The sequence below is a fragment of the Deinococcus apachensis DSM 19763 genome, from assembly GCF_000381345.1.
Lineage (GTDB): Bacteria > Deinococcota > Deinococci > Deinococcales > Deinococcaceae > Deinococcus > Deinococcus apachensis.
In genome coordinates this window covers 388990-443264 of the sequence record NZ_KB906398.1, presented here as the reverse complement: position 1 = coordinate 443264, position 54275 = coordinate 388990, and the positions used below count along the sequence as shown (strand labels likewise).

General features: G+C 69.6%; 59 protein-coding genes and 2 tRNA genes (2 of these 61 only partly in view). 29 read left to right on the top strand and 32 right to left on the bottom strand.

Translation table 11 applies throughout. From position 1 onward, the window contains the following. The 4 genes from F784_RS0102230 to F784_RS0102215 all read right to left on the bottom strand — a co-directional run. A protein-coding gene (locus F784_RS0102230; protein WP_019585063.1) for a proline dehydrogenase family protein crosses the window boundary here: on the bottom strand, positions 1-512 show its 5' portion. The gene continues 421 nt to the left of window position 1, outside the view; the window shows 512 of its 933 coding nt (coding positions 1-512); its start codon is at positions 510-512; its stop codon lies beyond the left edge, outside the window. Continuing rightward, positions 509-1162, bottom strand: coding sequence for a GntR family transcriptional regulator (locus F784_RS0102225; RefSeq protein ID WP_019585062.1), 654 nt, complete (start codon positions 1160-1162; stop codon positions 509-511). The genes F784_RS0102230 and F784_RS0102225 overlap by 4 nt, the downstream gene beginning before the upstream one ends. 259 nt (positions 1163-1421) lie before the next feature. After that, positions 1422-1910 carry an MgtC/SapB family protein gene (locus F784_RS0102220; protein WP_026332202.1) on the bottom strand — a complete coding sequence of 163 codons (489 nt, stop codon included), beginning with the start codon at positions 1908-1910 and terminating at the stop codon, positions 1422-1424. Positions 1911-1995: 85 nt separating this feature from the next. Then, positions 1996-2397: a hypothetical protein gene (locus F784_RS0102215; protein ID WP_026332201.1), complete on the bottom strand. Its 402-nt coding sequence runs from the start codon at positions 2395-2397 to the stop codon at positions 1996-1998. Between the two features lie 135 nt (positions 2398-2532). On the opposite strand from F784_RS0102215, the gene recO reads away from it, so the two are divergent. Beyond that, positions 2533-3267: a DNA repair protein RecO gene (gene recO / locus F784_RS0102210; RefSeq protein ID WP_026332200.1), complete on the top strand. Its 735-nt coding sequence runs from the start codon at positions 2533-2535 to the stop codon at positions 3265-3267. A gap of 33 nt (positions 3268-3300) precedes the next feature. On the opposite strand, the gene F784_RS0102205 is transcribed toward recO, so the two are convergent. Further along, on the bottom strand, positions 3301-4179 hold the full coding sequence (locus F784_RS0102205; protein ID WP_019585058.1) for an alpha/beta hydrolase: 879 nt from the start codon (positions 4177-4179) through the stop codon (positions 3301-3303). 153 nt (positions 4180-4332) lie between these two features. Here F784_RS0102205 and F784_RS0102200 point away from each other — a divergent pair, with 153 nt between their 5' ends. The 4 genes from F784_RS0102200 to sdaAA all read left to right on the top strand — a co-directional run bounded on the left by F784_RS0102200 (position 4333) and on the right by sdaAA (position 7447). After that, complete coding sequence (locus tag F784_RS0102200) at positions 4333-5589, top strand: lycopene cyclase family protein (protein WP_019585057.1); 1257 nt, start codon at positions 4333-4335, stop codon at positions 5587-5589. A 55-nt stretch (positions 5590-5644) separates the two neighbouring features. Continuing rightward, a complete protein-coding gene (locus F784_RS25860) occupies positions 5645-5818 on the top strand; it encodes a hypothetical protein (protein WP_019585056.1) in 174 nt (57 codons plus the stop codon). A 61-nt stretch (positions 5819-5879) separates the two neighbouring features. Further along, positions 5880-6545 carry an L-serine ammonia-lyase, iron-sulfur-dependent subunit beta gene (gene sdaAB / locus F784_RS0102190; protein WP_019585055.1) on the top strand — a complete coding sequence of 222 codons (666 nt, stop codon included), beginning with the start codon at positions 5880-5882 and terminating at the stop codon, positions 6543-6545. 17 nt (positions 6546-6562) lie between these two features. Further along, positions 6563-7447 (top strand): L-serine ammonia-lyase, iron-sulfur-dependent, subunit alpha, encoded by an 885-nt coding sequence (sdaAA, locus tag F784_RS0102185; RefSeq protein ID WP_019585054.1) that lies wholly within the window; start codon positions 6563-6565, stop codon positions 7445-7447. 190 nt (positions 7448-7637) lie between these two features. On the opposite strand, the gene F784_RS25080 is transcribed toward sdaAA, so the two are convergent. Genes F784_RS25080 through F784_RS0102170 form a run of 4 tightly spaced genes read right to left on the bottom strand, consistent with a single transcriptional unit; the run spans position 7638 to position 9342 of the window. Further along, a complete protein-coding gene (locus F784_RS25080; RefSeq protein ID WP_245557742.1) occupies positions 7638-7949 on the bottom strand; it encodes a Uma2 family endonuclease in 312 nt (103 codons plus the stop codon). Positions 7950-7955: 6 nt separating this feature from the next. After that, complete coding sequence (locus F784_RS0102180) at positions 7956-8258, bottom strand: PadR family transcriptional regulator (protein WP_019585053.1); 303 nt, start codon at positions 8256-8258, stop codon at positions 7956-7958. 56 nt (positions 8259-8314) lie between these two features. Beyond that, positions 8315-9001: an HAD family hydrolase gene (locus F784_RS0102175; protein WP_019585052.1), complete on the bottom strand. Its 687-nt coding sequence runs from the start codon at positions 8999-9001 to the stop codon at positions 8315-8317. Further along, a complete protein-coding gene (locus F784_RS0102170; protein WP_019585051.1) occupies positions 8998-9342 on the bottom strand; it encodes a histidine triad nucleotide-binding protein in 345 nt (114 codons plus the stop codon). The genes F784_RS0102175 and F784_RS0102170 overlap by 4 nt, the downstream gene beginning before the upstream one ends. Before the next feature lie 48 nt (positions 9343-9390). Here F784_RS0102170 and F784_RS0102165 point away from each other — a divergent pair, with 48 nt between their 5' ends. Beyond that, complete coding sequence (locus F784_RS0102165) at positions 9391-10380, top strand: SDR family NAD(P)-dependent oxidoreductase (protein ID WP_019585050.1); 990 nt, start codon at positions 9391-9393, stop codon at positions 10378-10380. Positions 10381-10396: 16 nt separating this feature from the next. Here the strand turns inward: F784_RS0102165 and F784_RS0102160 are convergent, their stop codons facing one another. Both F784_RS0102160 and F784_RS0102155 read right to left on the bottom strand, forming a co-directional pair. Continuing rightward, complete coding sequence (locus F784_RS0102160) at positions 10397-10723, bottom strand: hypothetical protein (protein WP_019585049.1); 327 nt, start codon at positions 10721-10723, stop codon at positions 10397-10399. Then, complete coding sequence (locus F784_RS0102155; RefSeq protein WP_157464938.1) at positions 10695-10985, bottom strand: hypothetical protein; 291 nt, start codon at positions 10983-10985, stop codon at positions 10695-10697. The genes F784_RS0102160 and F784_RS0102155 overlap by 29 nt, the downstream gene beginning before the upstream one ends. 124 nt (positions 10986-11109) lie before the next feature. On the opposite strand from F784_RS0102155, the gene F784_RS27680 reads away from it, so the two are divergent. Continuing rightward, positions 11110-11385 carry a VOC family protein gene (locus tag F784_RS27680; RefSeq protein ID WP_342662474.1) on the top strand — a complete coding sequence of 92 codons (276 nt, stop codon included), beginning with the start codon at positions 11110-11112 and terminating at the stop codon, positions 11383-11385. A gap of 7 nt (positions 11386-11392) precedes the next feature. On the opposite strand, the gene nadE is transcribed toward F784_RS27680, so the two are convergent. Next, positions 11393-12259 carry an ammonia-dependent NAD(+) synthetase gene (gene nadE, locus F784_RS0102145; RefSeq protein WP_019585046.1) on the bottom strand — a complete coding sequence of 289 codons (867 nt, stop codon included), beginning with the start codon at positions 12257-12259 and terminating at the stop codon, positions 11393-11395. Between the two features lie 122 nt (positions 12260-12381). Between nadE and F784_RS0102140 the strand changes: the two genes are divergently transcribed. The 5 genes from F784_RS0102140 to F784_RS0102115 all read left to right on the top strand — a co-directional run bounded on the left by F784_RS0102140 (position 12382) and on the right by F784_RS0102115 (position 19452). Then, positions 12382-13749 carry an MFS transporter gene (locus F784_RS0102140; protein ID WP_026332199.1) on the top strand — a complete coding sequence of 456 codons (1368 nt, stop codon included), beginning with the start codon at positions 12382-12384 and terminating at the stop codon, positions 13747-13749. Next, positions 13746-15188 carry a nicotinate phosphoribosyltransferase gene (locus tag F784_RS0102135; RefSeq protein ID WP_019585044.1) on the top strand — a complete coding sequence of 481 codons (1443 nt, stop codon included), beginning with the start codon at positions 13746-13748 and terminating at the stop codon, positions 15186-15188. Before F784_RS0102140 ends, F784_RS0102135 begins: the two co-directional genes overlap by 4 nt. Beyond that, positions 15185-16084, top strand: coding sequence for an adenylyltransferase/cytidyltransferase family protein (locus F784_RS0102130; RefSeq protein WP_019585043.1), 900 nt, complete (start codon positions 15185-15187; stop codon positions 16082-16084). The genes F784_RS0102135 and F784_RS0102130 overlap by 4 nt, the downstream gene beginning before the upstream one ends. A 785-nt stretch (positions 16085-16869) precedes the next feature. Continuing rightward, complete coding sequence (locus tag F784_RS0102120; RefSeq protein ID WP_019585041.1) at positions 16870-18351, top strand: MDR family MFS transporter; 1482 nt, start codon at positions 16870-16872, stop codon at positions 18349-18351. A 177-nt stretch (positions 18352-18528) separates the two neighbouring features. After that, positions 18529-19452 (top strand): ferritin-like domain-containing protein, encoded by a 924-nt coding sequence (locus F784_RS0102115; RefSeq protein ID WP_019585040.1) that lies wholly within the window; start codon positions 18529-18531, stop codon positions 19450-19452. A gap of 43 nt (positions 19453-19495) precedes the next feature. Here F784_RS0102115 and meaB read toward each other — a convergent pair whose 3' ends face one another. The 4 genes from meaB to scpA all read right to left on the bottom strand — a co-directional run bounded on the left by meaB (position 19496) and on the right by scpA (position 23665). Further along, positions 19496-20461 carry a methylmalonyl Co-A mutase-associated GTPase MeaB gene (gene meaB / locus F784_RS0102110; protein ID WP_019585039.1) on the bottom strand — a complete coding sequence of 322 codons (966 nt, stop codon included), beginning with the start codon at positions 20459-20461 and terminating at the stop codon, positions 19496-19498. Between the two features lie 22 nt (positions 20462-20483). Beyond that, the gene (locus tag F784_RS0102105) at positions 20484-20762 is read right to left on the bottom strand and encodes a hypothetical protein (RefSeq protein WP_019585038.1); all 279 of its coding nucleotides are present in this window, start codon (positions 20760-20762) and stop codon (positions 20484-20486) included. 176 nt (positions 20763-20938) lie between these two features. Beyond that, on the bottom strand, positions 20939-21442 hold the full coding sequence (locus F784_RS0102100; RefSeq protein ID WP_019585037.1) for a hypothetical protein: 504 nt from the start codon (positions 21440-21442) through the stop codon (positions 20939-20941). 72 nt (positions 21443-21514) lie between these two features. Continuing rightward, positions 21515-23665 (bottom strand): methylmalonyl-CoA mutase, encoded by a 2151-nt coding sequence (gene scpA, locus F784_RS0102095; protein ID WP_019585036.1) that lies wholly within the window; start codon positions 23663-23665, stop codon positions 21515-21517. A 131-nt stretch (positions 23666-23796) separates the two neighbouring features. Between scpA and rpe the strand changes: the two genes are divergently transcribed. The 3 genes from rpe to nspC are packed head-to-tail and all read left to right on the top strand — an operon-like array spanning position 23797 to position 26476. After that, a complete protein-coding gene (gene rpe, locus F784_RS0102090; protein WP_245557741.1) occupies positions 23797-24486 on the top strand; it encodes a ribulose-phosphate 3-epimerase in 690 nt (229 codons plus the stop codon). After that, the gene (locus F784_RS0102085) at positions 24483-25196 is read left to right on the top strand and encodes a 2-phosphosulfolactate phosphatase (protein ID WP_019585034.1); all 714 of its coding nucleotides are present in this window, start codon (positions 24483-24485) and stop codon (positions 25194-25196) included. Before rpe ends, F784_RS0102085 begins: the two co-directional genes overlap by 4 nt. A gap of 50 nt (positions 25197-25246) precedes the next feature. Beyond that, on the top strand, positions 25247-26476 hold the full coding sequence (gene nspC / locus F784_RS0102080) for a carboxynorspermidine decarboxylase (RefSeq protein ID WP_019585033.1): 1230 nt from the start codon (positions 25247-25249) through the stop codon (positions 26474-26476). A 12-nt stretch (positions 26477-26488) separates the two neighbouring features. Here the strand turns inward: nspC and F784_RS0102075 are convergent, their stop codons facing one another. From F784_RS0102075 to trpC, 6 genes are all read right to left on the bottom strand, one after another. After that, entirely contained in the window at positions 26489-27349 is an 861-nt protein-coding gene (locus tag F784_RS0102075) for an SDR family NAD(P)-dependent oxidoreductase (RefSeq protein ID WP_019585032.1), read from the bottom strand. 229 nt (positions 27350-27578) lie between these two features. Further along, complete coding sequence (locus F784_RS0102070) at positions 27579-28847, bottom strand: DUF4384 domain-containing protein (protein WP_019585031.1); 1269 nt, start codon at positions 28845-28847, stop codon at positions 27579-27581. A gap of 217 nt (positions 28848-29064) precedes the next feature. After that, positions 29065-29835: a DUF554 domain-containing protein gene (locus F784_RS0102065; protein WP_019585030.1), complete on the bottom strand. Its 771-nt coding sequence runs from the start codon at positions 29833-29835 to the stop codon at positions 29065-29067. A gap of 387 nt (positions 29836-30222) precedes the next feature. Next, positions 30223-30672, bottom strand: a complete 450-nt coding sequence (locus tag F784_RS0102060; RefSeq protein WP_019585029.1) for a hypothetical protein — start codon at positions 30670-30672, stop codon at positions 30223-30225. Between the two features lie 27 nt (positions 30673-30699). Next, a complete protein-coding gene (locus F784_RS0102055; RefSeq protein ID WP_019585028.1) occupies positions 30700-31521 on the bottom strand; it encodes an MBL fold metallo-hydrolase in 822 nt (273 codons plus the stop codon). Beyond that, positions 31518-32306: an indole-3-glycerol phosphate synthase TrpC gene (gene trpC / locus F784_RS0102050; protein ID WP_019585027.1), complete on the bottom strand. Its 789-nt coding sequence runs from the start codon at positions 32304-32306 to the stop codon at positions 31518-31520. Before trpC ends, F784_RS0102055 begins: the two co-directional genes overlap by 4 nt. Before the next feature lie 45 nt (positions 32307-32351). Here trpC and hpt point away from each other — a divergent pair, with 45 nt between their 5' ends. Further along, entirely contained in the window at positions 32352-32879 is a 528-nt protein-coding gene (hpt, locus tag F784_RS0102045; protein WP_019585026.1) for a hypoxanthine phosphoribosyltransferase, read from the top strand. A gap of 12 nt (positions 32880-32891) precedes the next feature. On the opposite strand, the gene F784_RS0102040 is transcribed toward hpt, so the two are convergent. Together F784_RS0102040 and yedA are read right to left on the bottom strand one after the other, a co-directional pair. Next, the gene (locus tag F784_RS0102040; RefSeq protein ID WP_245557740.1) at positions 32892-33458 is read right to left on the bottom strand and encodes an antibiotic biosynthesis monooxygenase; all 567 of its coding nucleotides are present in this window, start codon (positions 33456-33458) and stop codon (positions 32892-32894) included. Continuing rightward, complete coding sequence (gene yedA, locus F784_RS0102035; protein WP_019585024.1) at positions 33455-34360, bottom strand: drug/metabolite exporter YedA; 906 nt, start codon at positions 34358-34360, stop codon at positions 33455-33457. The genes F784_RS0102040 and yedA overlap by 4 nt, the downstream gene beginning before the upstream one ends. A gap of 78 nt (positions 34361-34438) precedes the next feature. Between yedA and F784_RS26965 the strand changes: the two genes are divergently transcribed. After that, the gene (locus F784_RS26965; protein WP_026332194.1) at positions 34439-34816 is read left to right on the top strand and encodes a ComEA family DNA-binding protein; all 378 of its coding nucleotides are present in this window, start codon (positions 34439-34441) and stop codon (positions 34814-34816) included. Beyond that, entirely contained in the window at positions 34816-37044 is a 2229-nt protein-coding gene (locus tag F784_RS0102025; RefSeq protein ID WP_019585022.1) for a DNA internalization-related competence protein ComEC/Rec2, read from the top strand. Before F784_RS26965 ends, F784_RS0102025 begins: the two co-directional genes overlap by 1 nt. A 66-nt stretch (positions 37045-37110) precedes the next feature. On the opposite strand, the gene F784_RS0102020 is transcribed toward F784_RS0102025, so the two are convergent. Beyond that, positions 37111-38877, bottom strand: a complete 1767-nt coding sequence (locus F784_RS0102020; RefSeq protein ID WP_019585021.1) for a 30S ribosomal protein S1 — start codon at positions 38875-38877, stop codon at positions 37111-37113. Between the two features lie 254 nt (positions 38878-39131). Here F784_RS0102020 and F784_RS0102015 point away from each other — a divergent pair. The 7 genes from F784_RS0102015 to F784_RS0101985 all read left to right on the top strand — a co-directional run bounded on the left by F784_RS0102015 (position 39132) and on the right by F784_RS0101985 (position 43162). After that, a tRNA-Gln gene (locus tag F784_RS0102015) sits at positions 39132-39205 on the top strand. 219 nt (positions 39206-39424) lie between these two features. After that, the gene (locus F784_RS0102010; protein WP_019585020.1) at positions 39425-39919 is read left to right on the top strand and encodes a hypothetical protein; all 495 of its coding nucleotides are present in this window, start codon (positions 39425-39427) and stop codon (positions 39917-39919) included. Between the two features lie 72 nt (positions 39920-39991). Then, positions 39992-40963, top strand: a complete 972-nt coding sequence (gene trxB, locus F784_RS0102005) for a thioredoxin-disulfide reductase (protein ID WP_019585019.1) — start codon at positions 39992-39994, stop codon at positions 40961-40963. A gap of 55 nt (positions 40964-41018) precedes the next feature. Then, positions 41019-41531: an HD domain-containing protein gene (locus F784_RS0102000; protein WP_019585018.1), complete on the top strand. Its 513-nt coding sequence runs from the start codon at positions 41019-41021 to the stop codon at positions 41529-41531. Between the two features lie 243 nt (positions 41532-41774). Beyond that, positions 41775-41849: transfer RNA gene (locus F784_RS0101995), tRNA-Glu, on the top strand. A gap of 62 nt (positions 41850-41911) precedes the next feature. After that, positions 41912-42565 (top strand): GNAT family N-acetyltransferase, encoded by a 654-nt coding sequence (locus tag F784_RS0101990; RefSeq protein WP_019585017.1) that lies wholly within the window; start codon positions 41912-41914, stop codon positions 42563-42565. A gap of 69 nt (positions 42566-42634) precedes the next feature. Continuing rightward, positions 42635-43162 (top strand): CAP domain-containing protein, encoded by a 528-nt coding sequence (locus F784_RS0101985; protein ID WP_019585016.1) that lies wholly within the window; start codon positions 42635-42637, stop codon positions 43160-43162. A 90-nt stretch (positions 43163-43252) separates the two neighbouring features. On the opposite strand, the gene F784_RS0101980 is transcribed toward F784_RS0101985, so the two are convergent. After that, on the bottom strand, positions 43253-44815 hold the full coding sequence (locus F784_RS0101980; RefSeq protein ID WP_019585015.1) for an acyl-CoA carboxylase subunit beta: 1563 nt from the start codon (positions 44813-44815) through the stop codon (positions 43253-43255). 52 nt (positions 44816-44867) lie between these two features. On the opposite strand from F784_RS0101980, the gene F784_RS22155 reads away from it, so the two are divergent. Further along, positions 44868-45971 (top strand): Kelch repeat-containing protein, encoded by a 1104-nt coding sequence (locus F784_RS22155; protein WP_019585014.1) that lies wholly within the window; start codon positions 44868-44870, stop codon positions 45969-45971. 30 nt (positions 45972-46001) lie between these two features. Here F784_RS22155 and F784_RS0101970 read toward each other — a convergent pair whose 3' ends face one another. Beyond that, entirely contained in the window at positions 46002-46490 is a 489-nt protein-coding gene (locus tag F784_RS0101970; protein ID WP_019585013.1) for a YflT domain-containing protein, read from the bottom strand. A gap of 74 nt (positions 46491-46564) precedes the next feature. Then, complete coding sequence (xpt, locus tag F784_RS0101965; RefSeq protein WP_019585012.1) at positions 46565-47176, bottom strand: xanthine phosphoribosyltransferase; 612 nt, start codon at positions 47174-47176, stop codon at positions 46565-46567. Positions 47177-47238: 62 nt separating this feature from the next. On the opposite strand from xpt, the gene F784_RS0101960 reads away from it, so the two are divergent. Continuing rightward, positions 47239-48165: a phosphotransferase family protein gene (locus F784_RS0101960; RefSeq protein WP_019585011.1), complete on the top strand. Its 927-nt coding sequence runs from the start codon at positions 47239-47241 to the stop codon at positions 48163-48165. Between the two features lie 110 nt (positions 48166-48275). Here F784_RS0101960 and F784_RS0101955 read toward each other — a convergent pair whose 3' ends face one another. Continuing rightward, complete coding sequence (locus F784_RS0101955; protein ID WP_019585010.1) at positions 48276-49214, bottom strand: hypothetical protein; 939 nt, start codon at positions 49212-49214, stop codon at positions 48276-48278. A gap of 110 nt (positions 49215-49324) precedes the next feature. On the opposite strand from F784_RS0101955, the gene F784_RS0101950 reads away from it, so the two are divergent. Then, positions 49325-49552, top strand: coding sequence for a hypothetical protein (locus tag F784_RS0101950; RefSeq protein WP_019585009.1), 228 nt, complete (start codon positions 49325-49327; stop codon positions 49550-49552). Between the two features lie 17 nt (positions 49553-49569). Further along, positions 49570-50280: a hypothetical protein gene (locus F784_RS0101945; protein ID WP_019585008.1), complete on the top strand. Its 711-nt coding sequence runs from the start codon at positions 49570-49572 to the stop codon at positions 50278-50280. A 139-nt stretch (positions 50281-50419) separates the two neighbouring features. Here the strand turns inward: F784_RS0101945 and F784_RS0101940 are convergent, their stop codons facing one another. The 3 genes from F784_RS0101940 to F784_RS0101930 all read right to left on the bottom strand — a co-directional run. Continuing rightward, on the bottom strand, positions 50420-51742 hold the full coding sequence (locus tag F784_RS0101940) for a Glu/Leu/Phe/Val family dehydrogenase (RefSeq protein WP_019585007.1): 1323 nt from the start codon (positions 51740-51742) through the stop codon (positions 50420-50422). Positions 51743-51831: 89 nt separating this feature from the next. Continuing rightward, positions 51832-53076, bottom strand: a complete 1245-nt coding sequence (locus F784_RS0101935) for a Glu/Leu/Phe/Val family dehydrogenase (RefSeq protein ID WP_026332192.1) — start codon at positions 53074-53076, stop codon at positions 51832-51834. A gap of 292 nt (positions 53077-53368) precedes the next feature. Next, positions 53369-54275, bottom strand: the 3' portion of a protein-coding gene (locus F784_RS0101930) for a polyprenyl synthetase family protein (protein ID WP_019585005.1). Its footprint extends 68 nt past the window's final position; the window shows 907 of its 975 coding nt (coding positions 69-975); its start codon lies off the right edge, out of view; it ends in the stop codon at positions 53369-53371.

Here is a 54275-nt window from a genome sequence, read left to right as displayed (position 1 = left end):
CGGTAGAGATAGCTCTGGAGGACGGTCCCGACGTGCGCGTTCCCGAACTCGCCCACCAGTGTGCGGAACTGCGCGAGCGTCACGTCCACGCGCGGGTGGTCCTCCATGTCCAGGCACACGAAACCGCCGTACTCCTTCGCCTTCCCGATGATGCGGCGGGCATTCGTCAGCCCCAGGTCCTCACCGTCCACGGTCTGCCCCTGGCCGACGCTGGAGAGCTTCACGCTGACGTAGGGGGTGATCCCGGCACCGTGCGCCTCGTCCAGCAGGTGCAGCACCTTCTGGGCAAACTCGTTCGCCTTTTCCGGCGAGGCGACGAACTCGCCCAGCAGGTCGAGGTTTCCCAGGATGCCGTCTTTCTCCAGCTCCTGCACGGCGCGGATGGCAGAGTTGGCGTCCTCCCCCGCCACGAAGCGCTGCGCCATTCCCCACCCGCGCGAGCGCACGAGGTCTTCCACGAACTTCTGCCCCGAAACGGTCAGGACGGCCTTGCGGTAAATCTGGTCGATCATAGGGTTTCTCCGAGGTTCTGCATCACGAGGGCGGCAAAGGTGTGGACATGCGTGCGGGCGGCCTCGCGGGCGGCGTCCGCGTCGCGGGCCAGGATGGCTTTCAGGATGGCGGCGTGCTGCGCGGCCGTGTCGGGGTGGGCATTGTACGTCCGTGTCTGATGCTTGATGAGCGCCACCCGCTGCTCCAGCCCCCGCGCCAATTCGGCGAGTGCGGCGTTGTGCGCGGCGAGGGTCACGGCCCCGTGAAAGGCGAGGTCCAGCCGGGTCTGCTGACGGTAGTCCTCTCCAGTGGCGGCATTGAGGGCCTCCAGCGCGCCCCTGAGCGCCTCCGCGTCCTCCCGAGCGTGCGCCCGGGCGGCGAGGGCGGCGGCCAGCCCGTCGAGTTCCTCGCGCACCACGTAGGTGTCCCGTGCCTCGGCGGCGCTGACGGTGCGGACCCGCACGCCCTTGTTGGCCTCCCCGACGAGCAGTCCCTCCTGGGTCAACCGCATGATCGCCTCGCGGATGGGGGTGCGGCTGACGCCCAGACGCTCGCCCAGTTCCACCTCGGCCAGCCGCTCGCCCGGCGCGATTTCCCCTTCCAGCACGGCGCGGCGCAGGTGTCCGTACACGCCGTCCCGCACCAGGGTGGGCCGCTCGAAGGAGGTCATCTTGGATATTGTATACAACCCTGCCAGGGCTTCTCAAGATTGGGGAGCGGAAACAGGCTTTGATCACCACCGGGTTCAGGAGAAACGGTGTCACCCTGAGCGCCAGCGCAGGGTCTTGGGACGCCGGGCTGGAGATGCTTCGTCTGCAGCTCAGCAGGACAGGTTCTCTCTTGGGCAGCGGAAGCTGAGCCCATGCTGTCTGCCAGGATAAAATCGGTACCACATCAGGAGAAAGGCCTGGGATGGAAAAGCCCTTCCGTTACTCAGCCTCCGGCTGCTCCTCCGAGGCGGAACGCTTCCTCAGTGGCTCCCCCACCATGCGGCCCAGCCACCCCAGGGTGAAGAGGAACAGCAGCGTCGCCCCCGTCGCCAGGACGTACAGGTGCAGGCCACACGCCACGCCGACGCCCGCCGTGGCAAGCAGGCCCGCGGCCGTGGTGAGCCCCTTGGCGCCCTCGCCTCGGCGGTCGGAGAAGATGGCGCCCGCACCCAGGAAGCTCACGCCGCTGACGACCGCGCCGAGCACACCCACGAGGTCGAAGCGGACCTGCGGGGCGTCGTCCGAAAAGCGCAGGATGAGCGTGTCGGCCAGCACGACGAATAGCGCCGCACTCACGCCCACGAGGATATGGGTCCTGAGGCCCGCGCTGCGGTTGCGCTGCTCCCGCTCCCAGCCGATCAGGCCGCTGAGGACGAAGGCGGCCAGCAGGCCCTGCATCAGCCGCAGTTCCATCCAGAAGGTCTCCACAGGGGCAGCGTAGGTTGGGCCGGGGCAGAAGCCTTTGCCTGTTTCTTCAGCCGATTGTCATGGGAATGTCAGGTCCCTGGGCAGCTCAGTCCACGTACATGGGTTCGAGGGGGAAAATCCGGTCGGCCAGGTGTGCCAGCGCGTGGCTCCCGGCCCGTTTCTGACAGGCCTCGGTGCCCAGGCATAGCGTCACGTAGCGGGTGCGCCGCGCGCCGACCACGACGCGGTAGAGGGCGGCCTCGGAGCGCGAGCGGGTGTAGTGGCACAGGTCGCAGTGCAAGGCGTTGCGGCCCTTGGGGTCCAGCGGGGTGAATTCGGCGAGCTGGTCACCGTGGACCAGGGCCAGCCGACCATCGGCGACGGGATACAGCCCCAGCGTGAGGGGGCCATCTGCGCCGCTTTCACCAAAAAGTTCCCGGTAGGACTCCGGGAACAGTTCCCGCAGCACGTCGCGGGCGCTGTGGTTCTTGGGGCGGGAATCACTCATGGGGCGAGTGTACCGGGGGGGCGGTGAGGGGGAAGGTGGGACAGCTCGCAGCCGCCCGTTCCTTCTTGCTGAGTACTCCCTTCAACCGTGCCCCTCGGCCCCCTCTCCCAAATCCACGCGCCCTAAACTGTTCCGGTGAGGTCACGCAGCGCCAACCGCAGCGGCATCGTGATCCGGCGGCGCGTGACGCCTGCCGGGGACATCATCGTCACGCTGCTGACCCCGCAGGGCAAGGTCAAGGCGATTGCGCGCGGCGGCGTACGTGGGGCGCTGGCGAGCCGACTCAACCTCTTTCACCACGTCGGCGTGCAGGTGTACCAGACGCCGCAGGCCGACCTGGCAACGGTGCAGCAGGCCGTGCTGGAGGGGGCGCTGCCCAGGTTGGCCGAGCCCGGGCGCTACGCCTTCGCGCACCTGATGGCCGAACTCGCCGACGCGCTCTTCCAGGAGGGCGAATTCAGCGAGCAGGCGTTCGAGTTGTTCGCTGGGGCGCTGCGCGGCATTTCCCACCAGCCGGACCCGGATTGGGTGGCCCTGGTGATGAGTTACAAGCTGCTCGGCCTGGCGGGCTTCGTGCTCCAGACGGCCCGCTGTGCCCGCTGCGGCGCCCCCGACCCGGCCTACCCCGACCCCCTGGGCGGTCAACTGCTGTGCGGCAACTGCTCCAGCCTGCCCGCCTACCCGGAAGCCAGCCTCGACTTCCTGCAAAACGTGGTGCGCCGCTCCGTCCGCATGAGCATGGAGATGCCGGTCTCCGCCGCCGAGCGGCCCGCGCTGTGGAAGGCGCTGGAGCGGTTTGTCACGGTGCAGGTGGGGAATGTGCAGAGTTGGCGGCAACTCGTGCCGCAGACAGTGACTGTCGCGGGCTGAAGGGCGCGGGGCTACCTCCCCGGAAGGTTGGCCTTACCCTTTGCGGTGCTTCTCGATAAAGTCGATCACCTGTTGCCGCGTCCCCCCCAGGAACGTCAGCGGCCGGGCCAGAGCGGCGACGATGGTGATGTGGTTCAGGCGCGGCAGCACCGTGCGGGTGACCGGAGCTCCGGCCCTTTTCAGCGCCGCCTCCATGTTCAGCGCGTTCTGGGGATAGACCGTCGTGTCGTTCGCCGCGACGAGGAGGAGATGTGGGGGTGCGTCCCGGCGCACGTGGCGGTCGGGCATGACCTGGTCGGGCGTGCTGCCCTCGGGAAAGGCGACCCGGCTGGGGAGGTCCCGGAAATCGTAGGAGTACGGCCCGGCGATGCCGATCACGCCGCGCACCGCCGAGATGGGTACGCCCGCCTCGCGCAGCCAGCGTTCGTTGTCCACGGCCTCAACCGCGTTGAACCCGCCCGCCGAGTGCCCGACCACGAAGAGGTCGTCCGGGTTGCCGCCGAAGGTCTTGGCGCGGTCACGCAGCCATTTCAGGGCGGCGGCCGCGTCCTGCACATAGGTCGGGTAGCGGTTTTGCGGCGCCAGGCGGTAGTTCATCACGCCCGTCACGTACCCGGCCCGCGCCAGGCTGTCGCCCACGAAGCGGTAGATCGCCTTGTCACCGCCCTGCCACGACCCGCCGTGGACGAACAGCACGACGGGGGCGTTCCGCGCGTTCGGTGGCGCGTATACGTCGAGGACGTTGCGGGTATCGGGGCCGTACCGCTGATCCGTGACCACCTTCAGGCCCCGGGTGTTCACCGCGCGGTTCAGCAGATTCTCGGCGCTCCCCGCCGAGCAGGCCGCCAGCGAGACGCCCAGGGCCAGCACGCCCAGCACGGGGAGAACCCGGCGAAAGGAGAAACGGGACATGGGCGCAGGCTAGCGGCCCCCTGACGCGCGCCGACGTGCAAGTCCTACACTCCGGCTTGAGGAGACCTTGACGTGAGGGGGTGACGGGGAAGCGGGAGAAACCCGCGGGAAGACGCACACTCCCCGCCTTCCGCCCCGCGCTAGCCTGCGGCGATGCGGGTTCCCACGGATGTGCTGGTGGTGGGCGGCGGCCCGGCCGGGGTGGCCCTCGCGGCGGAACTGGCCGGGAATGGGCTGCGCGTGCGCCTGGTCGCCCCCCACCCGCCCCGACCCTTTCCGCCCACCTACGGGGCCTGGCAGGACGAACTGCCCGGGTGGACGCTCGGCTATCTCGCCGAAGTCTGGACGGACGTGCGGGTCTACACGGGTCAGGAACCCATCCCGCTGTTGCGGCCCTACGCGCTGCTCGACAATGCCCGGCTGCTCGGCGCCCTGCTCGTCCGCGCGGGGGAGGGGCTGACCTGGACTGTCGGTACGGTGCGGGGCGCCGAACAGGTGGGGGAGGGCTGGGAGATTCACGGGACGGGCGGTGAAATCTGGCGGGCACACGTTGTCGTGGATGCGGGTGGACATGCGGGCAGTCTCATCCGGCCCTGTCATATCGGCGGCGCGGCCCTCCAGACGGCCTTTGGGCTCGTCGCGCACTTCGACCGCCCCCCCGCTCCGCCCGGCGGCATGGTCTGGATGGACTACCGCTCGCCCCACCTGTCCGCTCACGAGGTGCGGGAGGCCCCGACCTTCCTGTACGCGATGCACCTGGGAGGCTCCCGTTATCTGGTGGAGGAGACGAGCTTGATCGCCCGCCCGGGTCTGCCCCGTGCCCTGCTGGAACGGCGCCTCTACGCCCGCCTCGCCGCGCTGGGAACACCACCCCGGGAGGTCGAGGCCGAGGAGTGGGTCGCCTTTCCCATGAATGCCGCCGCTCCCTGTCCCGGCCCGCTGCTGGCGTTCGGGTCGGCGGCGGGCCTGGTCCACCCGGTCAGCGGGTTTCAGGTGGCGGGGGCTTTGCAAGACGCGCCGGTCATCGCACGGAAGATGGCTCAGGCCCTCGCCCACCAGGGTCCTGCCGCCGCCGTCCGGGTCGGATGGGAGGCTCTGTGGCCCCCCGAACGCCGCGCCGCCCGCGAGGTCGCCCTCCTCGGGGTGGACGCGCTGCTGGGGATGCCCGGCGAGCAGCTCCCCACCTTTTTCAAGGCGTTCTTCCGGTTGCCTGCGCGGGAGTGGCACGCTTTCCTGGCACACCGAACGGACGCAGGGACCCTGGCGCGGACCATGCTGCGCGTGTTCGCCGGGGCACCGAATTCCGTCCGCCTCCCCCTCGCCCGCGCTGCCCTCGAACACGTGGGACCCAGCGGAAGGGCACTGCTCGCCGCCGCCCGTGACTCCGGCCCATCGGGAAGCCCCGAATAAAGGCTGCCTCGCCCCGCCCACATCCCCCATCCCCGGCGAAGGGGCACCCTCAGACATGACCGACCGACAAGCGGACGACCAGGCCGTGCCGACCGAGCAGGACATGCACATCGACCCCAGCGCCCTGAACAACGACGACCGCACCCCGCTCGAAGAACTGCGCGCCGTGCTGGTGGACACCGCCCACGACGAGGAGGAGCGGTTGGAGGAGGCCGAGGAGGGGCAGTAGGCGGGCCTGTTCGTCCCCCCGCCCCGGACACCCGCGGGGCCCGCTTGCCTATACTGATTTCATGTCCCTGCTTGACATGATCGGCCCTGTGATGATCGGGCCGAGCAGCAGCCACACGGCGGGCGCCTGCCGCTTGGGCCTGGTCGCCCACCACCTGCTCGGCGAGGCGCCGAGGCGGGCGGTGATCGGCCTGCACGCCTCCTTCGCCAAGACGGGGAGGGGGCACGGCACGCACCTCGCCCTGGTGGCGGGCCTGCTGGGCTTTTCTCCCGACGACCCCCGCCTGCCCCACGCCTTCGAGGAAGCGGAGGCCGCGGGCCTGAAGGTTGAGTTCCGCGACGTGGACCTGGGGGACGTTCACCCCAACACGGCCCATATCGAGCTGCACGGAGACACGCAAGCCGTGACTGTCCAGGGCAGCTCCACGGGCGGCGGCGTGATCCTGGTCACACATGTGCAGGGCCTGGGCGTGAACTTCAGCGGGGCGAGCCCCACCGTGCTGCTGCGCTACACCGACGCGGTGGGGATGATCGCGCGCATCGCCTCCACCATCGCCGCCGACGGCGTGAACATCGCCACCCTGACCTGCACCCGGGAGAACCGGGGGGGGCAGGCCCTGCTCGCGGTCGAACTGGACGCGCCGCTCAGCCCGCAGGCCCTCGCCTTCCTGGGGCACTGGCCCGACACGAACTGGGTGCGGATGCTGCCCAAGCTGATGGACGGCTGAGGACCGGGAGAGAACCCATGACGACCCTGCAAGACCTGATGAATGCTCCCGCCCCCGCCTCCGCGTGGGTGCTCGCGCAGGACTGCGCCGAGACGGGGCTGGACCCCCAGGACATCCGCGCCGAGATGCTTCGCCGCATCCGCGAGATGCGCGCCTCCATCGAGCGCGGCCTGAAAACCGACGCGAAGAGCATCACCGGCATGGTGGGCTGGAACGCCAAGGGGCTGTGGGAGGCGCCCGACGTGCTGGGCGCGCCCCTGATCAAGCGCGTGCAGGCCTACGCGATGGCCGTGAACGAGGAGAACGCCCGCATGGGCCGCATCGTCGCCGCCCCGACGGCGGGGAGCGCGGGCACCATCCCCGGCGCCCTCATCGGTGTAGCCGACCACCTGGGCCTGCCCGACGAGCGGCTGGTGGACCCCATGATCCTCGCGGCGGGGGTGGGCAAGGCGATTAGCAAGCGCATGTTCATCTCCGGCGCGGCGGGCGGCTGTCAGGCCGAGATCGGCTCCAGCGCCGCGATGGCCGCCGCCGCCGTGACCGAACTCCTCGGTGGCACGCCCCGCGCCTGCGTCCACGCCGCGTCCCTCGCCCTGATGAACACCATCGGCCTGGTGTGCGATCCGGTAGGCGGCTACGTGGAAGTGCCCTGCGTGAGCCGCAACGCCTTTTTCGCCGTTCACGCCGTCAGCGCCGCGCAGCTCGCCCTCGCCCAGCTCGAGTCCTTCATCCCCCCCGATGAGGTCGTGACCGCGATGGCGCAGGTGGGTCGCCTGATGCCCGCCGAACTCCGCGAGACAGCGGAGGGTGGCCTGGCGCAGACGCCGACGGGCCTGGCGGTGACGGCGCGCATGGAGGGCCGCGAGGACGCGGGCGGGATGATCGAGCTGCCGATGGTGTGAGGAGGAAACCCCTCACCCCAGCCTCTGCAAGCAGCTCTGCGAATCCCCTTAAGGGAGAGGGCTTTTTGACCCCTCTACCGCGGGGAGAGGGGCGCTGCTGAGAGGTCTTTACGGCACGCCCCGGTACATCTCGTCCAGAGTCAACGAGCGGCCCAGACGGGGAATCTCCACCCGGCCCTTCCCACGATGCTCACGCATGGGCCAACCCTCTGCACCACGCTGAATACTCCATAACGTACCGCTCGTCCTGCGACACGATCAGGCACGTCTGGAGGGTGGGAATCGCCGTGTAGACGGCGTGCTTATGGCGGCGGTCATGGTGTGCCGTGCTGCTGGAGAGAACCTCGACCGGCAGGCAGGGTGAGGTCTCGAAGTAGCGGCCCGGCTGCTCTCCGCCGCATCTGCCACATTCGCTGTCTGCGGACTGTCCACCGGGTTTCTTCGACCCACTCCCGATCCTCCACGCTCGCCGCCTCGTTCTCCATCGCCTGCCGCCACTCATCGGGTCTCACGTCAGCACCCCTTTCGACGTACGAGCCGTTCCCCGCTCCGACCCTTCCCGCGCCAGCCTCAACCCCTCCGGGGTCAGCGTGTACACGTGGCGGGGCGGCTTACCCGGATGCGGCGAGTCCTCCCACCCCGCATCCAGGTATCCCTGCGCGTGCAGGCGCTGGAGGATGGGGTAGAGGGTCCCGCTTTTCAGCTCCGTCGCCTTGCTCAGGTCATAGCCGTAGCTGGGGCAGGGATGGGCGGCGAGGAGCGCTCGCAGGACGGCGCGGGTGTGGGGGCTGGCATTGGGGGAACGGGCCATGCAACATTTCTACATATGTAGAGTTTGAAGTCAAGGGGAAGGAGTGGCCTCCCCTCTTACGCTGGAACGCTTAGTCCCAGTGCTTCCCGCAACTCGGCATGAGTCCGCAGGATGTGGGCCGCTCCCGCCGACCGCAGTGCCGCCTCCCCGTCCGGGTGGATATGGCCGCCCGCCAGCAGGCCCCAGACGGTCGCCCCGGCCGCCACGCCCGCCGTCACCCCGGTCACGCTGTCCTCAACGACGAGGCAGCGGGTGGGGGAGATGCCCAGGGCCGCCGCCGCGTGCGTGTACAGGTCGGGAAAGGGCTTGCCGCGCCCGCCGACATGAGCCGGGTCGAACGCGCGGTCCCCGACCAGCCCGGCCAGGCCCGCCGCCTCCAACTTCATGTGCAGCCGTGAGCGCAGGCTGTTGCTCGCCACTGCGAAGGGAATTCCGGCGGCCGTGAGAGCCTGGAGGGTCTGCGCCGCTCCCTCGATGGCCGGAGTCGCGGTGAAGGCCCGGGCCAGCCGGGCGTCGAGTTCGGGCAGGAAGGTGTCGGGCCGCTGCCAGCCGTGGTCTGCGCGCAGCCAGTCGAAGAGGGCGGCGTGGGTGCTGCCCACCGCCCGGGCCATGAATGCCGTGCGGTCCATCTGGAGCCCATGCTCGCCCAGCAACTCGACCCAGACGGAGTTCGCCAGCAGCTCGCTGTCCACCAGCACGCCGTCAAGGTCGAAGAGGACGGCGTCAAAAGGATGAGCGGTCATTGAGTATCGCTCTCCGGCCCGTTCTCCCACCCGGCCAGGATGTGGACGTGGGTGTGGAAGACCATCTGCCCGCCGCCGGGGCCGCAGTTCACGAGCAGGCGATAATCCTGGGCGTGCTGGCGGGCGACCTTCACGGCGGTCAGCCACAGCTCGCCCATCTCAGCGGGGTCGGTGATCTCGTCCACCCGGGCCGTGACCTTTTTGGGAATCACGAGGAGGTGAATGGGTGCCTTGGGGGCGATGTCGCGGATGGCGATGTAGCGGTCGTCCTCGTACACCACGTCTGCGGGGATCTCGCGGGCGATGATGCGCTCAAACAGGGTGGGGGTGGCGTTGTCCATGCCTTCACTCTAAGGATTCCCGGGACGCCGGGCGGGCACACTCGGGGTATGCGACTTCCCACACGTCTGATCCTGGCGGCCGGACTCGGGGCAATTGCGGCCCGGAACGTCCTGAAATCCCCCTATGACCTCGGTGGCAAGAGCGTGCTCATCACGGGGTCGCGCGGCCTGGGCCTGGCCCTCGCCCGCGAGTTTTCAGCTCGGGGGGCGCGGCTGATGCTCGTGGCACGGGACGAGGATGAGCTGGCCCGGGCCGCGGCGAGCCTGCGGGCCTCGGGGGCCACCATCCACACCATCAGCGGTGACCTGACGGATCAGGCGGACATCGAGCGCATCGTCGAGGAGGCGGCGCGGGTGTATGGCGGTCTCGACGTGCTCGTGAACAACGCGGGCCTGATTCAGGTGGGGCCACTGGAGAACATGACGGAGGCCGACTTCCGCGAGATCATGGAGATCAACGCCTTCGCGCCCCTGCGCCTCACCCGCGCCGCCCTGCCGCTGCTGCGCGCCCGCCGGGGCCGGGTGCTGATCGTCTCGTCCATCGGGGGCAAGGTGGCGGTGCCGCACCTGGCGCCCTACTCCATGAGCAAGTTCGCGGTGACCGGGCTGGGTCAGGCCCTGCGTGCCGAACTCGCCCGCGAGGGGGTGGGCGTGACCACCGTCTGCCCCTGGCTGATGCAGACGGGCAGCGCCCGCCACGCTTCAGTCAAGGGCCAGCAGGCCAAGGAATACGCCCTTTTCGCCACGATGGACAACCTCCCCCTCCTCTCGCTGGACGCGGAGACGGCGGCCCGGCGGATGGTGACCGCCCTGGTGCGCGGCGAGGCGGAGGTGATGGTGGGCGGCCTGGCCCTGCTGCTGCGTTACGCGCAGGCCCTGGCCCCGGGCCTCACCGCCGACCTGCTCGCCCTGGGGAACCGCCTCCTCCCTGGCCCCACCACGAGCAGCGGGAGCCTGAAGGGCGCCGAGGTGGAGACGCCCGTCACCCGCAACAACCCCCTCAAGCGGGCGGCGGAGCAGGCGTACAACGAGGGGTGAACGGCCCGGGGGAGGGTCAGCTGCCCGGATCAACCGCGCGGGCACCCACGGCCGCCAGCTCGAAGCGCAGGATGTAGCACCGTTCCCCCGGCGTCACCCGGGCCAGGTAGCGAGCCAGCAGCTCGCCGAGGTCCCGCTCCAGCGCCCGCGTGTCCTTGAAGCGCAGCGCCAGCGTCTGCCAGGTCAGCGCCGGGGGCTCCTCGTGCTCGCTCCAACCTTTCCCCGAGGCCGTCATCGGCACGATGCGGATTGCGGTGCCCTGGATACCCCAGGGGTCGTCCGCGCGCTCGGTGCGGGGCGCGTCCAGGCGTCCGTCAGGCCCGCCAGCCAGCGGTCCCGACACGAACAGGGTAGGCGGGCCTGCCAGGAGGGAACCTCGCGGCCCCGGCGGGCTGCGCCAGTCCCAGCGCGCGGAGCTGCCGCACCCGGCGGCTCATGGCATACACCGGCCAGTCCAGGTGCCGCGCCGCCTGAGAGATGCTGCGGGGCTCATCCATGAACGGCACCAGTGCGCGGTTGACCCGCTCGTCCAGCACGAAGCGCGCGGCGCGTTCGTCCCGCACCGCCGCGGCACTCGCAAGTCCAGGGAGAACGGCGACCGACATGATCCCGACCGAACATCTGTCAGGAGGTCTGCCATGCGAATTCTGTTGTGGACGGTGCCGGTGACGGATCAGGAGCGGGCCCGGGCGTTGTACACCGGCGCCCTCGGGCTGCGGGTGCGGGAGGATGCCCCCTGGGGCGAGGGGATGCGCTGGCTGGAGGTGGGAGGCTCCGACGGGGAGCCGGGCCTGGTGCTCGCCACCTGGTTTCCCCCGCTCCCCGGGGGCTTCGCGCTGGGCGCTGAGTACGGACGACGTGCGCGCGGACGAGACGCGGCTCCGGGCGGAGGGTGTGCGGGTCGAGGGCGGCGTCTTCGCCGGGCCGGGCGGCAGCTTTCTCAGGGTGCGCGACCCGGACGGCAACGCCTGGTTCCTGCACCAGAGCGGGGAGGACGCCGGATGAGGACCCGTTACTCCCACCACCACCCGTCGAACGGAGTGACCGGCAGCGCCCGCTTGTGCCGGGTGGCGAGGTACAACGCCTCGATCCGCCTGGCCGCTTCCTCTGCGACTTCCCGGCCCTCCAGGTAGGCGTCAATCTGCCCGTAGGTCACGCCCAGCGCCGCCTCGTCGGGGAGTCCGGGACGGTTGTCTTCCAGGTCGGCGGTCGGCACCTTGCGCCAGGTGGACTCCGGGGCACCGAGGTTCTGGAGGAGCTGCGCGCCCTGCCGCTTGGTCAGCCCCGTCAGCGGGGTCAGGTCCACACCGCCGTCCCCGTATTTGGTGAAAAAGCCGGTCACCGCCTCCGCCGCGTGGTCGGTCCCCACCACGAGCAGGTTCTCCTGCCCGGCAAGGGCGTACTGGGCGACCATCCGCTCGCGCGCCTTGATGTTGCCGCGCACGAAGTCGCGCAGGGAGTCGTGGGGTCCGGCCTCGACATCCGGCGCATTGTGCAGCCGGGTCCCGAGGGCCTGCGCCGCCGCTTGGGCACTCGCGTCCGCTGCCGCCTTGATGTTCACGGTCACCGTCCGGTCGGGGTGGATAAAGGCCAGGGCCGTCTGGGCGTCGGCCTCGTCGGCCTGCACGCCGTAGGGGAGGCGCACGGCCATGAAAGTGGCGTCGCCCCCTTCCGCCTGCACCCGTTCCGCCGCAAGCTGGCATAGCCGCCCGGCCAGGGTGCTGTCCTGCCCCCCGCTGATGCCGAGAACAAAGCCTTTGGCCGGGGTGCGGCGCAGGTACTCGGCCAGGAAGGTCACGCGGCGCTCGGCCTCGGCGGCGGGGTCGATCTCGGGCTGGACGTGGAGGTCGCGTCGGATCTGATCGCGGAGGGGGGGCATGGGGGAAGTATTTCACGGGGTGTGGTGGGGGTTTGGGAGGGGCAGGGCATCTTGCTTCCCACCCCTGTCCCCTCTCAGGTTCCTCCTCCCCCGCGCCGCCCCTCACGTACACTCGCGGGGCTATGACTGCGATACCATGGGCGGCTGTTCCACTCGACGACGTGATTGATCGGCTGGGGCTGGGTCCCTTCCAGTGGCGGCTGCTGGCCATCTGCGGCCTGACCTGGGCGGCGGACGCGATGGAGGTTCTGCTGATGGGCTTCGCGCTCCCGGGGATCAGCGCTGCTTTTGGGCTGGCGCGGGGCGCGGCGGACGCGACGCTGCTGCTCACGGCCACCTTCGCGGGAATGCTGGTGGGCGCCCTGTTCTGGGGCTGGCTGGCCGACCGGATCGGGCGGCGGGCGGTGTTTCTCACGACGGTGAGCCTGGGGGTGGTGTTCGGACTGCTCGGCGCCTTTGCGCCCACCGTCGGGCTCCTCCTGGCCGCGCGGTTCCTGACGGGCTTCGCCATCGGGGGCACCCTGCCGGTGGACTACGCGATGATGGCCGAGTTCGTGCCGACCGCGTGGCGGGGGCGTTTCCTGGTGTACCTGGAGAGCTTCTGGGCACTGGGGACGGTGGCGGTGGCCGCGCTGGCGTGGTGGCTCAGTACGGTCTTCGAGCCCGCTGAAGCCTGGCGCTGGCTGCTGGGCCTGACCGCGCTGCCGGGGGTAATCGGCCTGATCGCCCGCTTCGGGATTCCCGACTCGCCTCGGTCACTGCTCGCGCGCGGGCAGGACGGTGCGGCGCGCTCGGCCCTCACGCGGGTCGCGCGGGCGAATGGGACTACGCTGCCCGACGCGCCCCTCCTCGCCCCTCCTCCCGCCCCCCGGGTCACCCCCGCTGCCCTCTTCGCGGGGATGCTGCGCCGCCGCACCGTCCTGCTCGCCCTGGTGTGGTTCGGCCTGAGCCTGGGGTACTACGGCATCTTCTCGTGGCTGCCGTCATACCTGCGGGCGCAGGGGCTGGAACTGGGGGCGGTGTACCGCACCTCGCTGCTGCTGGCGCTCGCGCAGATTCCGGGGTACGTGCTCGCGGCGTACCTGGTCGAGAAGGTGGGGCGCCGGGCCACCCTGGTCGGCTACCTCTCCGTCTCGGCGCTGGGAGCGTACCTCTTCCTGCTGGCGGGGACGCCGAATGCCGTGCTGGTCACCTCCGCGCTGCTGTCGTTCGCGCTGCTGGGGGCGTGGGGGGCGCTGTACGCCTACACGCCGGAGCTGTTCCCCACGCCGTTGCGGACGACCGGGATGGGCTTCGTGAGCGGCATGGCCCGCCTCGCCAGCGTCCTGTCACCCAGCGTGGGGGCGCTGCTCCTCACCGGGCGGCTGGGCGTGGCCCTCACCCTCTTCGCCGGCTGCTTCGTGGTGGCGGCCCTCTGTGGCTGGGCCATCGGGGTCGAAACCCGCGGGCGGAAGCTGCCCGAGGCGATTGTGCCGGAGAATGGGGCGTGACCATTTCTTCCCCCCTCTTCACCGACCTCTACCAGCTCACGATGATGCAGGGCTACCACGCGCACGGCCTGCACCGGGAGGAGGCGGTCTTCGACCTGTATTTCCGCAAGCCGCCCTTTCACGGGGGTTTCGCGGTCTGGGCGGGGCTGGAACCGGCCCTCGACCTGCTGGAGGGGCTGCATTTCTCCGGGGACGACCTCGCCTACCTGGACTCGCTGAGCCTCTTCAGGGCGGACTTCCTGGACGCGCTGCGCGGCTGGAGGTTCCGGGGCCAGGTGACGGCCTTCCGTGAGGGGAGCGTCGTCTTTCCCCACGAGCCGCTGCTGACCGTCAGGGCGCCGCTGTGGGAGGCGCAACTCGTCGAGACGGCGCTGCTGAACGTGCTGAACTTCCAGACGCTGGTGGCGACGAAGGCGGCCCGTTGCGTCCTGGCCGCCGAGGCGAGCCCATATGGCGGGCAGATCGTCGAGTTCGGGGCGCGGCGCGCTCAAGGTCCGGATGGGGCGGTCAGCGCGGCGCGGGCTGCCTTCGTGGGTGGTGCGGTCGGCACGAGCAACGTGGAGGCGGGGCGGCAGTATGGCCTGCCCCTCACCGGCACGCACGCGCACGCCTGGGTGGAGAGTTTCCCGAACGAGCTGACCGCCTTCCGCGCCTACGCGGCCCTCTACCCGGATGCGACCACGCTGCTGCTCGACACGGTGGACACGCTGCGGAGCGGGCTGCCCAACGCGCTGACGGTGGCGCGGGAACTGCGGGCGGCGGGGCATGAGCTGCGCGGCGTGCGGCTCGACAGCGGCGACCTCGCGTACCTCTCGTGCCGCATCCGCGCGGCCCTTGACGAGGCGGGCTTCCCGGACGTGAAGATCGTGGCGAGCAACGACCTGTCCGAATCCGTCATCGCCTCCGTGATCGCCGAGGGCGGGCGGGTGGACGTGTACGGGGTGGGCACCCAGCTCGCCACGGCGGGCGGCGAGGGGGGTGGGGCTCTCGGTGGCGTCTTCAAGCTCGCGCAGCTTGGCGGCGTGCCCAAGATGAAACTGACGGGCGACCCCGCCAAGTCCAGCCTGCCCGGCGAGAAGCGCGTGTGGCGGGCGGCGGACGGGGACGGCGCCTTCGCGCTCGACGTGCTGACGCTGGGGGAGACGCCCCGCGCGGGCCAGCAGGTCAGCGACCCGACCAACCCGCTGCGGTCCTCCCGGCTGCCCGGCGGCCTGACCTGGACGGACGCGCGGGAGGTGGTGCTGGAGGGTGGGCGGCGTACCGGACCTGCGGAGACGTTGCCAGATGCTCAGGCCCGCGCCCGCACCGACCTTGCGCGGCTTCCGGCGGGCACCCGGCGTCCCCTCAATCCGCACCTCTACCGGGTGGGGCTGGGCGAGGACGTGGCCGCGCTGCGCGACCGGATCGCGGGTGAGTTGCGGGCGCATATGGGCGTATGAGTGGGTTCGCCGCCGTCTATGTGGGCCGTTTCCAGCCACTCCACGTGGCGCATGTCGGGACGGTGCTGCACGCCCTGGACCATGCGCCCCGGGTTCTCGTGCTGCTGGGGAGCGCGAACCTGGCCCGCTCGGTGCGGAATCCGTTCGGCGCCTCAGAACGTGCCGCGATGTTCAGGGCAGCCCTGCATGACGTTGGAGTGGAACGGGGCCGGGTCACCTTCCGCCCCCTCCCCGACCGGTTCGACGCGGAGGCTTGGGCGGCGGACGTGCGAGAGGCGGCCCGCGAGGTGTTCGGGGAGAACAGCCCAGTCTCCCTCGTCGGCTTCGAGAAGGATGCGAGCACGAGCTACCTGCGCTGGTTTCCCGTCTGGGAGCGTCTGGTCGCGCCCCACCGGCCCGGCCTGAATGCCACCGATCTGCGCGCGGCGTTCCTGACCGGGCTACCTCTACCGGAGGGGGTGCCCGAGCCCGTCCGCGCCTTCCTCGCCCGCTTTGCCCTCACGCCTGCCTTCGTCCGCTTGCAGGCCGAGTGGGCGGCGGTGGAAGCCGCCCGGGCGGGCCTCCCGCCCGCTGCCCACCTGCACGAGGAACGCTGGCTGCATGTGCAGGCGGAACACGTATGGCTCCACACCCGGACGGAGGTGATTGGGCGCGGGCTGTGGGAGTTACCCGGACGTGTCCTGCCTCCCGGGGAACAGCCTGCCCTTCCTGCCGACGCCGTCTTCGATCACCCGGCCCGCGCACTCGTCACGCCCACCGCTGCCCACGTGACGCTGGGCCCGCCTCCCGCCAGCTTTCCCGCCCGCCCGGTGCCTCTCGTCCGCGCGCTCGCCCGGCCGCGCCGCTTCCACGAGGATCATCACGTCATCCTCACCCGGTTGCTGCCGGGGAGCTGACCCGGACGCCCGCCAGAACGAGGAATAAATGGGCCGTGAGCACTGGTCGCCCCTTCACCGAAGATTGAGCAAAGAGTTGCAATCGGGTCTCGTTATGTTTTAAACTAAATAAGTCGGGGAGATTTAGCACTGCCTAAGCTCGCCCGCCCCGCCTGACCATCAGAACGCGCCGCTTCCACCTCTGGGGTTCCCATGAGGAGGGTCACTGCTGTCCTGTTCATTTTCCAAGGCGGTGTTGTCTGACCTACGGGTTTTGAGTTTCCGACCGCCCAGCCCCTCACGCTCTCCACCCGGGGGAGGCCCCTATGACAGAGGAATTCGCCCCGACCACCGGACCACGTCGCCGACGATCCAAAGGGCCCAGTAGGGGGAATGAGATGAAGAACCGGCCGTCTGAAGACAGGTATTGCCCGGACAGGGCGGAGTGGCCCCCCGTTGACGCGCGTGACGAGGTTCGGGGCGGGTTGGGGAACGCCGGAGGCACGGCGAATGGAGGAGCGGGAGATGACGGACGGCCAGAAGGTTTCAGCGCAGGAGAGCGATTTTCCACCCGGACTGTCTCAACCCGCTCGGCGGGCGCTCGGTGCCGCGGGATTTACCTCCCTTGAGGGGTTGAGCGGGGTTCACGCAGCCGACCTCCTGCGGCTTCACGGGATGGGGCCGAAAGCTGTAGGACAGCTCCGCAGCGCCCTCGCCGCGAGAGGGCTCTCGCTGGCGGACGAGGACGGCGGGAACTCCCCGAGCAGGTGATGTCAGGCAACTCCTGGCAGGAAAGAGGTTCAAGCGTGACGTTCCCCGCACAGCCCAACCCCCTGGCCCCCCACGACCGCGCCGTCATCGCCATCCTGCTCGTCGCCACCTTCGTGGTCATCCTGAACGAGACGATCATGAATGTCGCCCTGCCCCGGCTGATGGCCGAGCTGCGGGTGGACGCCCCCACCGTGCAGTGGCTCTCCACCGCCTTCATGCTGACGATGGCGGTGGTCATCCCCGTCACCGGGTTCCTGCTCCAACGCCTGAGTACACGGCGCGTGTTCTTCGCCGCCATGATCCTCTTCAGCGCCGGGACGCTGCTGGCGGGCCTTGCGCCGGGCTTCACCGTATTGCTGCTGGCGCGCGTCGTCCAGGCGTCGGGCACGGCGATCATGCTGCCGCTGCTGATGACGACTGTCCTCACCCTTGTGCCGCCCGAGCGTCGGGGGGCCGTGATGGGTAACATCAGCATCGTGATCTCGGTCGCCCCGGCGATTGGGCCGACCCTCTCGGGCCTGATCCTGCAGGCGCTGTCCTGGCGCTTCCTGTTCCTGTTCGTGCTCCCCATCGCGCTGGCGGTGCTGGCCTACGGGGCACGGGCGCTGGTGAACATCGGTGAGCCGCGGCGCCTGACCCTCGACGTTCTCTCCGTGCCGCTCTCCGCGCTGGGCCTCGGCGGGGTCGTCTACGCCCTGAGCCGCGTCGGCGAGACTCCGGCGGGGTTGGGGAGTCCGGCGGTCAGCCTTCCGCTGCTGGGGGGAGGCCTTAGCCTCGTGCTGTTCACCTGGCGGCAACTCTCGTTGCAACGGCGGGAGGCTCCTTTGCTGGACCTCCGGGCCTTCCGCGCGCCGCAGTTCACCCTGGCCGCCTTGCTGATGATGGTCGCCATGCTGGCCCTGTTCGGCGGCGCGATCCTGCTGCCCCTCTACCTCCAGAACATCCGCGGCCTGAACGCGCTCCAGACCGGGCTGCTGCTCCTGCCGGGCGGCCTGGTGATGGGGTTGCTGGCGCCCACCGTCGGGAGGCTCTTCGACCGGCACGGCCCGGCCTGGCTGGCCCCTCCCGGCGCGGCGCTGCTGACCTTCACGCTGTGGCAACTGGGCGGCATTACCGCCGATACCCCCGTCTGGACGCTGCTGACCCTGCACCTCGTGCTCAGTGTGGGCCTGGCCCTGCTCTTCACCCCCGTGTTCACCAGCGGCCTCGGCGCCCTGCCCATGCACCTCTACTCGCACGGCAGCGCGATCCTCAGCACGCTGCAACAGGTGGCGGGGGCTGCGGGAACCGCCCTCCTGGTCACAGTGATGACGGGCCGCGCGGCTGGGCTGCTGCGGGAGGGTACGGCTCCCCTGCCCGCGCAGACGGCGGGTTTGCAGGCCGCGTTCCTGGTGGGGGCGGGCATCGCCGTTCTCGCGGTCATCCTCGCCCTGTTCCTGCGTCGTCCCGCCCACGGACCGGAAGAGGTCCCGTCCCACGCCGAAGGTGAGGCCCCCGCCGCCCTCCCCACGCCCTGAACTCGCAACGGGCAGACGGGCCGTCCCAGAGGTGGGGCGGCCTTTTTCGTCTCACGGGTGGGAAAGCCTTCCCCCGTTACTCCCCCATCGGCCGATGATCCAAACGTTCCCCCGCCGCATAGAGCCGGATGAACTGGTCAGAACGCGGAAACGCGCTGACCTTCACTGGAGGACCCTATGAGCCACGACCAGACCACGCCCGCCCCCCAGACCCCCGAAGCCCAGACCCTCGACCGCCGCGCCGCGCTGGGTGCCCTCGGCAAGTTCGGCCTGGGGGTCGCCGCCTTCGGCCTCACCGGGACCTCGGCGCTCGCCGCGCCCGCCAAGAACATTGACGCGGACGTGCTGAACTTCGCGCTGAACCTGGAGTACCTGGAGGCGGCCTTCTACCTCGCCGCCGTGGGCCGGGTGAACGAGTTGCGCGCCATCGGGGGCGGGGCGGAGATTCGCCTGCCCGCGGGCCTCGACCGCATGAGCGGGATGCAGTTCAAGGACTCGAACGTGCAGGCGCTGGCCCGCGACATCGCGGAAGACGAGCTGGCGCACGTGAAGTTCCTGCACGGGGCACTGGGCAAGGCCGCCGCGCCGCGCCCGGTCCTCGACCTCTCGGGGGCCTTCGACGCGGCCGGGCGGGCCGCCAGCGGCGGGGCGATCAAGGGCTTCAACCCCTACGCGAATGACCTCTTTTTCCTGCACGGGGCCTTTATCTTCGAGGACGTGGGCGTCACCGCGTACAACGGCGCGGTCACCCTGATCACCAACCCCGCCTACCTCCAGGCGGCGGCGGGCATCCTGGCCGTCGAGGCGTACCACGGCGGGGCGATCCGCTCCATGCTCTACCAGCAGCGGCAGATCAGCGCCGCGGCCGGACTGTACGTCGGGCAGGTCGTGCAGGCCATCAGCAACCTGCGCGGCAAGGTCGGCGGCGGCAAGGACATGGGGCTGACGGACGCGGCGGGGAACGCCGCGATTGCCCCGGCCGACAAGAACGGGGTCGCCTTCCCCCGCAGCACGCGCGAGGTGCTGAACATCGTTTACCTTGCCCCGGGCGCGCACAAGGGCGGCTTCTACCCGAACGGGCTGAACGGCACCATCAAGTAAGCGTCAGCAGGAAAGGGGCCGTTCCGCTATGGCGCGGCCCTTCTCAGTTTCTCGGAAAGGGGGAGAGGAGGGCCTGGACGCCCTGCATGGGGGTCAGCGTTCCAGCCAGCACCTCCGCCCGCAGTTCCCGCAGCCTCCCCGGGTCCACCCCCGCCTGAAAGGCCCGCCATGCCGCCTCACGCAGTAACTCGTCGAACCACACGGCGGTCTGGGTCCGGCGTCTGGCTGGAACGTCCACGACCTGCCGGTACTGGCCGACCGCCTCCCAGACTTCTGGAATGCCTGCCCCCGTCAGTGCCGAGGCTTGTAGCGCGCGGGGACGCCAGGGGGCACCCTTTGGCGTCAGGAGTTTCAGGGCCGCCGTCAGTTCGGTCTGCGCTCGGGTCGCCGCCGCCTTGTCGGTATCCGCCTTGTTCACCACGCACAGGTCGGCGAGTTCCATGATCCCCCGCTTGATGCCCTGAAGCTCGTCCCCGGCGTTCGGCAGCGTCAGCAGCAGGAAAAGGTCGGTCATGGCCGCCACCTGCGTTTCCGACTGGCCCACACCGACCGTCTCGACCAGGATCACGTTGTACCCCGCCGCCTCGCAGAGGGTGATCGTTTCGCGGGTGCGCCGGGCCACCCCTCCGAGCGTGCCCCCGCTGGGGCTGGGCCGGATAAAGGCGTTGGGGTGAACCGTCAGCCGGGGCATCCGCGTCTTGTCCCCCATGATCGAGCCGCCCGTGCGCGCACTGCTGGGGTCCACGGCGAGGACGGCGACCCGGTGTCCGGCCTCGGCCAGATACATCCCCAGCGCCTCGATAAAGGTGCTCTTGCCGACGCCCGGCACGCCCGTCAAACCCACCCGGACGGAGTGGCCCGCGTGCGGCAGAACCCCGGCGAGCAGCGCCTGGGCCTGCGCCTCGTGGTTGGGACGGGTGCTCTCGGTCAGGGTGATCGCGCGGGCCAGGGCGCGGCGATTGCCGGTGAGGAGTGGGGCCGCGAGGGGATGGGCGGGCTCGGCGGTCACGCCCCGCAGGGTAGCAGGCGGGTCAGCAGCGCACGTTGTCGGGAGCGGCGCGCAGGTACGCCCGCAGGGGTGTCCCCATCCCCGGCGCCCGGAACCCCGTCTCCTTCACCGACCGCCCCCGAGCGTCGAAAGTTCCGCGCACGTCCAGCACCCGCCCCGCGAAGCCCGTCTGCCGCACCGTCATTCCGGTCAGCCTCCCGCTTCGGTCATAGCTCTGGGTGACCCTCAGTATGTTGTCGGGGAAGCGGTGGCCGTGTTCGAGGAAGCGCACCCGGCCCTGATCGTCGAGCTGGTAGCGCACGCCGCCTTGAACACAGAGACGAAATCCCGCCACCACGGGTGGGGACGAGGCGGGCTTGAAGGCAGGGACAGGCGGCAGCTTGCCCGCGTGTGCGCCGGAAAGAACCCAAAGCAACAAGACGGAGAGCAGGCGAACCACACCCCGAGTACGCCTGCCTCCCCGCCCCGGTTCCGATCTCAGGCCGGGCAGCGGCCGAGGCGCAGTGAGTTGGCGCTCAGACCCCCCAGATAGCGCAGGTCGGCGGTATAGCCAGGTCGGCGCGTGCCCGCCTCGTAGAGCCTGATTCCCCGCGCGTCGTATTCCGTGGTGAGGTTGTACAGCAGCCCCGAAAAGCCCGAGGCGCTGCCCGACGCCAGGCGCAGGCGGCCCGCCGCGTCGTAGTAGCCGGTGAAGCTGACCGAGTTGTCGGGCTGCTGCCGGTTGTAGCGCACGACTCGTGGTGTGCCCCGCGAGTCCACCAGCACCGTCAGCAAGGGACGACCCGAGCGGTCGAGGCAGGTCGAGGACACCGGCACGGACCTCAGCGCCCCGCTGCGCTCCAGCAGCCGCACCTGCGCCGTCTCCCGCGCGACCTCCACCCGGGCTTCCTGAAGGGCCCCGGCCTGCGCGCTCGTCTGCGCGAGGGCGGGGGCGGCGAGCAGCAGGGGGGCGAGGGCCGCGGCCACGGTTCGTGGGTTCATGATTCCTTGTACCCAGTCGATGTGAGGAGGCTGGAGAGTACGGTTAAGGACACATTCATCTGACCCTCCGCCTCAAGGAGTCAGCGGCGCCTCCCGCTGCCGATCCCGCAGCAGCCCCAGCACCTCGCGCGCCGACTGGAGAATGGGGGTGCCCGGCCCGAAGATGCCCGCCACGCCCGCCGCCCGCAGGGCCACATAGTCCTGCTGCGGAATCACGCCGCCCGCGACGACCAGGATGTCGTCCGCGCCCTCGGCCCTCAGGGCCTGGATGAGTTGCGGAATGAGCGTCTTGTGCCCGGCGGCCTGGCTGCTCACGCCGATCACGTGAACGTCGTTCTCGACGGCCTGCCGCGCGGCCTCCTCGGGCGTCTGGAAGAGGGGACCTACGTCCACGTCGAAACCCAGGTCGGCAAAGCCCGTGGCGATCACCTTTGCGCCCCGGTCGTGCCCGTCCTGCCCCATCTTCACGACGAGGATGCGGGGGCGGCGGCCCTCCGTCTCGGCGAAGGCCTCGATCTCGGCCTGGAGCGCCGCGAAGCCCTCGTCGCCGTCGTAGCCCTGGGCGTACACGCCGGAGAGGGTGCGGACCTCCGCCTGGTGACGGCCCCAGACCCGCTCCAGCGCGTCGCTGACCTCGCCCACGGTGGCGCGGGCACGCATGGCGTCCACACTGAGCGCGAGGAGGTTGCCCTCACCCGTGCGCGCAGCCTCCTCCAATGCCGACAGCGCCGTTCGCACCGCCTGCGGGTCCCGTTCCGCCCTCACCCGTTCCAGCCGCCTGATCTGCGACTCGCGGACGATGGCGTTGTCGATGTCCAGCACGTCCACGTGGGTCTCGACCGTCGGGCGGTACTTGTTCACGCCCACGATCACGTCCTCGCCGCGGTCGATCCGGGCCTGCTTTCGGGCCGCCGACTCCTCGATCCGCAGCTTGGGCACGCCGGACTCGATGGCCTTCGCCATGCCGCCCAGCGCCTCGACCTCGCGCATGAGTTCGCGGGCCTTTTCCGCCAACTCAAACGTCAATCTCTCCATCAGGTACGAGCCGCCCCAGGGATCGACGACGTGCGGAATGCCCGTCTCCTCCTGGATGACGAGCTGCGTGTTGCGCGCGATGCGGGCGGAGAAGTCGGTGGGCAAACCGATGGCCTCGTCAAAGGCGTTCGTGTGCAGGCTCTGGGTGCCGCCGAACACCGCCGCCATCGCCTCGATGGTCGTGCGGACGATGTTGTTGTACGGGTCCTGCTCGGTCAGCGACCAGCCGGAGGTCTGGCAGTGGGTGCGAAGCGCGCGGCTCATCGGGTTCTTCGGGTTGAAGCCCGCCATGATCTCGTCCCACAGCAGCCGGGCGGCGCGTAATTTAGCGACCTCGGTGTAGAAGTTCATCCCGATGGCGAAGAAGAAGCTCAGCCGGGGCGCGAACTCGTCCACGTCCAGCCCGCTTGCTAGCGCCGCCCGCACGTACTCCAGCCCGTCCGCCAGCGTGTAGGCGAGTTCCAGCGCCGCGTTCGCCCCCGCCTCCTGAAGGTGGTAGCCCGAGATCGAGATGGAATTGAACTTCGGCATCTCCCGCGCCGTGTAGGCGATGATGTCCGCCACGACCCGCATGGAGGGCGTGGGCGGATAGATGTACGTGTTCCGCACCATGAATTCCTTGAGGATGTCGTTCTGGATGGTGCCGGAAAGCTGCGCGCGGGACACGCCCTGCTCCTCGCCCGCCACGATGAAGGCGGCCAGGACGGGCAGCACGGCGCCGTTCATCGTCATGGAGACGGACATTTCATTCAGCGGGATGCCGTCGAAGAGAATCTTCATGTCCTCGACGGAGTCGATCGCCACGCCCGCCTTGCCCACGTCGCCCATCACGCGCGGGTGGTCGGAGTCGTAGCCCCGGTGGGTGGCGAGGTCGAAGGCGACCGAGAGGCCCTTTTGCCCGGCCGCGAGGTTGCGGCGGTAGAAGGCGTTCGATTCCTCGGCGGTCGAGAAGCCCGCGTACTGGCGGATGGTCCAGGGGCGGGCGGCGTACATGGTGGCGCGCGGCCCCCGGATGAAGGGGGGCAGGCCGGGCAGGGTGTCGGCGGGCACGCCTTCCAGGTCGGCGGACGTGTACAGCGGCTTGAGGGTCAGGCCCTCGGGGGTGGTGCGGTTCAGGGTCTCGGGATCGGCGCCGCGCAGGTCCTTCTGCGCCAGGGCCTTCCACGCGGACAGGTCGGGTGGGGTCATGGAAAGTCCTCCGTGTGCCGTCATGATGCCACGCGAAGCCAAACGGGCGTTTGGTCTGTTCCCGACCTGAACCTCCCGTCCCCCCCATTACGGCGCTGTCCTCGTTCAACGTGAAGAATTACACTCTGGGTGTGTTCCCCCAATCTGAGGTTTCCACGTCCCCTCCCACGAGGCGGGTGAAGCTCGCCCCGAGCCTGCTGGCCTGCGACTTCACGCGGCTCGGGGAGGAATTGACCCGCATTCGGGACGCCGACTGGGCGCATGTGGACGTGATGGACGGGTTGTTCGTGCCCAACATCTCCTTCGGCCTGCCGATCCTCAGCGCCGCCCGGCGCGCGAGCCCCCTCCCGATGGACGTTCACCTGATGATCGAGCGGCCCGAGCGTTACCTGCGCGACTTCGCCGAGGCCGGAGCGGACAGCCTGACGGTGCATGTCGAGGCCACCCCGCATATCCACCGCGCGGTCGGGATGATCCGCGAACTCGGCAAGCGGGCGGGTGTGACCCTCAATCCCGGCACGCCGCTGGAGGCGGTGCGGCCCGTCCTGCCCGACGTGGACCTCGTCCTGGTGATGAGCGTGAACCCGGGCTTCGGCGGGCAGAAGTTCATCCCCCAGAGCGTCGAGCGCGTCCGCACCCTGCGGCGCTGGCTGGACGAACTCGGCAGCGCGGCCGAGGTGCAGGTGGACGGCGGCGTGACCGCGCATAACGCCCGCCTCCTCGCCGACGCAGGCGCGACGGTGCTGGTCGCGGGAAGCAGCATCTTCGGCCCGGACGGTCCCGAGGCGGGGATCGCCCGGCTGCGGGAGGCGGTCACTTGAGGCTGCGCGTCGACCTCCTCCCGTACGGCGGCTACTCCGACGTGGTGCTCGTCGTGGACGTGCTGCGCGCGACGACTACCGCGGTCACGTACCTGGAGCGCGGGGCGGACGCCCTGCTGCTCACCGATACGCCGCGGGCCGCGCTGGCACTGCGGGGGGAGAGGGTCGTGCTCGCCGGGGAAAGGGGCGGGCTGCCCATCCCCGGCTTCGACCTAGGCAACAGCCCGGCCGAGGCCGCCCGGCAGGACTTCAGCGGCCAGACCGTCGTGATGAACACGACCAACGGCACCGCCGCCGCCCACGTCGCCGCACAGACGGGGGGGCACGTGCTGCTGGCCGCGCTGACGAACGCCCACGCTGCCGCCCGCCGCGCCCGTGCGCTGGCCCGCGAGGAGATCGCCATCGTCTGCTCGGGCACCGAGGAGCGGGTTGGGCTGGACGACGTGTACGCCGCCGGGGTCCTCGCCGAGTACCTGCTCGCGCTGGGGGAATTCAGCATCGAGGACGGCACGCGGGTGGCGCTCACCATCCGCCGCAACGCCGGGAACCCCTTCGACACGCTGTCGAGCAGCAGCCACGGACAGCACCTGATCGGGCTGGGTCTGGAGGAGGACGTGCAGTACGCCGCCCAGATCAGCACGAGTCCCGTCGTGCCCATCCTGGACCGGGAGGGGAGCACGCCCGAGGTGCTGCGCTTCGGGAGGGGGTGAGGCGCGCGAGGTGACGGTTCCCGGGGCGGGCACCCGCTACCCTGTCCCCCATGACCGTCTCCGACCTGATCCTCCCCGCCGTGACACCAACGGAGTCCATCGACTGGGCGGCCATTCCCAGCCCCGCCTTTGTCCTCGACGAGTCGCGGCTGCGGCGCAACCTCGCCCTGATCCAATACGTGCAGCGCGAGAGCGGCGCGCAGATCATCGTGGCGTTCAAGGGGTTTGCGATGTGGAGTACGTTCCCCATGCTGCGTGAGTACGGCATCACGGGCGCGACGGCCAGCAGCCTGAACGAGGCGATCCTGGCCCGCGAGGAGATGCAGGGCGAGGTCCACGTCTATGCCCCCGCCTACAGCGAGGAGGACTTCCCCCGCATCCTCGACCTCGCCGACCACCTCGTCTTCAATTCGTTCTCCCAGTGGGAGCGGTTCAGGCCGCAGGTGGAGGCCGCCCGCGCCGCCGGGAAGCAGCTCCACGTCGGCCTGCGCGTGAACCCCGAGTACGCCGAGGTCGAAACGGACCTCTACAACCCCGCCGGACCGTTCTCCCGCCTGGGCGTCACGCGGCGCGAGTTCCGTCCCGAACTGCTCGAAGGCATCGACGGCCTGCACTTCCACACGCTCTGCGAAAAGGACTCCGACACCCTGGAGCGCACGCTGGAGGTCATCGAGCGCAACTTCGGCGAGTTCCTGCCGCAGATGAAGTGGGTCAACTTCGGCGGCGGGCACCTGATGACCCGGGCGGGGTACGACCTCGACCGTCTGATCCGGGTGGTGCGCACCTTCCGGCAAAAGTGGGGCGTTCAGGTGATCCTCGAACCCGGCTCCGCCTTCGGCTGGCAGACGGGCTGGCTCGTCAGCAGCGTGCTCGACGTGGTCCACAACGTGAAGGACGTGGCAATCCTCGACGTGTCCGTCAGCGCCCATATGCCCGATGTGCTGGAGATGCCCTACCGCCCCCGCATCCTCGGTGCCCGCGATCCCGGCGAGGGCGAGACCACCCACCGCGAGGCGAACGACTATGCCCCTGGCGACCACCCCTACCTCATCGGCGGGACGACCTGCCTGGCGGGCGATGTGGTGGGCGAGTACGTCTTCGACCACGAACTGCGCGTCGGCGACCGGGTGGTCTTCGACGACATGATCCACTACACGATGGTCAAGACGACCTTTTTCAACGGCGTGAAGCACCCCGACATCGGCATCCTGCATCTGGACGGAAGCTACGAGCGGGTGAAGACCTTCGGGTACGAGGAGTTCAAGGCGAAGCTGAGCTGAGGGGCGGCCCCGTCACTCCCCCTCGAAGGAGGCGCGGGCGGACGGGGGTTGCTTGCCGTCGATGTCCGTGAAGCCGTACTCCAGTGCGAGTTCCGCGGCGACCAGCGTCTGCCCCGAGCGGGAAAGCACCTCCGGGTCGGCGGCGAGGTGCGCGACGGCCCGCCCCAGGAACTGCGGCGACTCCGAGTTCGTGAAGTCGAACGTTCCCTCCGGCGCGAGCAGGACTCCCTCGGTGCGAACCAAACCAGGGTAGAGCGAGACGGCGCTCACCCCATGCGGGCGGAAGTGGTTGGCGAACGCCTGCGCCATCCGGTCGTCCGCATTCTTGGCGAGGAAGTAGGGGACGTTCTCTAGGCCCCGGTGACGCTGACCAGCGAAGAAGCTGATGTTGACGACGAGCCCACGTGCCCCGATCAGCAGCGGCGCGGCAAGAGCGGTGGTGACGTAGTGCGCCCGCACCCCCGCCCCGAACATCCCGTCCCACAGCGAGAGGGGCTGTTCCCAGAAGGGGGCGCCCCACTTCTGCCCGCGCTCGTCCCAGAGGTGCAGGCCCTCGTAGCCGCCCCAGACGTTGTTCACAAGCACGTCGAGCCGCCCACGGTCCGCCGCGATCCGCTCGATCACCGCCCGGGTCTGCGCGTCGTCCCGGTGGTCGCACCGCACGGCGACCCCCTGACCGCCCAGCGCCGTCACGTCCGCCGCCGTCTCCTCCAGGCTGCCCGCCAGGAAGGGCATGTCCGGGTGCCGCCCGCCCAGGGTTCGCCCCGTCACGTACACCGTCGCCCCGGCCTCGCCCAGCCCGAGGGCCACCCCGCGCCCGACGCCCCGGCTGGCCCCGGTGACCAGGGCGACCTTTCCCTGAAGTGCTGTCACCGGTCCAGCATACCGGCCCGCAAGAGAAACGCCCCCACCACTCCCGGCGGGGGACGCTTCTCTTCGCTGACTCAGGAATTCGGGGCTGTGCGCTCGGGGGCGGGACTCACCACCCCCTCGCGCGCCGATTATGACCCGGCCCGGGGAAAACGAGAGAAAGATGGGCGCGGGAGGAAACAGGCCGGGGGTGGGGGAGAGGTGAACCCAGTCACCCCCGGCGCGGGAAGTCTTACTTGCGGTACACCTTGACGGCGCCGTTCACGGTGCGGACGCTCCCGCCCTCGAAGTCGGCGGCCCAGGCGCCATTCAGCAGGTACTGGTCACGGGTGGGGAAGCCCAGGAAGGAGCCGCTGCCGCCCAGGCCCTGATAGGTCTTGAGCACACTGCCGGTCAGCCAGAAGGTGCCGTACTTCTCGGTGCCGTACAGCGCCCCGTTCTGGAAGAAGCCGTACAGGCCGCTCGTGCCGTAGGAGTTGCGGGGAATCACCTTCTCGTCACCCGCTGCCCAGCCCAGGCGTGAGGGGGGCCGGGTGGCGCCGTTCTCCGCGCGCGCCAGCGCGAGGTAACGTTCCAGCAGCATCCCGTGGACCGCGTAGGCGCGGCTGCTGCCGTTCGCGTGGAGCAGCACGGCGTCGCCGTAGGCGCCCACCCCCCGGAACTTCTGCCACAGGCCGTCGCCCCAGGGGGCCGCGTAGCTCGTCGCCTCGCCCAGCGACTCCTCGCCCTTCAGGCGGTCGTAGGCCTGCACCATCGCCTGATCGAAGTCACCGTCCTGCCGCTCGCCCGGCTGAATCTGCGTGACGGGCTGGGCGGGGGCGGGTTGCTGCGGTGCGGGCTGGCTGGGCTGTGCAGGAGTGGGCTGTCCGGGCGTCATGGTGACCGTGCCCGTCGCGCCCCCCCGGTTGTTGCCGGTGTTGCCCACCCGGAAAGTCGCCACGTCCGTCACCCAGCCGTCGGCGGGGAGTGGGTTCACCACGATGCTCAGCGCCCGGGCCAGGTTCTCCTGCCCCTGCACCTTCACGTCCGCGAAGCCCTGGCTTCCGGCGAACTCGGCGATGTCGTCGATGTTCAGCTCCCGCGTGCTGGCGAGGGCGAGGAGCTTGTCCTGCCCGTTCGGGCCGCCCACCGTCAGCGTGTACTTTGCCCCGCGCGCTGGAAACACCCGCGTCACGCCCGCCTGCACGAAGTTGCTCTCCTCGTAATTGTTGGGGAAGAACAGGTCGATCTCGCCATTGGCGTTCACGTTGAACAGGTACACGTAGGCGTCCTGGTTGGTCTTCAGGCCCACGCTGATGGTCTCGCCCTTGCGGTAAACCGGGTTGCCGCGCCCGCTGGGGTCCCGGTTCACCCAGACCTGCACGCCCAGTTTCGTCTCGACCGGATTCACGATGATGCTCTGCGCGGTGATCTTGGCCGGACCCGCGCTCGCCGTCATCGCGGCCACACTCAGCCCCAGCAGGGCCGTCACGGTCAACCTTCCCTTCGGATGGGTTCGCATCTGCTGCCTCCTTGTGATGAGCGCCAAGGTAGACGGCGAACCTGACGGACCACTGACAGTGGACCTCAAAAAATGTTGTGCTGCACACTAATGAACGCCTCTTCAAGTGCTGGCGCGCAGCCTGGGAACCGGGTGAGCCGGGCCTGATTCCGAGCTGATGGTTTGGGGAGCTGAGGAGGGGGACGGCCAGAATGCGGGCGCAGCAGGCCCCGGCTTCCTACACCCTCCCTGCCACCCCCAGCACGAGCGGCGCCAGCAGCAGGGCGGGGAGCAGGCTGCCGACGCGCACCCGGCGGTCCTCCCAGCCCAGGCCCCCCAGCATCAGGTTCCACGCGATGCCCACGATGGTCAGCCCGCCCGTGCCCGTTACCAGCAGGATGTAGGGATTGGTCTTCAGCACACTGGGGTCCGCCCCGCCCAGCAGGCCCGAGGCGAAGGCGCCCGCCGCCAGACTGATTCCGCCCTGCAGCACGAGCACCATCAGAGCACTGAAGCCCACCCCGATCCCGTACGCCCCCGCCAGCGCGAGCGAGGCGATGCCGTCCAGCGTGCTCTTGAGGACGTAGGTGGACGAGTCCCCGGTCAGCCCGTTCTGGAGGCCCCCCACCACCGTCATCGGCCCGATGCAGAAGAGCAGGCTGGCCGCCACGAAGCCCTCCGTGAAGCGGCCCCCTCCCCGGAAACGCCGCCTCAGCGTCTCGCCCAGGCGTGAGAGGCCCTCCTCGATCCCCAGCGCCTCGCCGATCACCGCCCCCAGCGCGAGGGCGATCAGCGCGAGGATCACCCCGGGAATGGGGCTGCCCGTCACCCGGTTGAGGTTCCCCGCCATATCCAGCCCGATAAAGAGCGTCACCAGGGAAAGGGTCTGGAGCAGGGTGCGCTGGGTGCGTTCGGGAAGGCGTCCGCCCAGGGTCAGGCCCAGCACGGTGCCGACGAGGACGGTGGCGACGTTGATCAGGGTGCCGGAGAGTTGGGCGAGGAGGCTCATTGGAGCTTACCCTAGCGTCCAGTGGGGTTGGGGAGGGGGGCCGGGCATCTTGCTGCGATTTGCCCCAGCCCCTACCCCCATAAGGGGCAGGGGGAGTGGCGCTGCACTGGGCAAGGGCTCGGCCCATCGCGCCCGTGGCCGCCCTTCTCTACCCGCAATGTTTGATCTTGCTGACTCCCAAGCCGCGTGTCCACCATCTCGCTGCGCGAGCAAGGCGGGGTGAAGGCCGTGCGAGAGTGAGCCGCATGCGGGAATGGGCCGTCCGCAAGAGACGGTTTTGAAGAGCAAAAGCCCTGGCACGGTTACTCCTCCCTCCTTGTAGGGGAGGCCGGGTGGGGGGTGGCAGGCGTCAACCTGCCCTTCCCGCCGCCCCTCACCTGTGAGCGCTCAGGACCCCTCTGCCTTCAGCGCACGGAGGTTGGGGCAGTTCAACGCGCCGCGAATCCCCAGTGCCTCCACGACAGCCTGTGGGGGCAGGTCACCGGTCACGCGTGTGTCCCCCACGAGCGGGACGCGCTCCCCCCCGGCGATGAGTTCGCTGCGGGTGTGCAGGCGCACGGCCCGCTCGACACAGGCGGCGTCGCGGGGGTCCAGGATCAGCGTCCGGCTCGCGCCCCCATTCATGATGGTCACGACCCCCGGTTGCGCGTCATAACCTGCGAGAACCCGCGCCGCCCGCGCCTGCCCCGCCAGCGCCCCGGCGACTGCGGCCAGCAGCGGCAGCAGCGCCGCCAGTCCCCACACGACCATGCCCCGTGCCTCCCCAGGTCGCCACAGCAGGAGCAGCAGCACCCCGGCAAAGGCGAGTGTCAGGAGCAGGTACAGGGCGGGAAGCATCGCGCGCAGTGTAACGCGGGAAGTTCGTTACAGCGTGATCTCCAATCCGTCCCACGCGAAGGCCCATCCTTCCGGCAGCGTCAGGCCGCGCACGTCCACCCCGTGCGAGAGGTGGGTGAGGTACACGCGGCGAGCCGCTCGCGCCCAGGGCAGCTCCAGCGCCTCGCGCACGTCGTACACGCTTCGCCCCGCACGCGGAGAGGCCGACTCGTCCGCGAAGGAGGTGCCGAGGATCAGCAGGTCGAGGTCCGTCAGCCACTCGCCCACCACCTCCCCGGGGATGTCGATGGCGTCCGTCACGTAGGCCGCGCGCCAGCCGGGCTGGCCGAGGTGGAAAGCGTGGCTGTGCCCGTTCGCCCCGTGGGGCACCCGGAAGGCCCGGACGCGCAGCCCCGCGACCTCCAGCCCCTCCTCAGGAAGAGGCTGGACAGGGGCGGATCGTCGGAAGGCGTAGGCGAAGCGGTCCTGAAGTTGCGGAAGCACCTCGGCGGGCGTGGAGATGGGGATGGGGACGAGCGACCCGGCGGGGGCACCGTTCATGCCCATGTCGCCGCTCGCGTAGACCGCGTAGTCGAGCAGGTCGCCCAGGCCCAGCAGGTGGTCGTTGTGCGCGTGCGAGATCAGCACGGCGTCCGGCACGAGCGGCCCTGGCAATCGGGCGAGCTGGGCATGCAGGTCGGGCCCGCAGTCGAGGAGCAGCGTCTCGCCGTTCCCCCGGATGAGGGCGGCGCTGCGGGTTCGGCGGTTCAAGCCCCCGGTGCGGGCTTCCGTGCAGATCGGGCAGGCGCACCAGAAGCGCGGCACCCCCTTGCTGTCCGCCGTGCCCACAAAGGTAAGGGTGCCCCTCAAGAGGCCATCAATTCGCGGGCGGCGCGCGCCAGGTCCCCACTTCCGGCGAGGCTGCTCCCCACCAGCACGGCGTCGGCGAGGTCCCGCACGCTGGCGAGGTCGGCGGCGGTCCGGTAACCACTCTCGGCGACGAGAACGCCCGAAAAGCCCCCCTCCCGTGCCCGCTGAATGAGCTGGGGACTGACCCCCAGGTCAATGGCGAGCGTCGTGAGGTCGCGGTTGTTCACCCCGATAATTTCTGCGCCCGCCGCGAGCGCGAGGTCGAGTTCCTGTTCGTTATGGACCTCTACCAGCGCGTCGAGACCGAGGTGATGCGCCGTCTTCAGGTACTCGCCGACCGCCTCGCCCAGCACGCTGACCATCAGCAGCGCGGCGGAAGCCCCCCAGTCGGCCGCCTCGCGCAGCATCGCCGGGTGGACCACGAAGTCCTTGCGGAGGACGGGCCGCCCCACCGCCGCGACGACCGCGTGCAGCGCCTCCGGGTTGCCGTCGAAGTGCCGCGGCTCGGTGAGGACGCTGATGGCCGCCGCGCCGCCCATCTCGTAGGCCCGCGCGGCCTGTGCCGGGTCGAGGGGGGCTATGGCACCCTCACTCGGGCTGGCGCGCTTGACCTCGGCGATCAGGGCGAGGCCGGGGCTGGACAGGGCGGAGCGGAACCTGCCTTTGCGGGGGCGGGGGGCACCGGGGTCCGGGTCCGCCCCCGCGTAGTCCTGAGCGCGCTCGCGCACGATGCGGCCCAGCACGCCGGGCACGTGGTCGAAGTGGGTAACGGCCTCACCCTTCATGAGCCGGAGTATAGGCGGGCGGGGGCCGTGTTAGCCTGGGCCGATATGAGCCTCGCCCCCGGCAACGGCCCCGTGCAGATCACGCAGGACCAGCTTCAGGCCCGCATTCAGGAACTCGGACAGAAGATTCGGGCCGACTACGCGGGCAGGGAGCCGCACCTGATCTGTGTGCTGAACGGCGCCTTTCTCTTTCACGCGGACCTCGTGCGGGCCCTCGGCATTCCCTGCACCATCGACTTTCTCCAGGCCAGTTCCTACGGCGACGCCAAGCAGACGAGCGGCGAGGTCAAGCTCGTCAAGGACCTGCAGTTTCCCATCAGCGGGCGCCACGTGATCCTCGTCGAGGACATCGTGGACACCGGCATCACCATGAATTACCTGCTGCACTACCTCCAGGGGCGCGGCCCCGCCAGCCTCAAGGTCGCCGCGCTCCTGAGCAAGCCCAGCCGCCGCCGGGTGGAGGTGCCCGTTGAGTACCTGGGCTTCACCATCCCCGACGCCTTCGTGTACGGCTACGGCCTCGACCGCTCGCAGTTCGACCGCAACCTGCCGTTCATCACGAGCCAGGAGTGAGGGAAGCCGGGGTTACGGCTTAAGCCAGGCCGCTGCAAGGCGGGTCGCCAGGGGCATCACCAGGTAGGTCATCAGCGGCACGATCAGCATGGCCTGGGCCAGCGCCCGCAGCGGCAGGGGCCAGTGCCCCAGGACGGGACCGAGGAGGAGCCCCGAGGTCAGGCTGACGGGGTACAGCGCCGCCAGGGTCAACAGCGCCATCTTCCAGCGCGGGGGTTGACGCAGGGTGGGACTGGCGGGCGGCGTGAACCAGAATTCCAGGCCGGGCTGCTTCTCGAAACTGACCCGGCCGTCGACCAGGGGCTCGACGCGGGAGAGCCACTCGGCACGTTCGGGGGAGAGTTCCCAGTTCGCCGCGCTCGTGACCGTGTCGAAGCGGGCCAGCAGGGTGTATTCGCGTTCGCCGGGCGCGGGCCGGATCACGCCCGTTCCCCGGTGACCGGGCAGACCTGAGAGCCGGGCGATGGCCTCGGCCAGCAGGGCCTCGAACTCGGCTTCCCGGCCGGGGCGGATGCGGCGGCGAACGATCAGGTTCACCGGGTCCAGGGGAGGCTGCTCGCTCAGGACGGCGTCGTTCACGCGCTGGCCTGCGCCCCAGATGCCGCTTCGCGGCGCGGCCACGCGACCAGCACCACCCCGGTCAGGATCACCCCGAGGGCGGCCCAGCCCAGCCCGGTCAGGTGCTCGCCCCCCAGCCCCACGCCCAGTAGCATCGCGACCACCGGGTTCACGTAGGCGTAACTCGTCGCCAGCGCGGGGCGGGTGTGCGCCACGAGATACATATACGCGCTGTAGGCGACCAGGCTGCCGAAGAGCACCAGGTACGCCAGAGCCCACAGGCTGGCGGCAGTCGGGGTGGACCAGTGTTCCCCCAGGCCCAGGCTGAGGAGCAGCAGGATTAGTCCGCCCGCCAACATCTCGGCCGCGCTGCCCATCAAGCCGCCCGGCAGGGGCAGGTGGCGCGACCACTGGCTGCCGAACGTCCAGCACAGCGGTGCCAGGATGAGCAGGAGGGCGGCCAGCGGCGTGGCGTGCAGTTCCCCGATGTTCAGCAGCGCGATCCCGACGAGGCCCACTCCGATCCCCAGCCACTCGCGCCCGCCCGTCCGCTCGCCCCACAGCCGGGCGAACAGCGCCGCGAAGAGGGGAGAGACCGCGAGCACCATCGCCGCGACCGAACTGCTCGCGTCGCGCTCCGCCAGCGTGACCAGCCCCGTGCCGCCGCCCAGCAGCAGCAGGCCCACAGCGGCACTCGACCGCCACTCCCGCGCGGTGGGGGCCGGAGCGCCGCGCCAGCGCAGGAAGGCGTACAGCAGCGTCCCGGCGAGCAGGAAGCGCACGGCGAGCATCCCCAGCGGCGGCAGGCTGCCAATCGCCACCTTGATCCCGAAGTAGGTGCTGCCCCACACGACGTACACCAGGGCGAGCGAGAGCAGGACGGCGGGCGTCAGGCGGGCGGTCCGGGCGGCGGCGGCAGTCACCGGGAGAGCATACGCGCAGGTACGGGCAGTGACGAATGTGCGGCTTCGGCCCGTCCCGGCCCACCGTACACTGCCCGCGTGTTTTTCGCCGAACGTCTCTGGACGTTGGTGCTCGTGGTCGGCCTGCTCGTCGTGGCGGGGCTGGCCCTCGGCCCGGTGCTGCATCCGGCCGCCCGGGCGCCGACAGTTACTCATGTCGCTCTGCCGCCTCCAGCGCAGTCCGGGGAGGCCGCCCCCGAATACCCCACCACCGCGAGCGTTCAGCCGCTGATCTCGGGCCGGGTCAACCTCAATTCCGCCACTCCGGAACAACTGGAGGCCCTGCCCAAGGTCGGCCCCGCGCTTGCCGCCCGCATCGTGCAGGGAAGGCCCTACCGCAGCCTCGCGGACCTCGACCGGGTGAAGGGCATCGGCCCCTCCACCCTCGCGGCCCTGCGCCCGCTGGTGACCTTCTGATGGTCGGGCGGCACGCCGTTGACCCTCGCCCCGCCGCCGTCAGCCCCACCCGCGCCGCCTCCGGGCGCCTCGCCTGGCCCGTCCCGCTCGCCCTAGGCGTGATGGGCGGCATTCTGCTCGGGCTGGGGGTGTGGTGGGGAGGCCTGGTGGTGCTGGCTGGGGCACTCCTCGCGGTCCTGGATGGTCGCCCGGTCCTGGCCCTGCTGGCGCTTGTCGGGACGGGCCTAGGTTTCGGCGCCCAGCATCTGAATGCGGCGCAGCCTGACCGGATGGCCCCCTGGGTCGGCGCCCAGGTCACGCTGACGGGGGAGTGGGACGGGCAGTTCCTGCGGCTCTCGGACCCACCCGCCCGGGTAGCGGTGTCCCCGAAACCGCATGTTCCGCCCGGCCAGGTGGTGCTGAGTGGTCGACTGGTGCGTCCGCAGGAACGGCGCGTGCCCGGCGGGTTCGATCAGGCGGCGTGGCTTCGCGGTCAGGGCGGCCTCTTCGTGCCGACCCCAACGACCGTGCTCGTCGCTGCGCGGGTTCGGGGGAGCAAGCCCCAGGGTGGCGTTCGCGGCTGGTTTCGCCGTGGCCTCACCGTGGGGTTGGGTCAGCGTCAGGCCGCCCTGATGCAGGCCATCGAACTCGGCGACCGCAACGACATCGGCCAGGAGAGCTTTGAGGACGGGTACGCCGTCCGTGACGCCTTCGCCCGCTCGGGGCTCTCGCACCTGATGGCGCTCAGCGGGCAGAACGTGGCGCTGCTGACCGGCGCCGTGTTGTGGCTGCTGGTCCGCTTCCGGGTGCCGCTGGTGTGGCGGTACGTGCTGGCGGCGGCGTTCCTGGGACCTTACCTGCTCCTGGTGGGGCTCTCGCCCAGCATCTTCCGGGCGTGTCTGATGGGCGCGGCGGTCCTGATGGGCTACGCGCTGGGCCGCGGCCGACCCGACCCCCTCGCGGTAATCGCGCTCGCCGCCGTCCTCTGCCTGCTGCCCTTTCCGCTGTGGCTGCTTGACGTGGGCTTTCAGCTCTCGTTCCTGGCGGTGCTGGGGCTGACACTTTCGGGACGCCTTGCGGAGCGCCTGCCTGGGCGCTGGCCCATGTGGCTGCGGCTCGCGCTGGTGGCGACCGTTCTGGCGGAACTCGCCACGTTGCCCGTCATCGCCGGGGCCTTCGGGCAGCTTCCACTCGTCGGCCTGCCCGCCAACCTGCTCGCAGAGGGGCTGATGGCCGCCCTCGTGCCGCTGGGCTTCCTGGCGGGATTGCTGGGACCGCTCGCCATTGCCATGAACTGGCTGACCGGGCTGCTGGCCTCCGTCCTGCTCTGGGTGGTGGAGGTATTTGGGCACGCGCCCGTCCTGAGCTGGGGCAGCGTACGCCCGGCGGGCTTCGTTGCCTACGCGGTCGCTGCTCTCGCCGGGGTGCTGTGGCTGCGGGGCCGCGTGCGGGCGCCGTTCGCCCTGGGAACGCTCCTCGCCTGCGCCGCCCTGACCCTGCTGCCCGGGTTAATCCACCCTCCCCGCGAGCTGGTATTCATCGATGTGGGGCAGGGCGATAGCACGTTGATCCGGGCACGGGGGCTGAATGTGCTGGTGGATGGGGGAGGCTCCGTCGGTTCGGACTTCGATGTGGGCGCCCGAACGGTAGTCCCGGCCCTGCGTGCCCTGGGCGTACGCTCGCTGGATGTGGTGGTTGCGACCCACGCGGATACGGACCACATAGAGGGACTTTCAGCCGTCCTGCGCGCTTTTCCAGTCGGGGAACTGTGGATCGGGCAGCGCAAGACGGACGACCCGGTGCTGGCGGCCGTCTTCGCCGCCGCCGGGGAGCGCCATGTCCCCGTGCGGGAGGTCCGGCGTGGCGACCGCCTTGGCGTGGACGGCGTGACCCTGACCGTCCTGTGGCCGACGGGCAAGGTCTGGTCCACCGAGGACAACGACAACAGCGTGGCAATGACGGTGGAGTCGCGCGGCTTCCGCACCGCCCTGCTCGGCGACCTGCCCGACCCTGCCGAGGCGTTGATCGGTGTGGGCGACCTCGACCTGCTCAAAGCGGCGCACCACGGTAGCCGTCACAGCACTGGAGGGGCCGTCCTGCGCGAAACCACGCCCCACGACGTGCTGATCAGCGTGGGCCGCAACACCTACGGGCACCCGCACCCGGATGTGCTGGCCCGGATTGCGGAGGCTGAGGCGAAGGTCTGGCGCACGGACGAACTGGGCACAATCCGCTGGCCGCTACCCTGAGCCTGTATCTACTCTAAAAAGAAAGGCCCCCAGGTTTCCCCGGGGGCCTCTGCTTACAGCAGGTCCTTACTCGCCCTGCTTGTCCTTGTTCTCGGTGCTCTCGCCCTGCGCGTTGTCCTTCTTGTCGCCGCCCAGGCCGAACTGCGCGAAGAGGTCGGCGTACACGTCGCCCAGCTTCGTGCTGATCTTGCCGCCCTGAGAAGCGTCCTTGGCGTTGTAGTTGTAGTCGGCACCGCCGCCGCGACCGCCGCGACCACCACCGCCGCCACGGTTGCCACCGCTCTGACCGCCGCCACCGCTATAGCGGTCGCTGCGGGTGCCGCCACCCTGACTGACGTAGTCGCGCACCGGACCACCGCCGCCCAGGGCGCGGCGACGCGACAGGCTCGCGCGCTGCTCCACGGGGTCGATGTTCAGGATCACGGCCTCGATCTCGTCGCCCTTCTTGAAGAGGTCGGCGGGGTTGTTCACGCGCTGCGTGTCGAGTTCGCTGATGTGGATCAGGCCCTCGATGCCCTCCTCAATCTCCATGAAGACGCCGAAGTCGGTCATGCCGGTGATCTTGCCCTTGACGGGCGTGCCGGGCGGGTAGCGGTCGGGCAGCGCGCTCCAGGGATCGTCCGTGGTCTGGCGAATACCCAGGGAGATGCGCCGCTCCCGGGGGTCGATCCGCAGGATGACGGCCTCGACCTCGTCGCCCTCCTTCAGCACCTCGTTGGGGTGACGCACGCGCTTGGTCCAGCTCATCTCGCTGACGTGGACCAGCCCTTCCAGGCCGGGCTCCAGCTCGACGAACGCGCCGAAGTTGGTCAGGTTGGTGACCTTGCCGCGCACCCGCTGGCCGATGTGGTACTTCTCGACCGCGCCCTGCCAGGGGTCCTGGGTGAGCGACTTCATGGAGAGGTTGATGCGCTCGCGGCCCTCGTCCACGTCGATGACCTGGACCTGGACCTTGTCGCCCACCTTCACCACGTCGCGGGGGTGGTTGAAGCGGCCATAGGTCAGCTCGCTGCGGTGAACCAGACCGTCAATGCCGCCCAGGTTCACGAAGACGCCGAAGTCCGTGATCTCGACGACCTCGCCCTCGAAGGTAGCGCCGGGCACCAGCTTGCCGATGGTCTGCTCGCGCGCCTGGGCCTTCTGGGCCTCCATGATCGCGCGGTGGCTGATGATGACCCGGTTGCGCTTGCGGTTAAGCTCGATCAGCTTGACCATCAGCGGCTTGCCCACGTAGGGGTCCAGGTCGTTCACGCGCCGGGTGTCCACCTGGGAGGCGGGGAGGAACGCCCGAATGCCCTCGACCTGCGCCACGAGCCCGCCGCGCACCTTTTCGAGCACCTCGACCTCAAAGGCCTCGTCGTTCTCCTGCATGCGCTCCAGCACCCGCCAGCCCTTGTCCTGGTCCGCGCGCTTCTTGGAGAGAACGATCTGGTTGTTGGCGAGGTCCACCCGCACGACGTACGCCTCGATCTTGTCGCCGGGCTTGTACATCCCCTGGGCCTGCTCCAGCGTGACCGGCTCCTCGGTGATCTGGTTGAGGGGAATGGTGCCCTCCACCTTGGCGCCGATGTCCACCGCGATGCCCTCGTTGCCGATAAACACCACGGTGCCGTCCACGATGTCGCCCCGGCTGACCGACTGGTGCTCGGTTGCCTCGCTGGCGAGGACGTCCTCCATGGTCATGGCGGGGTAGTCACGGTCGTCCGTGCTGCTGGCGGGGGCGCTCGCCTGGGCGGGGGCCGTCTGGGCCTGCTGGGAGCTCTGCTGCTCGGTGCCCGGCACGGGCTGAATGGTCCCGCCCTCAGCGGCGGGGGTCTGGGTCTGGTCTTCCATGAACTCCTGTCCTCCTGGGCACCCGCACTTCCCGCGCGGGTACCACGTAACCTGCGCTATGCGCGGCAACGCCTCAGTGTAGCACCGCCTGATGGGGGGGGCAAGCAAGGTTTGAACGCGGTCTATTCGCTTTTATACGGACTGTGCGCCGGGAAAAGTGCATTCGGCCCGCAGGGGCGGCAGTTGACGGGGCCGGGGGCGGCGGCTATACTCCCTCACGCTCAGCTTGTGCTTGAGCGGCCAGAGTCCCGCGTTGGGGCATCGTCTAATGGCAGGACGACGGTTTCTGGCACCGTTAATCAAGGTTCGAGTCCTTGTGCCCCAGCCAAATGAGAATCCCCGCCGTGTGCGGGGGTTTTTCATGTTGGGGGTCAAGTCTGGGGTTGCGGAATGCGGCCGAGCCGGGCCGCAAGGATTTAAGCTCGCTTCCAGAGGGTCTCAACGGAAGGGCAAGGCCCATACGGGCGAAGTGCTCGATTCTGGCAGAGGCTGCGGCTCCGGTGATCCCTGGAGAAAGGCCCCAAGCCGTTCCGATGGAGGTTTGCCCTTGAATGAACGTCCTACGCTTTGCCTGACCGTCCGCTCCGGTGCCCTTCCGGTGGTCCACGCCGAGCTTCAGGTGGTTCACGTCTCGCCGAACGGCATCATCGACTTCCCGAACCGCAGCGAGTTTGAGGTCACCCACTTTCCGGGCTCGCCCGACGTCTTCTCCGAAAAGAGGGAGTTCCGGGTGGACCTGGCCGAGTTGAGTCGCCGTCAGGGCGAGCAGGTCGGCCACCTCTACGCCGTGATGATCCACAGCCAGCCGCGGTCCCTGGACTTTCTGGACGGCATGGTGCTTGAGGCCGGGGCACCCAGCTTCGAGAGTATTTCCATTCCCCTGAACCTCGGTGACCACGCCGCCCTGTTGGGTGTGTGGTGGCAGAACCGGGCGGGCGAGTGGGCCTTCGAGTACAGCGGCCGCATTCTCGACACCATGAACGCGACCTACCAGGCGATTTTCCTCGCCGGGCAAAACGCCGAGCGGTTCGCGGACCGATAACCTCTCTTGCTTTAAAAAGTAAAGTGTGCCTGGCTGACGGTCCTGAAATGTGCATGGTGGTACGCTTTTCCCATGACGAGTGCCCCCGTGCAGAACTACGACGTGGTGATCATCGGTGGCGGTCCCGCTGGCCTGACCGCCGCCATCTACGCGGGCCGAGGCAGCCTCAGCACCCTGGTGCTGGAAAAGGGCCTGCCCGGCGGCCAGATTGCCCAGACCGAGGAGGTCGAGAATTACCCCGGCTTTCCCGAGCCCATCAGCGGCATGGAACTCTCGCAGCGCATGGTGCAGCAGGCCGAGAAGTTCGGCGCCCGCATCGAGATGGACGAGGTGGAGGCCATCGAGTCCACGCCGACCAGCCATCCCTATGTGTTCACCGTGCGCGGTTACAGCGGCACCTACCGCGCGAAGAGCATCATTCTGGCGACCGGGGCCAATCCCCGCCGCCTGAACGTCCCCGGCGAGGAGCATTTCTGGGGCAAGGGGGTCTCGACCTGCGCGACCTGCGACGGCTTCTTCTACCGCGGCAAGAAGGTCATTGTGATCGGCGGCGGCGACGCGGCGGTCGAGGAGGGCCTCTTCCTGACCAAGTTCGCCGAGGAGGTGACCCTGATCCACCGCCGGGACAGCCTGCGTGCCAACAAGGTCGCCCAGGCGCGGGCCTTCGCCAACCCCAAGATGAAATTCGTCTGGGACACGGTGGTCGAGGAGATTCAGGGCGAGGACCACGTGACGGGCGTGCGGCTGAAGAACCTGAAGACGGGTGAGGTCACCGACATGCCGACCGACGGGGTGTTCATCTTCATCGGGCATGTGCCGAACACCGACTTCGTTCAGGGCACGGTGCGGCTGCGCGACGACGGGTACGTGGAGGTGACCGACGAGATCTACACCAGTGTGCCCCTGCTGTTCGCGGCGGGCGACGTGTCGGATTACGTGTACCGCCAGCTCGCCACCAGCGTGGGGGCGGGCACCCGTGCCGCGATGAGTGCCGAGCGCGCCCTGGCGGCGTTAGAGCTGGAAACCGAGACGGCGGCCGACTGAGCTGTCCGTACTGGCGGGAAGGGGAGGAGCGTGCCCCTTCCCTTATGCTTGCTGCATGCGCTCTCTGCCCCTCTCTGCCCGGGTGTCCCGCAAGGCGCGCGGCTATCTGGGCAAGGTGCGGCGGCTCGCGCGCAGCCTGAGTGCTCATTACGCCCACCCTGACGACACCTGGGCCGCGGCGCAGCTCACGCCCCGGGAGGCCCGCGTGTATCTCGGGATGGACGCCCGCGACCGCGAGCACGCCTGCCGGGTGACCCGCCACCTGCTGCGCGACCACCCGGACGCCGCGCCCGAGGTGGTGGCCGCCGCCCTGCTGCACGACTGCGGCAAGAGCATCCGCCCGTACCGGGTGACCGAGCGCGTCCTCGTCGGCCTGGTGCCCAACCGCATAGCCCGGCTCCTGCCGTTCGGACCGCTGGCGGTGCGGGCCTACCACCCCGAACTGGGCGCGGAGCTGCTGGCACGAGCGGGGGCAAGGCCCCGGGTCGCCCGACTCGTCGCCCGGCACCACCACGCGGGTGGGGACCCGGAAGCGGCGCTGCTGCACCACTACGACGATCTGGAGTAGGTCGGCGTGGGCTTTGATCCCCACTCGGAACACCCTCTGGAAGATACCCGGATGGGTCGAGGTCGCCGATTGAGCGCCCCCTCACCCCTGGCTGCGCCAGGCCCTCTCCCCTCGTGGGAGAGGGTCACATTGGACTCGATTGGGAGCAGAGCCGGAGTTCAGCGCTTGACTTTTCCTGCCATGCTCCCCTAAAATCCTTCCTCGCGCCTGACACCGTCCTCCGGACGGAAGCAACCCCCGGACGGCCCCATCGTCTAGCGGTCAGGACAGCGCCCTCTCAAGGCGCAGACACGGGTTCAAGTCCCGTTGGGGTCACCACCACACGCCGCTTCCCTCCGTGAGGCGGCGTTTTCTTGTGCCTGCTCCGCTAGGCTCCCCGCATGAGTCTGCCCCCGGTCCTGTCCGAACTCGTCGCGTACTTCGAGCCGCTCTCGACCATCCGGCGCGACTTTCGGGGCGCGGTCACGCTGCACACGCCTGGCGTGAACGTGCTCGCCCTGAATGCGACCTTCCTGCCTGACGCCGACCCGGGCCGCCTGCCGCTGGTGGCCGCCTGGCACCACGCGCAGGAGATGCCCGCCCTGGTGGCCGCTACCGTGCCCTTGCCCGGCGAGGAGGTCGGCGTCGTGCGGGTCGGCTCCTATCACCCGTACCCGGACGCGAGCGTGATTGTCGTCGAGCAGGTCTCGCGCCTCGCGCTGCCTGCCTGGGCCGCCGTCCTCACCGAGGCGCACGGCACGCCGGAGTGGGCGGGGACGCTCGCCCGGCACCTCGCCCCCCGGCTGGAGGGGGACCGGGACGTCACGCTGCTCACGGCCTACGCCGGGGGCGAGGCGGTCGGGGCGTTACTCTGGCGAGCCACGCCGAACGGTGGGGGAGGGGCGCACCTGTGGGGCACCCTCGACCCCACCGCCGACGCACCCCTGTTGAACGCGGCCCACGCGCTCGGGGGCGCGCTGAGGGCCAGCCTGCCCGACACCAGCCCCCTGGAGGTCGTGGACGAGGTGACAGTGACCTACTGGCGGCTGGACTGACCCGAGGGGAGAGCTCAGGAACGACGGGAATTTCATAGGCCTTTTGGGGGCCGTCCGGTCTACTGGGTCATGCGCTCCTACGAGATGCTTGCCCTGGTCGGGGGTCTGCTGGCCCTGACAGCCTGCGGCTCCGCACCCAGCCCCTCCCCGAGCATCACGTCCAGCCCCACCCCCTCCTCGCTCGGCGGCACCTTCGAGCAACAGGTGCTTAACCTCACCAACCAGGCCCGCGCCCAGGCCCGGACGTGCGGCGCCGACCGGTTTGCCGCCACCACGCCCCTCATGTCCGATGCGCGGCTGGAGCAGGCCGCGCAGAGGCATGCGGCGGATATGGCGGCGCGGAACTACTTCAACCACACCAGCCAGGACGGACGCACCTTCGTCCAGCGCATCACGGCGGCGGGTTACACCTGGCGCACGGTCGGGGAGAACATCGCCGCCGGGCAGACCTCGCCCGAGGAAGTCGTCGCCGCGTGGCTGGCAAGCGAGGGGCACTGCCGCAACATCATGAGCCCGAGCTTTCAGGAGCTGGGGGTCGGGTACGCGCGGGGCGGCTCCTACGGGCACTACTGGGTGCAGGACTTCGGGGCGCGTTGAGGGAAAACGGGAGGTGGCGCGGCAGGAAGGGGTTTTCCCAACCTGCCGCGCCACCTCCGTTTGGTGGAGGCGAGACGCGCGACTGACCGCCTACAGCGGCATATTCCCGTGCTTCTTGTATGGCCTCTGCTCCACCTTGTCCCGCAGCATGGCGAAGGTCTGGATCAGGCGGCGGCGGGTGTCCTCGATGGGGATCACGTCGTCGATGTAGCCCTTGGCGGCGGCCACATAGGGGTTGTCGAAGGTTTCCTTGTACTGCGCGATCTTCTCGGCACGGGTGGCTTCGGGGTTCTCCGAGTTCTGAATCTCGCGCCGGTAGACGATGTTGGCGGCCCCCTCGGCGCCCATGACGGCGACGGCGGCGGTGGGCCAGGCGTACACCACGTCGGCGCCCATGTCGCGGCTGTTCATGGCGAGGTACGCCCCGCCGTAGCTCTTGCGCGTGATCAGCGTGATCTTGGGGACGGTCGCCTCGGCGTAGGCGTAGAGCATCTTCGCCCCGTGGCGGATGATCCCGGCGTGCTCCTGCGTCACCCCCGGCAGGAAGCCCGTCACGTCCACCAGTGTCAGGATCGGGATGTTGTAGCAGTCGCAGGTGCGGATAAAGCGCGCGGCCTTGTCGGAGGCGTCAATGTTCAGTGTCCCCGCCATCACCTTGGGATTGTTCGCCACGATCCCGACCGGGAAGCCGTTCAGCCGCACGAAGCCGCAGAGGATGTTCCTCGCCCAGCCAGGCTGGATTTCCAGGAAGGTGCCGTCGTCCACCAGCTCGTGAATCACGTCGTGCATCGCGTAGGGCTTGCGCTGGTCGGGCGTGACGATGTCGAGGAGTCGGTCGTTCGGCCGGTCCACCGGATCGAAGCATTCCTGCACGGGCGGCTGCTCGTGGGCGTTCTGCGGCAGATAGCTCAGCAACTCGCGGATGCCGTCGAGCACCGCCTCGTCGCCGTCGTATTCCAGGTGGGCCACGCCGGACTTGCGGGTATGGACATCCGCGCCGCCGAGCTGATCAAAGGTCACATCCTCGCGCGTGACGGACTTGATGACTTCCGGCCCGGTGATGAACATGTACGAGCTTCCCCGGCTCATCAGGATGAAGTCGGTCAGGGCGGGGGAGTACACCGCGCCCCCCGCGCACGGCCCCAGGATCGCGCTGATCTGCGGCACCGCGCCCGAGTAGATCGCGTTGCGGTAGAAGATCTCGCCGTAGCCGCTTAAGGAATCCACCCCCTCCTGAATGCGCGCCCCCGCCGAGTCGTTCAGGCCGATCACCGGGCAGCCCGTCTTGGCCGCGAGGTCCATCACCTTGGTGACCTTGGCGGCGTTCATCTTGCCCAGGGATCCGCCCAGCACCGTGAAATCCTGGCTGAAGACGAAGACCTGCCGCCCCCCAATCGTGCCCCGCCCCGTTACCACGCCCTCGCCGGGGGCCTCCACGCCGACCATCAGGCGGTTGGCGCCATGCTCCACGAAGGTCGAGAGTTCCATGAAGCTGCCGGGGTCGAGCAGCCGCTCGATGCGCTCACGGGCCGTGAGTTTGCCGCCCTCGCGCTGCTTTTGCTGGCGCTCGCGCCCGCCGCCCGCCTCGACCTTCGCGCGGCGCTGCTCCATCGCGGCGATGAGTTCCTGAAGTTCGGCCCCCGGTTGTGTCATGCGGCCCATGCTAACGGGGCGGGGGGCGTGCCCCCTCCGGTTACACTGGAGCATGTTCGGCCTGAATCGTCTGGGGAGGGTGGTCCTGGGCCTGGCCGTGGGGATCGGGTTGCCCCCGGAAGGCTTCCTGCGAGGGGGACCGCCGCTGTCCACTCCGCGCGCTGCCCACACGGCCACGCTGTTGCCGGGGGGTCAGGTCCTGCTGGTGGGCGGCTGCACTCGGCCAAGCTGCGAACTGGACGAGCGCAGCGCCAGCGCCGAACTGTACGATCCTGCCAGCGGGAGCCTGCGGCCCACGGGGCGCATGACGGCTCCCCGCGTGAGTCACACCGCCACCCGTCTGCAAGACGGCCGGGTCCTGATCGCGGGCGGCTGGACGGTGGGCCGGGTGGTGGACAGCGCCGAGGTCTACGACCCACGCACCGGCCGATTCGAGGCCACGGGCGAGATGCATGAACGGCGTAGTGGACATACTGCCACCCTGCTCGCGGATGGCCGGGTGCTGTTGGCGGGGGGCACGGTGCGGGAGGGCACGGCCCTGAACACGGCCGAAGTCTATGACCCCGCGCGTGGCACCTTTAGGGCCGTGGGCACCATGACCCGGCCGCGGGCCGCCCATGTGGCCGTGCTTCTGCGCGACGGCCGGGTGCTGATCGCCGGGGGCCACGCGGACCGGAGCGGCGCGCACGCCAGCGTGGAGGTCTTCACGCCCGCCACCGGCACCTTCGCGGTGGCTGGTCCGATGACCACCCCACGCAACAAATTCGCGGGTGTGGTCCTGCCTTCCGGCCGCGTGCTGCTGCTAGGCGGCACGGCGGGCTACGACCGCGACGAGGTGCTGCACTCGGCTGAGGTCTACGACCCGGCCGCGGGACGCAGCCGGGCGTCTGCCCCGATGGGGACTGGGCGCTACAAGTTCACAGACGGCGTGACCGCACTTGCGGACGGGCGCATCTTTGTCGCAGGGGGCGGCCGGGCCGAGATCTACGACGAGCAGACGGACGCATTTTCCCCCGTATCGGCCACGCTTCCCGGGGCCGAGCAGTTCATGACCACCACCGCTTTCCCCGGGGGAGTGCTGGTGGCGGGTGGCTACGACACACAGATCAACCCCACCAATCGCTCGTGGGTGTGGCGTGACATTTCGGGGCCGTGAACGGGTGGCGCGGGGCGGCCGGGCCACGCCTCAGCGCGGCGGCATTCCCCCCAGCAGCGTCCGCGCCTGCTCGGCCACGTCGGCGTCGGCCAGGATCACGTAACGCTCGGCGCGCATCCCGCCCACCGAGGTAAAATCCCGCCGCCCGCCCGTCATGGCGTAGCCGACCAGGCCCCAGACCAGCCCGGTAACCGCGCCCATCACCATGCCGTAGGCGACGGCGTACAGCAGGTTGCCGCCGCCCAGGCCCAGCAGTCCGAACAGCAGCCCGATGAATAGGCCGATGAACAGTCCCTGCCCGAAGCCGATGCTCGCGGCCCGGCCCCAGTCCAGGCGGCCGGTGACCTGCTCGATGGTCCTCAGCCCCTCGCCGACAATCGCCATTCGCTCGACCGGGAAGTGCTGGTCACTCAGGTAGTCGACGGCACGCTGCGCCTCGGGATACGTAGCGTAGGTCGCCACATTGACGCGCGCACTCTGGTCCGGGATCAGGGCGGAACGGGGATCAGGCTGGGTCACGTTGGGTCACGTCCTTCCAGCCCCAGCCTAGGCAGGCGCCCTGCCATGTACCTGAGCGTCAGGTTGAGATTCCCTCACGGTAGAGGCGGAACCTGAACCGGCCCGCGGTGGCCTGTCTCCACCACCACGCCCTCCTCCTCGCTCATGCGGACGATGTTCGCCAGCGTGAGGATGGGCACGCCCAGGTCGGCAAGTTTCGCGCGGCCCTCCTCGAAGCTCTTCTCGATCACGCAGCCCAGACCCAGGAGCTGGGCCCCGCTCTGCCGGATGATCGCCGCCAGTGCCCTCAGCGTGCCCCCCGAGGCCAGGAAGTCGTCGATCACGATGACCCGGTCCTGTGAGCCCAGATACTCGCTGCTCACGAAGAGGTCCACCACGCCGCCCTTGGTGCGGCTGACCGACTGCGCGGTGTAGGCCACCTCGTGCATGGTGATCGGCTTCTTCTTGCGCGCGTACACCAGCGGCACGTCCAGCACGAGCGCGGTCGCCAGCGCGGGGGCGATGCCGCTCACCTCGATGGTCACGATCTTGTTCGGCATGAGGGAGGCGAACCCCGCCGCGAAGCGTTCCCCCATCTCCCGGGTCAGTGCGGGCAGAAGCTGGTGGTTGATTAAACCGTCCACCTTCAGGATGCCGCCGGGCAGCACCTCGCCCTGTTCCCGGATCGCCTCCACGAGTGCCTGCATGGGGGCGAGTGTACCCGCCATCCGGCCCATGTCGGAAAGAGCGGCGCGGGGGAGACTGGGGTGTGTCCAATCTGCCCGACCTGACGCCTGCCGAACTCGACACCCTGGCCCGCAAGCATGGGCTGCGCGGCCCCCTCACCCGCTTGCCGAGTACGGGCATCGTCAACCGGGCGTACGCGAACGCCGAGGTGGTGCTGCGCGTGGCCGTGCCGGGTGACGAGATGGGTGTGGATGATGCCCGCACCGAGGCCGTAGCCGTTCCCGCCGTCCTCCGCGCCGGAGTCCCGACCCCCGCCCTCCTCGCCTTCGACGACGACCGCGATGTGGTGGATGCGCCCGTGACGGTATATGCGCGCATTCCGGCCCCGAACCTGCACGGGGTGGGGTGGGACGTGGCCGACCCCCGCTTCGTCCGCGCCGCCCGCGAAACTGGACGCGCCCTCGCGCAGCTCCACCTCAGCGTCACGGAGGTGCCCGACCCGCACGGCTGGCTGGAAGTCTGGGACGTGCCGGACGCGCGGGAGGAGGTGGAGGCCGCCGCCAGCGCCGGGCGGGTGGACCGCCTGAGCGCCGACTGGGCGATTCGGCTCCTGACCCGCACCGTCGCCCTGCCCCGGCCCACGCCACGTTTCCTCCACGGCGACGTGCAGCCGGGCAACCTGCTCGTCAACCCGGACGGCTCCCTCGCCGCCCTCATCGACTGGGGGGATGCGGGGTGGGCGGACCCCGCCTTCGACTTTCCGGCCCTGCCCCCACAGGCCGCCGCCCACGCCGTGAGCGCCTACCGTGACGTGGCGCCCGAGCTGCTCGGCGAGGACGTGGAGGGCCGCATCCTGGAGGTGTACCTGAACATGGCTTTTCGGCGATTGGGCCGCGCCCCCACGCACCGTGAGCTGTGGAACGCCCGCCCGGGCAGCGTCCTCGCCCACCTGTTGCGTTTCGCCGTGGACGCCGCGCCCGAGTGGCGCGAATGGCTCCGGGGGGAATAAAAAAGCCGCCCTCTCAGGCGGTGATAGAAAAAAGATAGCTTGAGATGCAGCTGAAGTCAAATTATGCAGCCCGATTTGATGGAAAGACGTCCTCGCCGCCCTTTTCTCGCTCACCCCAGCTCGTTGATCTCCGGCTTGAAGCCCACTTCGCGGATATAGCGCAGGTATTCCTGTTCGCTCAGCGCCGCGCGTTTGCCGCTGAGGGCCACGAAAAAGGCCTCCAGCACGTTGGTGGCGAAGTTGCGGCTGCCCATGCGGGGCGTGGTGGTGATCAGGCGCGCGACGCCGCGTTCCTTCATCCAGGCGCGGTCGGCCTCGGTGATCGTCTGGGTGAGGATGGTCTTGCCGGTCAGGTCGCGCGGGGCGTAGCGCTTGGCGTAGTGGGTGTCGCCCGCGATCACGTCGGCCCAGGCGTAGTAGCGGGTGCCCTTGCCCGCCACGCTCGTCTCCTGTTTGGCGCCCGTCGGGTAGAACCAGTCCTGCGGCAGCTTGGTGATCGCGGGCAGGGCGAGCTGCGCGACCCGGCGCAGGGCGGCAAGACTCCGCAGGGGCACGTCCATGTTCAGCCCGAACACGATGTCGCCGTACACCACGTCCGCCCCGTGCTGCGCCAGCGCCTCGGCCATGCCAAAGCGGTCCACCGCGGAGACCATCAAAACTTTTTGGGCGCGCCAGTTCAGCAGCGGGTCGAGCTGATTGACCGCGTCGCGCTCCAGCGTGTTCTTCAAGCCGCTGCCGTCCAGAACGGGCGTGAGCTTGGCGTGCGAGACGAGCTTGCGGACGTTGGTGAAGGTGTAGCGCCGCCCCGCCGCGATCACGTACAGGTCGGCTCCGCCCAGCCCGAAGGCGTCCACCCGCCCGTCGAGCGCCTGGAAGAGGGCGGCCGCCTTCCTCGCGTCCCCGTCGGTGCCGATGCGCTCCAGCACGAACGGCTGGCCCAGCACGTTGATCTCCTCGCGGGCGTTGCGCTTGCTGCCACCCAGCGACACGCTCACCACGTGTTTGAACCCTGCGGGGGCGGGCTGCCAGCCGCTCAGAAGGTCGGTCATGGGGGGCATTCTAAGGGGAGGCGCCCAGCTCGGCCGTTCATTTCGGCAAGGGTGAAGCGCCATTAAGCCGGACGGAGGACAGCATTCCGCGCCCCGTGCGACCCTGGGGCATGACCGACGACAAGACCCCGAGCGTCCCCACCCAGCCCTACACCGAGACGAGGACCGAGGGCGTCAGCGGTGACGATCCCGTTTACCAGCCCCCCCAGAACGCCGAGGAGAGGGACCTGCTCGACGCCGCCGTGGACGGCACCAGCGCCTCGCACTATGGGGCCAACGATCCGGCGCTGTATGAGGACACCTCGGGCGAGAACCGTGGCTCCGGCGGCAACAGCTAGACCGGGAAGCTCTGGACGTGACCAAACGAGTCGATGAGTTGGTCACGGGCATCTGCGGCGCGGCGGATCATCCCCTCGCGCCGCTTCTGCGCCAGTGGTGTCAGGACTCGCGCCCCTTTCTCGCCTTTGCCGAGGCCCACGCGGCCAAGATTCGCAAGAAGGTGCGGCTGGCCGCCTCGGAGGAGGAACGGGGCGACCTGCTGGCGGAACTCGCCTTTGCCGCCCTGTTGGTGAAAGACCGGCGCTTCAGCGTGCTGTACGAGCCGTACCGTGCCACGGGCCAGCGGGGTCCCGATCTGGGGGTGACCTTCAAAACCCACACCTCGTTTCATGTGGAGGTCACCCGGCTGCGGCTCCTGGACCCGGTCGATGCGGGGGGAAATGCCCTGAAACTCGCGCGGGTGGTGTGCGAGAAGATCGGGCAACTTCCACCCGGCGCGGGGAATCTGCTTGCCGTCTTCGTGCCGCCGGGAGTGGGGAGCGGCGCTCTCGCGGCCACGGCGATCCGCCTGCTGGACCGTGCCCCAGCGGGCGGCGTGGGCAACCCAGCCCCCGAGCTGCGGCCCGAGGCCTTGCAGAGCTACCTGCGCGGACGCCAGAGGCTCAGCGCCATCGCGCTCTGCTCGCTCGCGGCGGACGGGCGACAGCAGGGCATGTCGCTCTGGCTGGGCCCCCAGGCCAGGCATCCCCTCCCCCCCGAGGTCTCCCGGTACCTCCAGACGGCATAGGGCGTTGGACGGAAGAACTTGTCATACGAAGCGTCCCTCAGTGCGGTCAGGGGGACAAACTTTCTTTTGTCCAGTGCTCCTAAAAAGACGGGAGCGCTCCGAGGAGGCTCCCGTTTCCGCATTCGTTGTTTGTCCAGGCTTACGGGTACAGGCCGCGCAGCGCCCGCGCCTCCAGCACGCGGGTGCAGGCGACGATGTAGGCGGCGGTTCGCAGGGTGACGCCGTGGCGTTCCTTCACGTCCCACAGGCTCAGGAAGGCCTCGCTCATGATGCGGTCGAGGCGGGCGTTGATCTCGTCTTCCGTCCAGAAGAACGAGGAGAAGTCCTGTACCCACTCGAAGTACGAGACGGTCACGCCGCCCGCGTTCGCCAGCACGTCGGGCACGACGGTCACGCCGCGCTCGGCGAGCAGGTCGTCGGCGGCGGGGGTGGTCGGGCCGTTGGCGCCCTCCACGATTAGCCGCGCCCGGATCTGTCCGGCGTTGTCCGAAGTGATCTGCTTTTCCAGCGCGGCGGGGATCAGCACGTCGCAGTCCACGCCCCAGAACTCCTCGCGCTTCAACTCCTCGGTGCCCGCGAAGCCGGTGATCTTGCCTGTGCGGGCCAGGTGCTCGGCCGCCGCGTAGGGGTCAATCCCGGCCGCGCTGTGGATGGTGCCCGTCACGTCCTGAATGGCGACGATCCTCGCGCCGTGGTCATGGAAGATGCGCGCGGCGGCGTTGCCCACGTTGCCGAAGCCCTGCACGGCGATGCGGGCGCCCTCCAGGGGCATCCCCAGCTTCTTCATCGCCTCGGCGCCGGTCACGAAGACGCCGCGGCCGGTGGCGTCGCCGCGGCCCAGCGAGCCGCCCAGCGAGACGGGCTTGCCCGTCACCACGCCGGTCGCCGTGCGGCCCACGTTCATGGAGTAGGTGTCCATCATCCACGCCATCGTCTGCGGGTTGGTGTTCACGTCCGGCGCGGGGATGTCCTTTTCCGGCCCGATGATCAGGCCGATCTCGGTCGTGTAGCGGCGGGTCAGGCGTTCGAGTTCGCCCGCGCTGTATTTGCGCGGGTCGATGCGGATGCCGCCCTTGCCGCCGCCGTAGGGAAGGTTCACGGCGGCGTTCTTGACTGTCATCCAGGCCGAGAGCGCCATGACTTCCGACAGGGTCACGTCCTGGTGGTAGCGCACGCCGCCCTTGGCCGGGCCACGCGAGGTGTTGTGCTGCACGCGGTAGCCCTCGAAGTGGGCCACGGTGCCGTCGTCAAGGTGGATGGGCACGTCCACGACGAGGATGCGCTTGGGCCGCTTCAGGGTCTCGACCCAGTACGCGAGCTTGCCGAGGTACGGGGTGACCCGCTCGACCTGCTCCAGAAAGATTTCGTACGGGCCGATGTTGTTGGGATCGAGGTAGCTGGGCAGGCCGTGTTGCCCGAGCCTCGCCTGGGTCTGGTTCTGGGGGTCCTGGGTGGTGGTCATGGGGAAAGCCTCCGGGGAAGAGTAGGGGAGAAGCGGTCAGCCCTCAGCATTCAGAAAGAGCCCTTTCTGACGGCTGATCGCTGAGGGCTTCACGGATACACGCCCCGCATCACCGCCGCCTCATGCAGGCGGTTGAGCGCGATGGCGTAGGCGGCGGTCCGCATGTCCGCCTGCCGGGTCCGCATGAAGGCGGTCACGTTGTCCACGGCGGCGTTCACCCGGATGTCGATGGCCCGCTCGATCTCCTCCGGGGTCCAGAAGAAGTTCGAGGCGTCCTGCACCCACTCCAGGTAGTTCACGATCAATCCGCCGATGCTGGCGACCAGGTCGGGCAGCACGCACACGCCCCCGGCGCGCAGGAAGCGCTCGGCCTCGGGGAGGACGGCGCGGTTGGTGGCCTCGACCACGTAGCGGGCGCGGACGGCGTGGGCGTTCCCCGCGTTCACGGCCCCGTAGTCGTAGGCGAGCATGAGCACGTCCACGTCGAGTTCCACGACCTCGTCGGGGGTGATGGCGGTGGCGAAGCCCGCCACGCTGCCGTGTTCCTCGCGGTAGCGGCTGAGGGCCTCCAGGTCCAGGCCGCCGCTGGCGAAGGTGGCGCCGCTCTGGTCGGAGACGGCGATCACCAGCGCGCCCTGGGCGGCGAGCGTCTGGGCGGCCCGGCGGCCCACGTCCCCGAAGCCATACACGGCGACGCGGGCGCGCTCCAGGCTCTCGCCCCGTTCCTCCAGCACCCGGGCGGTCACCAGGGCGGCGCTGCGGCCCCGGGCATCCTTGGCGCCGTAGCTGCCGCCGAGTTGCAGCGGTTTGCCCACCACCACGCCGTTGGTGGTCGAGCCGGTGTTCTCACCGTAGGCGTCGAGCATCCAGGCCATGATCTGCTGGTCCGAGCCCACGTCCGGCGCGAGGATGTCGGTGGTCGGCCCAACGAGTTCGACGAGTTCGCTGGTGAAGCGCCGGGTCAGGCCCTCCAGCTCGTGGGGGCTTAGCAGCGACGGGTCCACGTCCACGCCCCCCTTGGCCCCCCCCAGCGGCAGGTCAGCGACGGCGGCCTTGAGGGTCATGATCGCGGCCAGCACCTCGCACTCGTGGGCGTTCAGCCCCGGCTTGAAGCGCACGCCGCCCATGCTGGGGCCGCGGGCGGTGGAGTGGACGGTGCGGTAGCCCCGAAAGACGCGCACCGTGCCGTCGTCCATCCGAACGGGCAGGTTCACGCTGAGGGTCCGTTTGGGGTACTTGAAATAAGCAAGGGACTGGTCGGTCACCTCGCAGTACGGCAACGCCTCCTGGAGCTGCTCCATGAGGCCCTGCCAGTTGAGTCCTGATGCCCGCATCATGCGTCTCCTTTGGTGGTGGGTGCCCCCCGAGCATACACGCATAGACAAGCTGACGCCCGGCAAGGGAAGGCGGAGGGCCCCAAAGCCGCCCCCCGTTGTATCCAGGATGCAGGGAGGCGTCAACCCCCGTGAACTACGCCCTACACGTGAAAAAGCTGAACCGCTTCCAGCAGGAGAGGTGGTTCTACCAGCCCACACAAGCTTTCTACATGGAAGGCGGGGCGAGGGCCAGGAGGGAAGGAAACCGGGGAGGAGCGTCCCACCACGGGGGACACTCCGGGTCGCCCTCCTAACGGCTCCGGTCGATCTCGTGGCGGGCCAGATCGGCGAGGGCTTCCCGCGCCTCGGAGGAGGGCAGAGCCTCCAGTGCCCGCACGGCGAGCCCGGCGCGGCGGCGAATCTCCTCGCGGGTGCGCTCGGCGGCGCCCTGCGACCAAGCGAGTTCGCGGATGCGGCCCACGTCGCCGGGGTGGGCCGCGCGGCGTTCCAGCACCTCGCGGACCTCGTCTGCATAGGGGCCGTCCAGCAGGTGCAGCACGGGCAGCGTGGCCTTGCCCTCGCGCAGGTCGCCGCCCACGGGCTTGCCGAGGGTAGCCTCCTCGCCGGTCAGGTCGAGCAGGTCGTCGCGCATCTGGAAGGCCAGCCCGTACTCGCGCCCGAAGGTCGCCAGGGCCTCGCGCTGCGCCCCCGGCGCCTCCAGCAGCAGGGCGGGCGCCGAGGCGGCGAGTTCGACCAGCGCCGCCGTCTTGCCGTGAATCACGTCCAGGTAGTGTTCCAGGCGGTAGTCGGCGTAGGCCGCGACCTGGAATTGCAGCACCTCACCCTCGCAGATCTGGGAGGCCGCCTCGCCGAAGGCGCGGGTGAGGGCGGCCCCCTGCGGCATGGCGGCGAGCAGCGTCAGCAGGCGCGAGAGCATGAAATCCCCGCTCATCACGCTGACCACGTTGCCGAAACGGCGGAAGGCGGCGGGCTGGCCCCGGCGGGTGTCGGCGTCGTCGATCAGGTCGTCGTGCAGCAGCGAGGCCGAATGCAGCAGCTCGACGCACACGGCGAGGTCGGTGGTTGCGTCCCACAGCGGGCTCTGCGGGCCAGCGCCCAACGCCTGGGCCGCCAGATAGGTCACGGCGGGCCGCGCCCGTTTGCCGCCCGCCGCCACCAGGTCCTCCCCGATCAGCTCGATGAACTCCACCCGGGAG

Bases quoted from the DNA above. Each gene is read 5' to 3' on its own strand.
- F784_RS0101955 (WP_019585010.1), bottom strand. From the start codon at position 49,214: ATGACCGACCTTCTGAGCGGCTGGCAGCCCGCCCCCGCAGGGTTCAAA.
- F784_RS0102065 (WP_019585030.1), bottom strand. From the start codon at position 29,835: ATGAGCCTCCTCGCCCAACTCTCCGGCACCCTGATCAACGTCGCCACC.
- F784_RS0102215 (WP_026332201.1), bottom strand. From the start codon at position 2,397: ATGAGTGATTCCCGCCCCAAGAACCACAGCGCCCGCGACGTGCTGCGG.
- F784_RS0102200 (WP_019585057.1), top strand. From the start codon at position 4,333: ATGCGGGTTCCCACGGATGTGCTGGTGGTGGGCGGCGGCCCGGCCGGG.
- F784_RS0102170 (WP_019585051.1), bottom strand. From the start codon at position 9,342: ATGGACAACGCCACCCCCACCCTGTTTGAGCGCATCATCGCCCGCGAG.
- F784_RS0102060 (WP_019585029.1), bottom strand. From the start codon at position 30,672: ATGCTTCCCGCCCTGTACCTGCTCCTGACACTCGCCTTTGCCGGGGTG.
- F784_RS22155 (WP_019585014.1), top strand. From the start codon at position 44,868: ATGTTCGGCCTGAATCGTCTGGGGAGGGTGGTCCTGGGCCTGGCCGTG.
- F784_RS0102025 (WP_019585022.1), top strand. From the start codon at position 34,816: ATGGTCGGGCGGCACGCCGTTGACCCTCGCCCCGCCGCCGTCAGCCCC.
- F784_RS0102165 (WP_019585050.1), top strand. From the start codon at position 9,391: ATGCGACTTCCCACACGTCTGATCCTGGCGGCCGGACTCGGGGCAATT.
- F784_RS0101985 (WP_019585016.1), top strand. From the start codon at position 42,635: ATGCGCTCCTACGAGATGCTTGCCCTGGTCGGGGGTCTGCTGGCCCTG.
- F784_RS0102020 (WP_019585021.1), bottom strand. From the start codon at position 38,877: ATGGAAGACCAGACCCAGACCCCCGCCGCTGAGGGCGGGACCATTCAG.
- nspC (WP_019585033.1), top strand. From the start codon at position 25,247: ATGACCGTCTCCGACCTGATCCTCCCCGCCGTGACACCAACGGAGTCC.
- F784_RS0101980 (WP_019585015.1), bottom strand. From the start codon at position 44,815: ATGACACAACCGGGGGCCGAACTTCAGGAACTCATCGCCGCGATGGAG.
- F784_RS0102100 (WP_019585037.1), bottom strand. From the start codon at position 21,442: ATGAACCCACGAACCGTGGCCGCGGCCCTCGCCCCCCTGCTGCTCGCC.
- F784_RS0101940 (WP_019585007.1), bottom strand. From the start codon at position 51,742: ATGACCACCACCCAGGACCCCCAGAACCAGACCCAGGCGAGGCTCGGG.
- F784_RS25860 (WP_019585056.1), top strand. From the start codon at position 5,645: ATGACCGACCGACAAGCGGACGACCAGGCCGTGCCGACCGAGCAGGAC.
- trpC (WP_019585027.1), bottom strand. From the start codon at position 32,306: ATGAAGGGTGAGGCCGTTACCCACTTCGACCACGTGCCCGGCGTGCTG.
- F784_RS0102180 (WP_019585053.1), bottom strand. From the start codon at position 8,258: ATGGCCCGTTCCCCCAATGCCAGCCCCCACACCCGCGCCGTCCTGCGA.
- F784_RS25080 (WP_245557742.1), bottom strand. From the start codon at position 7,949: ATGAGTGGCGGCAGGCGATGGAGAACGAGGCGGCGAGCGTGGAGGATC.
- F784_RS0102070 (WP_019585031.1), bottom strand. From the start codon at position 28,847: ATGCGAACCCATCCGAAGGGAAGGTTGACCGTGACGGCCCTGCTGGGG.
- nadE (WP_019585046.1), bottom strand. From the start codon at position 12,259: ATGCCCCCCCTCCGCGATCAGATCCGACGCGACCTCCACGTCCAGCCC.
- F784_RS0102225 (WP_019585062.1), bottom strand. From the start codon at position 1,162: ATGACCTCCTTCGAGCGGCCCACCCTGGTGCGGGACGGCGTGTACGGA.
- F784_RS0102115 (WP_019585040.1), top strand. From the start codon at position 18,529: ATGAGCCACGACCAGACCACGCCCGCCCCCCAGACCCCCGAAGCCCAG.
- F784_RS0102140 (WP_026332199.1), top strand. From the start codon at position 12,382: ATGACTGCGATACCATGGGCGGCTGTTCCACTCGACGACGTGATTGAT.
- trxB (WP_019585019.1), top strand. From the start codon at position 39,992: ATGACGAGTGCCCCCGTGCAGAACTACGACGTGGTGATCATCGGTGGC.
- F784_RS0101950 (WP_019585009.1), top strand. From the start codon at position 49,325: ATGACCGACGACAAGACCCCGAGCGTCCCCACCCAGCCCTACACCGAG.
- hpt (WP_019585026.1), top strand. From the start codon at position 32,352: ATGAGCCTCGCCCCCGGCAACGGCCCCGTGCAGATCACGCAGGACCAG.
- sdaAB (WP_019585055.1), top strand. From the start codon at position 5,880: ATGTCCCTGCTTGACATGATCGGCCCTGTGATGATCGGGCCGAGCAGC.
- F784_RS0102175 (WP_019585052.1), bottom strand. From the start codon at position 9,001: ATGACCGCTCATCCTTTTGACGCCGTCCTCTTCGACCTTGACGGCGTG.
- scpA (WP_019585036.1), bottom strand. From the start codon at position 23,665: ATGACCCCACCCGACCTGTCCGCGTGGAAGGCCCTGGCGCAGAAGGAC.
- F784_RS0102155 (WP_157464938.1), bottom strand. From the start codon at position 10,985: ATGTCGGTCGCCGTTCTCCCTGGACTTGCGAGTGCCGCGGCGGTGCGG.
- xpt (WP_019585012.1), bottom strand. From the start codon at position 47,176: ATGCAGGCACTCGTGGAGGCGATCCGGGAACAGGGCGAGGTGCTGCCC.
- F784_RS0102205 (WP_019585058.1), bottom strand. From the start codon at position 4,179: ATGTCCCGTTTCTCCTTTCGCCGGGTTCTCCCCGTGCTGGGCGTGCTG.
- F784_RS27680 (WP_342662474.1), top strand. From the start codon at position 11,110: ATGCCCCCTGGGGCGAGGGGATGCGCTGGCTGGAGGTGGGAGGCTCCG.
- F784_RS0101990 (WP_019585017.1), top strand. From the start codon at position 41,912: ATGAGTCTGCCCCCGGTCCTGTCCGAACTCGTCGCGTACTTCGAGCCG.
- F784_RS0102000 (WP_019585018.1), top strand. From the start codon at position 41,019: ATGCGCTCTCTGCCCCTCTCTGCCCGGGTGTCCCGCAAGGCGCGCGGC.
- F784_RS0102130 (WP_019585043.1), top strand. From the start codon at position 15,185: ATGAGTGGGTTCGCCGCCGTCTATGTGGGCCGTTTCCAGCCACTCCAC.
- F784_RS0101935 (WP_026332192.1), bottom strand. From the start codon at position 53,076: ATGCGGGCATCAGGACTCAACTGGCAGGGCCTCATGGAGCAGCTCCAG.
- sdaAA (WP_019585054.1), top strand. From the start codon at position 6,563: ATGACGACCCTGCAAGACCTGATGAATGCTCCCGCCCCCGCCTCCGCG.